General features: G+C 70.7%; 49 protein-coding genes (2 of these 49 only partly in view). 27 read left to right on the top strand and 22 right to left on the bottom strand.

What is annotated here, in order from left to right; genetic code table 11:
* The 6 genes from ABOD76_RS01770 to pcaD form a co-directional block, all read right to left on the bottom strand.
* Positions 1–794, bottom strand: the 5' portion of a protein-coding gene (locus tag ABOD76_RS01770; protein ID WP_350241562.1) for a 3-oxoacid CoA-transferase. 556 nt of this gene lie to the left of the window's left edge; only the first 794 of its 1,350 coding nucleotides appear in the window; the start codon lies at positions 792–794; the stop codon falls past the left edge of the window.
* The gene (locus ABOD76_RS01765) at positions 791–2,068 is read right to left on the bottom strand and encodes a thiolase family protein (protein WP_350241561.1); all 1,278 of its coding nucleotides are present in this window, start codon (positions 2,066–2,068) and stop codon (positions 791–793) included. Before ABOD76_RS01765 ends, ABOD76_RS01770 begins: the two co-directional genes overlap by 4 nt.
* Complete coding sequence (gene pcaB / locus ABOD76_RS01760) at positions 2,065–3,426, bottom strand: 3-carboxy-cis,cis-muconate cycloisomerase (RefSeq protein WP_350241560.1); 1,362 nt, start codon at positions 3,424–3,426, stop codon at positions 2,065–2,067. Before pcaB ends, ABOD76_RS01765 begins: the two co-directional genes overlap by 4 nt.
* 67 nt (positions 3,427–3,493) lie before the next feature.
* The gene (gene pcaG / locus ABOD76_RS01755) at positions 3,494–4,129 is read right to left on the bottom strand and encodes a protocatechuate 3,4-dioxygenase subunit alpha (RefSeq protein ID WP_350241558.1); all 636 of its coding nucleotides are present in this window, start codon (positions 4,127–4,129) and stop codon (positions 3,494–3,496) included.
* 36 nt (positions 4,130–4,165) lie between these two features.
* A complete protein-coding gene (gene pcaH, locus ABOD76_RS01750; protein WP_350241557.1) occupies positions 4,166–4,879 on the bottom strand; it encodes a protocatechuate 3,4-dioxygenase subunit beta in 714 nt (237 codons plus the stop codon).
* Positions 4,876–6,036, bottom strand: coding sequence for a 3-oxoadipate enol-lactonase (gene pcaD, locus ABOD76_RS01745; RefSeq protein WP_350241556.1), 1,161 nt, complete (start codon positions 6,034–6,036; stop codon positions 4,876–4,878). The genes pcaH and pcaD overlap by 4 nt, the downstream gene beginning before the upstream one ends.
* Positions 6,037–6,267: 231 nt before the next feature.
* On the opposite strand from pcaD, the gene ABOD76_RS01740 reads away from it, so the two are divergent.
* The 5 genes from ABOD76_RS01740 to ABOD76_RS01720 all read left to right on the top strand — a co-directional run bounded on the left by ABOD76_RS01740 (position 6,268) and on the right by ABOD76_RS01720 (position 12,402).
* On the top strand, positions 6,268–7,455 hold the full coding sequence (locus ABOD76_RS01740; protein ID WP_350241555.1) for a 4-hydroxybenzoate 3-monooxygenase: 1,188 nt from the start codon (positions 6,268–6,270) through the stop codon (positions 7,453–7,455).
* A gap of 70 nt (positions 7,456–7,525) precedes the next feature.
* Positions 7,526–8,170, top strand: coding sequence for a TetR/AcrR family transcriptional regulator (locus tag ABOD76_RS01735; protein ID WP_350241554.1), 645 nt, complete (start codon positions 7,526–7,528; stop codon positions 8,168–8,170).
* Positions 8,171–8,309: 139 nt separating this feature from the next.
* Entirely contained in the window at positions 8,310–9,437 is a 1,128-nt protein-coding gene (locus tag ABOD76_RS01730) for an LLM class flavin-dependent oxidoreductase (protein WP_350241553.1), read from the top strand.
* A complete protein-coding gene (locus tag ABOD76_RS01725) occupies positions 9,434–10,021 on the top strand; it encodes an NADPH-dependent FMN reductase (protein WP_350241552.1) in 588 nt (195 codons plus the stop codon). The genes ABOD76_RS01730 and ABOD76_RS01725 overlap by 4 nt, the downstream gene beginning before the upstream one ends.
* Positions 10,018–12,402 (top strand): beta-glucosidase, encoded by a 2,385-nt coding sequence (locus ABOD76_RS01720; protein WP_350241550.1) that lies wholly within the window; start codon positions 10,018–10,020, stop codon positions 12,400–12,402. Before ABOD76_RS01725 ends, ABOD76_RS01720 begins: the two co-directional genes overlap by 4 nt.
* A gap of 56 nt (positions 12,403–12,458) precedes the next feature.
* Here ABOD76_RS01720 and ABOD76_RS01715 read toward each other — a convergent pair whose 3' ends face one another.
* Positions 12,459–13,160: a GntR family transcriptional regulator gene (locus ABOD76_RS01715; RefSeq protein ID WP_350241549.1), complete on the bottom strand. Its 702-nt coding sequence runs from the start codon at positions 13,158–13,160 to the stop codon at positions 12,459–12,461.
* A gap of 215 nt (positions 13,161–13,375) precedes the next feature.
* Here ABOD76_RS01715 and ABOD76_RS01710 point away from each other — a divergent pair, with 215 nt between their 5' ends.
* From ABOD76_RS01710 to ABOD76_RS01655, 12 genes are all read left to right on the top strand, one after another.
* Positions 13,376–14,623 carry an ABC transporter substrate-binding protein gene (locus ABOD76_RS01710; RefSeq protein ID WP_350241547.1) on the top strand — a complete coding sequence of 416 codons (1,248 nt, stop codon included), beginning with the start codon at positions 13,376–13,378 and terminating at the stop codon, positions 14,621–14,623.
* A 13-nt stretch (positions 14,624–14,636) separates the two neighbouring features.
* Complete coding sequence (locus ABOD76_RS01705; protein WP_350241545.1) at positions 14,637–14,888, top strand: hypothetical protein; 252 nt, start codon at positions 14,637–14,639, stop codon at positions 14,886–14,888.
* Between the two features lie 103 nt (positions 14,889–14,991).
* The gene (locus tag ABOD76_RS01700; protein WP_350241543.1) at positions 14,992–15,930 is read left to right on the top strand and encodes a carbohydrate ABC transporter permease; all 939 of its coding nucleotides are present in this window, start codon (positions 14,992–14,994) and stop codon (positions 15,928–15,930) included.
* A complete protein-coding gene (locus ABOD76_RS01695; protein WP_350241541.1) occupies positions 15,927–16,754 on the top strand; it encodes a carbohydrate ABC transporter permease in 828 nt (275 codons plus the stop codon). Before ABOD76_RS01700 ends, ABOD76_RS01695 begins: the two co-directional genes overlap by 4 nt.
* Positions 16,755–16,775: 21 nt before the next feature.
* Positions 16,776–17,810, top strand: coding sequence for a sugar phosphate isomerase/epimerase family protein (locus ABOD76_RS01690; protein WP_350241539.1), 1,035 nt, complete (start codon positions 16,776–16,778; stop codon positions 17,808–17,810).
* Positions 17,803–18,180, top strand: a complete 378-nt coding sequence (locus ABOD76_RS01685; protein WP_350241538.1) for a C-glycoside deglycosidase beta subunit domain-containing protein — start codon at positions 17,803–17,805, stop codon at positions 18,178–18,180. Before ABOD76_RS01690 ends, ABOD76_RS01685 begins: the two co-directional genes overlap by 8 nt.
* Entirely contained in the window at positions 18,177–19,721 is a 1,545-nt protein-coding gene (locus ABOD76_RS01680) for a GMC oxidoreductase (RefSeq protein WP_350241536.1), read from the top strand. The genes ABOD76_RS01685 and ABOD76_RS01680 overlap by 4 nt, the downstream gene beginning before the upstream one ends.
* Positions 19,722–19,807: 86 nt before the next feature.
* Complete coding sequence (locus ABOD76_RS01675) at positions 19,808–20,839, top strand: VOC family protein (protein WP_350241534.1); 1,032 nt, start codon at positions 19,808–19,810, stop codon at positions 20,837–20,839.
* A gap of 4 nt (positions 20,840–20,843) precedes the next feature.
* Entirely contained in the window at positions 20,844–21,602 is a 759-nt protein-coding gene (locus ABOD76_RS01670) for a cyclase family protein (protein WP_350241532.1), read from the top strand.
* Positions 21,603–21,661: 59 nt separating this feature from the next.
* The gene (locus ABOD76_RS01665; RefSeq protein WP_350241530.1) at positions 21,662–22,663 is read left to right on the top strand and encodes a fumarylacetoacetate hydrolase family protein; all 1,002 of its coding nucleotides are present in this window, start codon (positions 21,662–21,664) and stop codon (positions 22,661–22,663) included.
* 79 nt (positions 22,664–22,742) lie between these two features.
* Positions 22,743–23,942, top strand: coding sequence for an alpha/beta hydrolase family protein (locus tag ABOD76_RS01660; RefSeq protein WP_350241528.1), 1,200 nt, complete (start codon positions 22,743–22,745; stop codon positions 23,940–23,942).
* A 34-nt stretch (positions 23,943–23,976) separates the two neighbouring features.
* On the top strand, positions 23,977–25,104 hold the full coding sequence (locus tag ABOD76_RS01655; RefSeq protein ID WP_350241526.1) for an FAD-dependent oxidoreductase: 1,128 nt from the start codon (positions 23,977–23,979) through the stop codon (positions 25,102–25,104).
* A 175-nt stretch (positions 25,105–25,279) separates the two neighbouring features.
* Here ABOD76_RS01655 and ABOD76_RS01650 read toward each other — a convergent pair whose 3' ends face one another.
* Positions 25,280–26,281 carry a hypothetical protein gene (locus ABOD76_RS01650; RefSeq protein ID WP_350241525.1) on the bottom strand — a complete coding sequence of 334 codons (1,002 nt, stop codon included), beginning with the start codon at positions 26,279–26,281 and terminating at the stop codon, positions 25,280–25,282.
* 83 nt (positions 26,282–26,364) lie between these two features.
* Between ABOD76_RS01650 and ABOD76_RS01645 the strand changes: the two genes are divergently transcribed.
* On the top strand, positions 26,365–26,958 hold the full coding sequence (locus tag ABOD76_RS01645) for a TetR/AcrR family transcriptional regulator (protein WP_350241523.1): 594 nt from the start codon (positions 26,365–26,367) through the stop codon (positions 26,956–26,958).
* 223 nt (positions 26,959–27,181) lie between these two features.
* Here the strand turns inward: ABOD76_RS01645 and betC are convergent, their stop codons facing one another.
* Entirely contained in the window at positions 27,182–28,648 is a 1,467-nt protein-coding gene (betC, locus tag ABOD76_RS01640) for a choline-sulfatase (RefSeq protein WP_350241521.1), read from the bottom strand.
* Positions 28,649–29,552: 904 nt separating this feature from the next.
* Between betC and ABOD76_RS01635 the strand changes: the two genes are divergently transcribed.
* Entirely contained in the window at positions 29,553–31,613 is a 2,061-nt protein-coding gene (locus ABOD76_RS01635; protein ID WP_350241519.1) for a beta-galactosidase, read from the top strand.
* Positions 31,614–32,030: 417 nt separating this feature from the next.
* On the top strand, positions 32,031–33,029 hold the full coding sequence (locus ABOD76_RS01630) for a Gfo/Idh/MocA family protein (RefSeq protein WP_350241518.1): 999 nt from the start codon (positions 32,031–32,033) through the stop codon (positions 33,027–33,029).
* 24 nt (positions 33,030–33,053) lie between these two features.
* On the opposite strand, the gene ABOD76_RS01625 is transcribed toward ABOD76_RS01630, so the two are convergent.
* The 3 genes from ABOD76_RS01625 to nirB are packed head-to-tail and all read right to left on the bottom strand — an operon-like array spanning position 33,054 to position 36,804.
* Positions 33,054–33,890, bottom strand: a complete 837-nt coding sequence (locus ABOD76_RS01625; RefSeq protein WP_350241517.1) for a uroporphyrinogen-III synthase — start codon at positions 33,888–33,890, stop codon at positions 33,054–33,056.
* Positions 33,869–34,243: a nitrite reductase small subunit NirD gene (nirD, locus tag ABOD76_RS01620; protein WP_350241516.1), complete on the bottom strand. Its 375-nt coding sequence runs from the start codon at positions 34,241–34,243 to the stop codon at positions 33,869–33,871. The genes ABOD76_RS01625 and nirD overlap by 22 nt, the downstream gene beginning before the upstream one ends.
* A gap of 44 nt (positions 34,244–34,287) precedes the next feature.
* Complete coding sequence (gene nirB, locus ABOD76_RS01615) at positions 34,288–36,804, bottom strand: nitrite reductase large subunit NirB (RefSeq protein WP_350241515.1); 2,517 nt, start codon at positions 36,802–36,804, stop codon at positions 34,288–34,290.
* 229 nt (positions 36,805–37,033) lie between these two features.
* On the opposite strand from nirB, the gene ABOD76_RS01610 reads away from it, so the two are divergent.
* Positions 37,034–39,106 (top strand): molybdopterin oxidoreductase family protein, encoded by a 2,073-nt coding sequence (locus ABOD76_RS01610; protein ID WP_350241514.1) that lies wholly within the window; start codon positions 37,034–37,036, stop codon positions 39,104–39,106.
* A gap of 22 nt (positions 39,107–39,128) precedes the next feature.
* A complete protein-coding gene (locus tag ABOD76_RS01605) occupies positions 39,129–40,382 on the top strand; it encodes an MFS transporter (RefSeq protein WP_350241513.1) in 1,254 nt (417 codons plus the stop codon).
* Positions 40,383–40,587: 205 nt separating this feature from the next.
* Here ABOD76_RS01605 and ABOD76_RS01600 read toward each other — a convergent pair whose 3' ends face one another.
* Both ABOD76_RS01600 and ABOD76_RS01595 read right to left on the bottom strand, forming a co-directional pair.
* Positions 40,588–41,613, bottom strand: a complete 1,026-nt coding sequence (locus tag ABOD76_RS01600) for a chemotaxis protein CheB (RefSeq protein WP_350241512.1) — start codon at positions 41,611–41,613, stop codon at positions 40,588–40,590.
* Positions 41,614–41,895: 282 nt separating this feature from the next.
* On the bottom strand, positions 41,896–42,456 hold the full coding sequence (locus ABOD76_RS01595) for a DinB family protein (protein WP_350241510.1): 561 nt from the start codon (positions 42,454–42,456) through the stop codon (positions 41,896–41,898).
* A gap of 467 nt (positions 42,457–42,923) precedes the next feature.
* Here ABOD76_RS01595 and ABOD76_RS01590 point away from each other — a divergent pair, with 467 nt between their 5' ends.
* Together ABOD76_RS01590 and ABOD76_RS01585 are read left to right on the top strand one after the other, a co-directional pair.
* Positions 42,924–43,427: an XRE family transcriptional regulator gene (locus ABOD76_RS01590; protein ID WP_350241508.1), complete on the top strand. Its 504-nt coding sequence runs from the start codon at positions 42,924–42,926 to the stop codon at positions 43,425–43,427.
* A 273-nt stretch (positions 43,428–43,700) separates the two neighbouring features.
* Complete coding sequence (locus ABOD76_RS01585; RefSeq protein WP_350241506.1) at positions 43,701–44,030, top strand: HNH endonuclease; 330 nt, start codon at positions 43,701–43,703, stop codon at positions 44,028–44,030.
* Positions 44,031–44,351: 321 nt separating this feature from the next.
* Here ABOD76_RS01585 and ABOD76_RS01580 read toward each other — a convergent pair whose 3' ends face one another.
* From ABOD76_RS01580 to ABOD76_RS01560, 5 genes are all read right to left on the bottom strand, one after another.
* Positions 44,352–45,095 carry a ZIP family metal transporter gene (locus ABOD76_RS01580; protein WP_350241738.1) on the bottom strand — a complete coding sequence of 248 codons (744 nt, stop codon included), beginning with the start codon at positions 45,093–45,095 and terminating at the stop codon, positions 44,352–44,354.
* 364 nt (positions 45,096–45,459) lie between these two features.
* The gene (locus ABOD76_RS01575) at positions 45,460–46,683 is read right to left on the bottom strand and encodes an MFS transporter (protein ID WP_350241504.1); all 1,224 of its coding nucleotides are present in this window, start codon (positions 46,681–46,683) and stop codon (positions 45,460–45,462) included.
* Positions 46,684–46,834: 151 nt separating this feature from the next.
* A complete protein-coding gene (locus ABOD76_RS01570; protein ID WP_350241502.1) occupies positions 46,835–47,803 on the bottom strand; it encodes a hypothetical protein in 969 nt (322 codons plus the stop codon).
* Positions 47,804–48,460: 657 nt separating this feature from the next.
* Positions 48,461–49,969 carry an FAD-dependent monooxygenase gene (locus ABOD76_RS01565; RefSeq protein WP_350241500.1) on the bottom strand — a complete coding sequence of 503 codons (1,509 nt, stop codon included), beginning with the start codon at positions 49,967–49,969 and terminating at the stop codon, positions 48,461–48,463.
* A gap of 352 nt (positions 49,970–50,321) precedes the next feature.
* Positions 50,322–50,570 (bottom strand): hypothetical protein, encoded by a 249-nt coding sequence (locus ABOD76_RS01560; RefSeq protein WP_350241498.1) that lies wholly within the window; start codon positions 50,568–50,570, stop codon positions 50,322–50,324.
* A gap of 706 nt (positions 50,571–51,276) precedes the next feature.
* On the opposite strand from ABOD76_RS01560, the gene ABOD76_RS01555 reads away from it, so the two are divergent.
* The 3 genes from ABOD76_RS01555 to ABOD76_RS01545 all read left to right on the top strand — a co-directional run bounded on the left by ABOD76_RS01555 (position 51,277) and on the right by ABOD76_RS01545 (position 54,239).
* The gene (locus tag ABOD76_RS01555; protein ID WP_350241496.1) at positions 51,277–51,603 is read left to right on the top strand and encodes a PadR family transcriptional regulator; all 327 of its coding nucleotides are present in this window, start codon (positions 51,277–51,279) and stop codon (positions 51,601–51,603) included.
* The gene (locus ABOD76_RS01550) at positions 51,600–52,646 is read left to right on the top strand and encodes a permease prefix domain 1-containing protein (protein ID WP_350241494.1); all 1,047 of its coding nucleotides are present in this window, start codon (positions 51,600–51,602) and stop codon (positions 52,644–52,646) included. The genes ABOD76_RS01555 and ABOD76_RS01550 overlap by 4 nt, the downstream gene beginning before the upstream one ends.
* A gap of 1,194 nt (positions 52,647–53,840) precedes the next feature.
* Positions 53,841–54,239: a hypothetical protein gene (locus tag ABOD76_RS01545; RefSeq protein WP_350241492.1), complete on the top strand. Its 399-nt coding sequence runs from the start codon at positions 53,841–53,843 to the stop codon at positions 54,237–54,239.
* A 795-nt stretch (positions 54,240–55,034) separates the two neighbouring features.
* Here the strand turns inward: ABOD76_RS01545 and ABOD76_RS01540 are convergent.
* The 3 genes in view from ABOD76_RS01540 to ABOD76_RS01530 are tightly spaced (at most 10 nt apart) and all read right to left on the bottom strand, a layout consistent with a single transcriptional unit that may run on beyond the window.
* Positions 55,035–55,508 carry a hypothetical protein gene (locus ABOD76_RS01540; RefSeq protein ID WP_350241490.1) on the bottom strand — a complete coding sequence of 158 codons (474 nt, stop codon included), beginning with the start codon at positions 55,506–55,508 and terminating at the stop codon, positions 55,035–55,037.
* Entirely contained in the window at positions 55,496–56,671 is a 1,176-nt protein-coding gene (locus ABOD76_RS01535) for a DUF1501 domain-containing protein (protein WP_350241488.1), read from the bottom strand. The genes ABOD76_RS01540 and ABOD76_RS01535 overlap by 13 nt, the downstream gene beginning before the upstream one ends.
* 10 nt (positions 56,672–56,681) lie before the next feature.
* On the bottom strand, positions 56,682–57,172 hold the final stretch of the coding sequence (locus ABOD76_RS01530; protein ID WP_350241486.1) for a DUF1800 domain-containing protein. 775 nt of this gene lie beyond the right edge of the window; only the last 491 of its 1,266 coding nucleotides appear in the window; its start codon lies beyond the right edge, outside the window — the gene reads right to left on this strand; the stop codon is at positions 56,682–56,684.

Here is a 57,172-nt window from a genome sequence, read left to right as displayed (position 1 = left end):
GGGATGCCAATGCCGAGGTTCACGACGTCGCCGGGATGCAGCTCCTGCAGGGCGCGGCGGGCCATGTGCATGCGGGCCGCGTCGACGCGTTTGGCGCCGCTGTTCACGTCGGCGCTGCTGCCGAGGTGGGCGAGCGTCAGGGTGGCCTGCACCAGCGCGTCCACGTACAGCCCCGGGGTGTGCACCTGCTCCGGCGGAAGCTCACCCACCTCGACGATCTCCTCCACCTCCGCGATCACCACCCGCGCGGCGGTGGCCATCGCGCGGTTGAAGTTCTGCTCGGTGAGGCGGTACTGCAGGTTCCCGGCCCGGTCCGCCCGCCACGCGCGGATGAACGCCACGTCCGCCTGGATCGCCGGCACGAACACCATCTCCCGTCCGTTCAGGACACGGGTGTCGGCGCCCGCGGCGATGAGCGTCCCCGCCGCGGTGGGCGTGTAGAAGCCGCCCAGGCCCGCGCCCCCGGCGCGGATGGCTTCCGCCAGCGTGCCCTGCGGCAGCAGCGTCACCTCCAGCCACCCCTCCTGGTGCGCCTGGACGGCCTCTCGGTTGCTGGTGAAGTAACTGCCCACCGCGCGGGAGATCTGCCGGTTCCTGAGCAGCCGCCCGCCGCTGAGTCCCGGTTCCGACACGTTGTTCGCGACGTACGTGAGGTCCTTGGTGCCGGTCTCGGCGAGGGCGTGCACGAGCGTCACGGGGTTGCCGGTCATGCCGAAGCCGCCCACCATCAGCGTGTCGCCGGACCGGACCTGCCCTGCGGCCTCGGCCGCGGTGATCACCGGCACGCGCTTCACGCCTCCACCCGCTCGATGAGGGCAGCTTCACCCTGACCGACGCCGACGCAGAGGGCGGCCAGGCCATAGCGGCCCCCGGTGCGGGCCAGGTCATGCGTCAGCGACACGATCAGCCGCGCCCCGCTCATGCCCAGCGGATGGCCCAGCGCCACCGCCCCGCCACTCACGTTCACCCGCGCCGGGTCCAGCTGCAGCTCCCGGATGCACGCCACCGCCTGCGCCGCGAACGCCTCGTTCAACTCCACCAGATCCAGGTCCGCCACACTCAGCCCGGTGCGCGCCAGCAGCTTGCGGGTGGCGGGAATCGGCCCCAGCCCCATCACGCGCGGGTCCACCCCAGCCGCCGCACCCCCCACCCAGCGGGCCAGCGGCCGCACCCCCTGCTCGCGCGCGGCCTTGGCACTCATCAGCACCAGGGCGGCCGCCCCGTCGTTCAGGCCACTGCTGTTCCCGGCCGTCACGCTGCCGCCCGCCCGGAAGGCCGGTTTCAGCCCGGCCAGCGTCGCCGCGTCGGTGGTGACGGTCACCTCCGCGCCGTCCACCCGCACCCGGGGGTGTTCGTCCGTGTCGAACACGGTGGGGCCGCGCTTGCCCGGCACCGCCACCGGCACGATCTGCTCCCGGAAGTGCCCGGCGCGGAGGGCGTCCGCGACGCGTCGCTGGCTCTCGAGCGCGTAGGCGTCCTGATCCTCGCGGGTGATCTCGCCGCCCGCGAGCTGCCCGGCGCGGCTGCGCTCCACGATGTTCTCGGCCGTCTGCCCCATCGCCTCCAGCGGAAACAGCGCCTCCATCGCGGGGTTGGGGAAGCGCCAGCCGAGGGTGGTGTCGTAGGCGGTGACGTTGCCACTGGCGAACCCTTGCGCGCCCTTGGCCATCACCAGCGGGGCGCGGGTCATGCTCTCCACTCCGCCCGCCACGTACACGTCGCCGTCCCCGTTGCGGATGGCGCGGGCGGCGGTGTTGATGGCGCTGAGCCCACTGGCGCACAGCCGGTTGACGGTCAGGCCGGCGATGGTGTCGGGCAGGCCGGCCAGCAGCAGGGCCATGCGCGCCACGTTGCGGTTGTCCTCGCCCGCCTGGTTGGCGCAGCCGAGGATCACCTCCTCGATCTGGTCCGGGGCGACGCCGCTGCGCTGCACGGCGGCGCGGATCAGCTGAGCGGCCAGGTCGTCGGGCCGGACGCCACTCAGGCCGCCCCGCAGGCTGCCGATCGCGCTCCTTACGGCAGAAACAATCACCACATCGTGCTCTTGCAGGTTGGATGGTGCGGTCATGGGCGCTCCTGGTGGGGGACCGGCCCCCGAACGCGGGCGTACTCGTCCAGCGCCCGTTGAATGAACAGGTCAGTCACGCCGAGGGCGCGGGCTTCGGTGAGGTCAGTCCAGGCGATGGCCTCGGCGCGCGCGCCGAGGTCCTGGCGCACGAGCTTCGTGAGGTGGCCCTCGCCTGCGGCGGCCCGGCGGGCGGCGGCCTTCACCGTCGAGTGGGCCTCCTCGCGGGACATCACGGTGCTCAGCGCGAAGCTGAGCGCCTCGGCGAGCATCACGCCGTTCGAGGCGGTGACGTTCTGCGCCATGCGCCCGGCGTTCACCTGCACGCCGGTGAGCAGCCGCGCCGTGTGGGCCAGCGCCGCGCCGGTCAGGCCGAGCAGTTGCGGCACAGTGAGCCACTCGACCTGCCAGCCGTGGGTGCCGCGTTCGTGCTCCTGGATGCCGCTGCGCGCCACGGCGGCGAGCAGGCCCGCGGCGGTGCTGGCGGCGGCGAGGATCAGCTCGCTGGTGATGGGGTTCTGCTTCTGCGGCATGGTGCTGCTCCCGCCGCCCCGCTCGGCGAGTTCACCGACCTCCGACTGGGCCAGCAGGATGGCGTCCTGCGCCAGCTTGCCCAGGCTCGTGCACACCCCCGTGAGCCAGGCGGCGAGTTCCAGGACCGTGTCGCGCTGGGTGTGCCAGGGGGTGGGCGGCACGGCGAGGTGCAGCTCCTGGGCCAGCGCCGAGGCGACGTCCAGTCCGCGTTCCCCCAGCGCGGCGAGCGTGCCGGCCGCGCCGCCGAACGACACGGTGTACAGCCGCGCTTCCAGTTCTGAGAGGCGGTCCAGGTGTCGCAGCAGCGGCGTGAGCCAGCCCCCGGCCTTGAGGCCGAAGGTGATGGGCAGCGCCTGCTGGGCGTGCGTGCGTCCCGGCATCAGCGTCGCGGCGTGCGTCCGCGCCAGGGCCGCCAGCGCGTCCGTCACGTCCAGCAGCAGGCGCCGCAGCACGCCCAGCGCGGCCCGCGCGCCCAGCACGAAGGCGGTGTCCACGATGTCCTGCGTGGTCGCGCCGAAGTGCAGGTGCTCGCGGGCCGCCTCTGGCAGCGCGGGCCGCAGCTGCGCGAGCAGCGCGGGCACCGGCACGCCGTCCTGCAGGAGCCCCTCGCTCAACGGCCGGACGTCCACGTGGAACTGCTCGGCCAGCGCCGTGATCGCCTGCGCCGACGCGGTCGGGATCAGCCCCAGCCGGGCCTGCGCGCGGGCGAGCGCGGCTTCCACCTGCATCAGGCGGCGCAGGTACGCGTCGTCGGTGTACAGCGCGGCCACGTCCGGCTGCGTGAACATCCCGCCGAAGAGGGCGGAGTCCGCCGGGGTCAGCGGCATGGGGACACCCGGGCCCAGCGCCCCGCGCGTCGCGGGGCGGCCCCGGCCCGGCTCGCGTTCCCGGGCGTCATGGCGTGAAGAAGACCGTCTCGCCTTCGCCCTGCAGCCGCAGGTCGAAGGTGTAGGTGACGCCACCCGGCGCGTCCAGGCGCTGGGCGATGAGGGTGGGCCGGCGCGCTTCCGGCACGTCCCGCAGCACGGCGTCGCGGCTGTTGTCCTCGTCGCTGAAGTACACCACGGTGTACAGGTGGGTCAGCAGGCCGCGCAGGCCCACCCACAGCAGCAGCCGGGGCGCAGCGTCCGGACCGGCGGCGCCGGGTTTGATGGTGTGGACTTCGTAGCGGGCGTCCGCGGTCAGGGTATGCGTGCGGGCGAAGCCGCTGAACGCCGCGTCCGGGTCCGTCGGGTACCGGCCGCTGGCGTCGGCCTGCCACACCTCGATCAACGCGTCGGGAATGACCTCGCCGTCCGCGTCCAGCACGTGTCCGGTCAGGCGGATCCGCTCGCCAGGGACGCCCTGCGCCTCCACGCTGAAGGGGTCCACGAGGACGGTCCCCGCGGTCCGCTCGTACCCCTGGAAGCCGTGCACGAGCCCCTGGTGGAAGTACGGCCCGACCGTCTGGCTGGGCGAGGGCCCGAACGCGCCGTCGGGGATGTTGCTGTCCTCGGGGGTCAGGGGGCCAGCGGAGGACCGGCGGGTCATCGGTGATCCTCCGGGTGAGGCGGGGTTCGCTTCCGCTCAGTCGTCATGGTCCGGGTCCTCGAAGGGCGTGGCGTGCTGGCCGCCCAGCACGATGTCGAAGCGGTAGCCGAGCGCCCAGCCCGGCTCGGTGAGGTTCAGGTCGAAGCGGCTGATCAACCGCTGCTGGCCCTGCGGGTCGGGGATCCCCTGGTAGATCGGGTCGTGGGCGAGCAGCGGGTCGCCGGGGAAGTACATCTGACTCACCAGCCGCTCGGTGAAGTTGGTGCCGAAGACGCTGAAGTGGATGTGCGCGGGCCGCCACGCGTTCGGGTGGTTGCCCCAGGGGTACGCGCCTGGGCGGATGCTGATCAGTTCGTACTCGCCGTGCTCGTCGGTCAGCATTCTCGCGGTGCCCACGAAGTTGGGGTCGAGCGGCGCGTCGTGCTGGTCGCGGCCGTGGACGTACCGCCCGGCGGCGTTCGCCTGCCACGTTTCGATCAGCGCGCCGCGGACGGGCCGCCCGGCCGCGTCCAGCAGCCGTCCGCGCACCAGGATGCGCTCGCCGAGCGGCTCGCCGTTGACGCGGGCGTTGCGGGTGGCGTCGTGGTCGTCCGGGCGCAGGCGCGAGGGGGAGAAGACGGGACCGCCGTGGTCGCGCAGCGCGGTGGGCAGCGGCATCAGCAGCTCGTGCGGGGCGCGCTTGACGCTGCTGGCATACGGCGGGTAGAGATGCGGCGGGTGAACGTCGTTCGGTGGGTCACTCGTGGTCATGGTTCCTCCCCCAGCACCCGCTTGGCGATCTGCAGGGCGCGGTTGGCGACCGGGACGCCCGCGTACACGGCCACGTGCAGGAACACCTCCTGCAGGTCGTCCGGCGTGACGCCGGTGTTCCTGGTCGCGCGGATGTGCAGCTCCAGTTCGTGCTCACGCGGGAGGGCCGTCAGCACGGCGAGGGTCAGCAGGTGGCGGGTGCGGACGTCCAGGTGGCCGCGCGACCACGGGCCGCCCCAGGCGTACTCGGTGATGAAGGTCTGGAAGTCCCGGTCGAGGTCGCTGGCGGCCGCGGTCGCGCGGTCCACGTGCGCGGCGCCCAGCACCTGGCGGCGCACCGAGAGGCCCCGCTGGTAGCGGTCGTCCGGCGGTTCCAGGCTCGGCTGCAGGAAGCGGCCCAGCCGCTCGGCCACGACGTGCGGCTGCTCGACCATCGGCAGGTGCGCCGCGCCGGGCACCACGTCGAAGGCGGCGCCGATCTGCTCGGCGAAGGCCTGGCAGGCCTGGGGGGGCGTGGAGACGTCCTGCTCCCCGCACAGCACCAGGGTGGGGCTCGTCAGGTCGGTGATGGCCCCGCGGAGGTCCGCGTCCCGCAGCGCCGCGCAGCTGCCCAGGTATCCGGGTTGGGGCGTGCGGGCCAGCAGCGTGGTGTAGCCGTGCGCTTCGGTGGGGCACCGCTGGAAGTAGGTGGGGGCGAACCAGCGCTGCACCAGGTCCGGCGCGAGGGCGGGCAGGCCGCGCGCGCGGACCTGATCGGCGCGCTGGGTCCAGCTCGTTTCGCTGCCGATGCGCGGGAGCGTGTCGAGCAGCGCGAGCCGCGTCACGCGCGCCGGGTGGGCGAGCGCGAAGCCCTGCGCCACCAGGCCGCCCAGGGAGCAGCCGGCCAGCGCGGCGTGGGCCACGCCGTGCGCGTCGAGCAGGTCCTGCAGGTCGCGGACGTGGTCGTCCAGGGTGTACTCGCCGCTCGGGGCGTCGCTGAGCCCCTGGCCGCGCAGGTCGTACTGCAGCACGTGGAAGCGCGGGCTGAGCGTGCGGGCCACCGCATCCCACACCCGCAGGTCGCTGCCGATGGGGTTGATCAGCACCAGCGTCGGCGCCGTGGCCGGGCCGGAGCTGTGGACGTGCAGGGTGAGGCCCTGGGAGTGGATGAACGGCACGGGGAGCTCCTCGTGGGTGAGATGACCTGAGCCCACCTGAGGGGCCAGGGACAACGGTGGCGGTCTGCGTCCAGTGTCCGGTCTGAGCGGCCGTCTGACAAGCGGGTCATTCAACACTGTTGAATCCCTGGCTTGTTCCCGGACCCGCGGCGGGGCACAGTGGTGGTGTTTCCCCGTGACCCACCGCGGCGCCTGCCGGCGGACGTCGTTTCTTGTTGATTGAGGAGTGCTATGACCCAGCTCACCCGCACGCAGGTCGTGATCGTCGGTGCCGGCCCTGCCGGCTTGTTCCTCGCGCATCTGCTGCACCGGCAGGGCATCGAGAGCGTCGTGCTGGACACGCGCACCCGGGAGGAGATCGAGCAGACCATCCGCGCCGGGGTGCTGGAGGACTGGACGGCCGACCTGATGCGCGAGCTGGGCCTGGGGGCGCGGATGGACCGGGAGGCGCACTTCCACACCGGCATCACCCTGCAGCACGGTCAGACGCGCTGCCACCTGGACCTGATGGAGCTGACGGGCGGGAAGCGGGTGACCGTCTACCCGCAGCATGAGGTGCTGCGCGACCTGATCGCGGGCCTGGAGGCGGCGGGTGGGCAGATGCTGTTCGGAGTGAGGGACGTTGATCTGCGGGAGGTGACGGCGGCACGGCCACGCGTGACGTTCCGCCGCCGCGAAGACGGGCCGCTGGAGACGCTGGAGGGGGACTTCGTGGCGGGCTGCGACGGGTCGCAGGGCGGCAGCCGTCAGTTCATCGAGGGGCGGACCGAGTACCAGAAGGTCTATCCCTTCGGCTGGCTGGGCATCCTGGTCGAGGCCCCGCCCAGCCACCACGAGCTGATCTACGCCCGGCATGAGCGCGGCTTCGCGCTGCTGAGCACCCGGTCAAGCACCGTGCAGCGCCTGTACATCCAGTGCGGAGCGGGGGAGCACGTCTCCGCATACCCGGACGAGCGGATCTGGCAGGAGCTGCGGGCGCGGCTCGCCGCGCCGGACTGGCAGCTGACCGAGGGGCGGATTTTCCAGAAGGGCATCGTGGGGCTGCGCAGCTTCGTCACCGACCGGATGCAGCAGGGGCCGCTGTTTATCGCGGGGGACGCGGCGCACATCGTGCCGCCGACCGGAGCGAAGGGACTGAACCTCGCGGTGGCGGACGCGGTGTACCTGTTCCGGGGGTTGGAGCAGTTCTACCGGGACGGCCACCGGGAGCGCCTGGAGCGGTACAGCGAGACGTGCCTGCGCCGCGTATGGCGGGCGGAGCGCTTCAGCTGGTCGATGACGACCATGCTGCACGTCGACCCCACGGAGAATGCCTTCGAGCAGCGCATTCACGTGGCGGACCTGGAGTACGTGACGCACTCGCGCGCGGCGGCCACGGCGCTGGCGGAGAATTATGTGGGTCTCCCGCTCGATGGGTAGGCGGGTGGGCGACCGGCAGCATCTGAACAGTGGTCCGGCGTGACTTCCAGTATGCTGGCGGCCAGCCACGATGACTGACTCTCCCGCTTTCCGCACGCCGCAGCAAGACCGCAGTCGCCAGTCGTTCGAGCGGGTGCTCGAAGCGGCCATCGAGATCCTCGCAGAGGGCAGCTTCGAGCAGCTGACCCTGGCCGCAGTGAGTCAACGCGCCGGGGTGTCCACCGGCTCGATCTATGGGCGGGTGCGGGGCAAGGAAGAGCTGTTGAATGCCGCGCAGCGGCGCATCCTGGAGCGGGTGGAGGCGGAGCAGGCGGCGCTGCTGAAGGGCATTCGGGCGGAGCAGCTGCCCTTTGCGGCGCTGGTGCCGCAGCTGGTGGACGCGCTGGGCGAGTTCCTGAAGGCGCAGGCGAACCTGCTCCGCCCGCTGATGGCGCGCGCGCCGTCGGATGAGGCGGTGGCGGCCCTGGGGAAGCAGTCGTTCGGCAAGCTGGAGGAGGGGTGGTGCGCGGTGCTGCTGGAGCACCGCGCCGCGATCCATCATCCGCGTCCCGAGCACGCGGCGTGGGCCTGCTTTCACCTGGCGTACGCGGCGTTTGCCCGGTACCTGGCGTTGGGGTCGACGGCGGAGGCCGCGGGTGAAGGCGACTGGGCGGAGCTGAAAAGTGACCTGGGGGAGATGAGCCTGTTGTTTTTGCAGTACGCCCGGCTGGAGTGAAGGGCGGACTTGACATCTGATCAAATCTGGCGCACTCTGAAATCAGAATCAACATTCTGATTTTTAGTGGTGGTGGACCAGCCGCCCTTCGCCCATCCGGCCGCAGGCCGGGCTCCAGCTGCTCCCCAGGAGGGACTCCATGCGCTTTTCCGTGTTTCTTGTTGGCCGCTCCACGGCCCCCGAGCAGGACCGCACCATCATCCAGGACCTGGCCCAGCACGCCCGCGACGCTGAGGACTTTGGCTACGACGCCGTCTTCATGCCGGACCATCACTTCACCGGCTACGCGCCGATGTCGAGCGACCCCTTCATGTTCGCGGCCTACCTCGCCCCGCAGCTGAAGCGCATGCACTTCGGCATGTCGGTCACCACCGTCCCGCTGCACCACCCGGTCCGCTTCGCCGAGCGCGTCAACCTGCTGGACCAGCTGACCGACGGGCGGCTGCTGGTCGGCATCGGCAGCGGCACCACCCCCGAGGAGATGATCGGCTTCGGCGTGAACTACAAGGAGACCTCCCGCATCGCCCAGGAGAACCTCGACATCGCCGAGGCGCTGTGGAACAAAACAATGGACGACCCGCCGGTGCAGTTCGACACCGGGCACTACAAGGGCGCGGTCATTCAGCGCATCGTCCCCGCACCGTACGGCAAGCGGCACGCGCCGCTGATGAGCGTGGCGCTGCGCGAATCCAGCGCGCTGCGCGCCGCCCAGAGCGGCTACCCGGCGTTCATCCCCGCGTTCACGCCGCCCCAGATCGGCGGCACCGAGCCGCTCAAGCACGTCACCAAGTACTTCACGGTGTACCGGGACGCGCTGCTCTCGGCCGGGCACCCGCAGGAGGTGGTGCAGCGGGCGCTGTCGTGGACCACCCACACCTACCAGTGCGTCCACCTCGCCGAGACGGACGAGCAGGCCCGGGCCGAGCTGGAGGTGATCCTCCAGGGGTACCAGGACGCCATCGACCGCGAGATGGTCTACAACAAGCGCGCCGAGGAGATCAGCGACGTGAAGATCCACACCACGCCCAACGCCCTGACTGAGGACTGGATCGGCACGTGGTGCCTGTACGGCAGCCCCGAGACGGTCCGCGCGCACCTCGAACAGTACCGGGCGCTGGGCATCGGCAACGTGCTGATGGGCTTCACTACCGGCCCGCTCACCCCGGAGCGCCTGCGCCTGGGGCAGCAGTCGATGCGGCTGTTCGCCGAGCAGGTGATGCCGCACTTCAAGGACACGACCCGGGTGCCCGCCGGGACGCCCGCGTGACCGTGCCGCTGATCGTCGGGATCGGCGGCACCACCCGGCCCGGGTCCAGCGGCGAGAAGGCGCTGCGCACGGCCCTGGCGCACGCCGAGCGGCTGGGCGCCCGGACCGCGCTGTTCGCCGGGCCGCAGCTGGCGGACCTGCCGATGTACGCGCCCGAGCAGCCGGAGCGCTCGGATACCGAGCGGGCGTTGGTGGACGCGGTGCGTCAGGCCGACGGGGTGCTGATCGCCACGCCCGGGTACCACGGCGGGATGTCGGGGCTGGTCAAGAACGCGCTCGACCTGCTGGAGGACCTGCGGCCGGACGCGCGGCCGTACCTTGACGGGCGCGCGGTGGGCTGCATTGTGGTGGCGGCCGGCTGGCAGGGCGCGGGCGTGACCCTCAGCGCCGTGCGCGACGTCGTGCACGCGCTGCGCGGCTGGCCCACCCCGCTGGGCGTGACCATCAACACCGTCGCGGTGCAGGCGTTCGGGCCGGACGGGGCGTGCATCGACCCCGCCACCGACGCGCAGCTCGCGGCGCTGGCCGGCCAGGTGCTGCACTTCGCCGCGGCGACCTCCGCCCTGCGGGCCCCCTCCGCATGAGCGGGCCCCCGCCGGACTTCACCCTGGAGGAGGCGGCCCGCCTCACCGCGGGCGCCGAGATGTGGGCCAGCGCCGCGCTGCCCCATCAGGGCGTGCCGGCGCTCCACATGGCCGACGGGCCGATGGGCATGGCGAGCGTGCGGGTGGACGAGCGGGACGTGGCGCTGCTGATGCCGTGCGGCACCGCGCTCGCCGCCAGCTGGGACGTGGACTTGGCCGGGCGCATCGGGGCGCTGGTGGCGAGCGAATGCACCCGGCTGGGCCGGCAGGCGGTGCTCGGGCCGAACCTGAACCTGCCGCGCAGTCCCCTGGCCGGCCGCGCCTTCGAGACGTATTCCGAGGACCCCCTGCTCAGCGGCGAGATCGGGGCCGCGTGGATCGGCGGCGTGCAGGCTGGGGGCGTCTCGGCGGTCGCCAAGCACGTGGTCGGGAACGACTCGGAGACGCAGCGCCACCGTATGAACTCGGTGATGGACGTCCGCACCCTGCGCGAGGTATACCTGCGGCCCTTCGAGCGCGCGGCGCGCGCGGGGGTGGGCGGGATGCTGATGGCCTACAACCGCCTGAACGGCGTGCCCTGCGCGGAGCAGACCCAGGTGATCCGGCTGCTGCGGAACGAACTCCACTTCACCGGCGTGCTGATGTCCGACTGGTTCGGCGTGCAGAACGGCGCGAAGAGCCTGCAGGCCGGCCTGGATCTCGAAATGCCGGGACCGGGCCGGCAGATGGGCGAGCACGCGGCGCAGCTGGCGCGCTCCGGCGAGGTGAGTGAAGCGCGCGTGCAGGCGGCCGCGCGGTCGGTCGCGGCGTGGGCCACGGCGTGGCAGACGCCCGTCCCCGCCGCCCAGGACGCCGCCGAGCTGCTCACCGAGGCCGCCGCGGCCAGTTTCGTGCTGCTCAAGAACGACCGCGGCGTGCTGCCGCTCGCGCCGCAGCGGCCGCTCGCGGTCATCGGCCCCAATGCGGCCACGCCCTGCTACCAGGGGGCGACCTTCGCGCGCATCGCGCTGTCGGACGACGTGCAGACGCCGCTCTCGGCGCTGGAACAGCGGTTCGCGGTGGAACATGAGGTAGGGGTCGAGCCGGAGTACCGCCTGCCGCCGCTGCCGGCCCTGCCGATCACCGCCGCGACGGGCGAGCCGGGCCTCACCGTCACATATCACGCGGGCGGCCCGGACCGGCCCGCGGTGTTCAGCGAGGTGCGGCGCACCTCGACGCTGGTGTGGTTCGCGCAGGACATGCCGGCGGGCCTCAGCACCCACCAGGGCGCCACCGTGCGGGCGCGCACCACCCTCACGCCGGAACGCGGCGGCCGCTACACCCTGTACTACGGCGGGACGGGCGACGTGACGCTGCGGGTGGACGGCGTGGAGTGGGGCCATCAGCCGTCCCCGGTGGTCGGCGGCGACGTGATGGGCCACCTGCTGCGCGGCGAGGCGACGTCGGTGCACCTGCAGCTTGAGGCGGGCGTGCCGGTGCAGCTGGAGTACGAGATGACCTACCGACCCGCGCGGGCGCAGGGCCTGTGGTTCGGGGCCCGGCCGCCGGCGCAGCCGGACCTGATGCGTCGGGCAGAGGCGCTCGCGGCGCGCAGCGCCCAGGTGGTGCTGGTGGTGGGCGAGACGGCCGACTCGGGCGTGGAGAGCCGCGACCGCACCACCACCCGGCTGCCAGACCGGCAGCTGCAGCTGATCGAGCGGGTCTGCGCCGCCAACCCACAGACGGTGGTGGTGGTGAACGCGGCGCACGCGGTGGACACCAGCTGGGCCGCGCAGGCCGCGGCGGTGCTGCAGGTGTGGTTCCCCGGGCAGGCCTTCGGGCCGGCGCTGGCGGAGGTGCTTTCCGGCATCCGTGAGCCGGGCGGGCGGCTGCCCGTTACCTTCGCGGCGCAGGAGGCCGACTACCCGGCGTTCGACCTCACGCCGGACGAGCACGCGGACCTGCACTATCAGGAGGGCGTGCTGATCGGGTACCGCTCGCTCGCGGCGCAGGGCGTGGCGCCCGCCTACCCGCTCGGGCACGGCCTGGGCTACGCCACCTTCTACTACGGGGACGTGCAGCTGGCGTCCGGGCCGGACGGTGAGGTCACGCTCACGGTGCCGGTGACCAACACCTCGGCCCGCCGTGGGAAAGCGGTGGTGCAGGCGTACGTGGCGCAGCCGGCGTTCGAGGACGTGCCGGCCCACCCGGCCCTGGCGGGCTTCACGGCGCTGGAGGTGCCGGCCGGGGCCACCCAGCACGCGCGCGTGACCCTCACCAGGGACGCCCTGCGGCGCTGGTCTGAGGCGGCCGGCGGCTGGGTCGAGCCGGCCGAGCGGCGGTCCCTGCAGGTGGGGACGTCGCTGGCGGACATCTTCTGGCAGGGCACCCTGCCGCGGTAACACATGGGCGGGGCGGGAGCCGACACCTCAGGTCGGCTCCCGCCCCGCGCGTGGCTTCAGTCGGCGGCGGCCTTGCGGGTGCGGGGGGGGCGGACGGCCAGGCCGCCGCCCAGGGCTTCGCGCGCCATGATGCTGGCGATCTTCAGGCCCGTCTGGAGGATGTGGCCGTGCATCTCCTGGCCCGCGGCCTTGGCCTTGCCGGCGCGCAGCAGCTCCACCAGGCGGCGGTGCTCGACGTTGTTGACGGTGGTGTAGTTGGTGCTCTCCAGGTGCTTGTGGAGGTAATGCTGCACCCGGTAGCGCAGATCGCGGATCTGGGCGGCCAGGTGCGGCATGCCGGCCCGGTCGTAGATCAGGCCGTGGAAGGCCATGTTGTTCTCGGAGAAGCGCACCACGTCGATGTGGCCTTCCGGGTGCTCCATCTCGGCCACCAGCGCGTCCAGGGCGTCCAGGTCGGCGTCGGTGAGCTTCGGGGTGGCTTTGACGGTGGCGAGCTGCTCCAGCACCGCGCGCACTTCGTACAGCTCGCGGATTTCGTCGGGGGTGAAGAGCGTGACCTGGGCGCCTCGGTGCGGCTGGATGGTGACCAGCCCTTCGGCCTCCAGGGCGCCCAGGGCCTCGCGGATGGGCATGGTGCTGACGGAGAAGCGCTGGGCGAGATCTTCGAGGCGCAGCCGTTCGCCGGGCTCGAAGGTGCCGCGCACGATCTCGTCACGCAACAGGGTGACCAGCGAGGTCTTGACCGTGCGGGGGAACATGCGGGCAGCTTAGCAGAGATTTGATCACATATCTGCACAGTTCCGCACGATGGCGCCGCGCCGGGCGGCATGCTCGCCCTCTTGCAAAAAATCAGAATGTCCGTTATGTTTGATCAAACATCAAAGCTCAACGACAGGGGTGCCGGGCGCCATGCCTGTCCGCCCGGTCTTCCCCGAAGGTCGCCCTTCCCGCCCCTCTCCCTGGAGGTTTTCCGATGAAGCGCACGCTGGCCCTGCTCACCCTGTCTGCCCTGCTGTCTGCCCCCGCCCTCGCCCAGAGCGGGTCCATCCGCCTGATCGCCCAGTCCACCGGCGCCGGCAACCCCCCGATGGACGCGCTCATCGCCGCCTTCCAGAAGAAATACCCGAACATCAAGGTGACGGCCGAGTACTTCCCCATCGGCACCGCGTACCCGCAGGTGCTGCGCACCCAGCTGCAGAGCGGCAACGGCCCGGACCTCTTCTACGTCACGGCCGGCAGCGGCGGCCAGGTGTCGGTGCTGCCGCTCGCGGACGCTGGGTTCGTCGCGCCGCTCACGGCCCGGCCGTGGTCGAAGACGGCCGTCACCGTCAACTACCGCGACCTGTACTGGAAGCAGAACCAGCTGTACGCCGTGCCGCTCGGCATGACGCCCGTCGCGGCCATCTACAACAAGGACCTGGTGAAGACGCTCGGCATCACCCTGCCGCGCTCGCTCGGTCAGTTCCTGCAGACCTGCAAGACCGTCAAGGCCAAAGGCAAGGTGCTGCTCGCCCTGGCGGGCGGCAACGCGCAGAACGCCGGGCTGCTGCTCTCCACCATCGCCACCAACGAGGTGCTGAGTGCCGACCCGCAGTGGAACGCCAAACGCCAGCAGGGCAAAGTGACGTTCGCGAACACGTCGGCCTGGAAGCGCAGCCTGCAGACGCTGCTGGACATGAAAAAGGCCGGCTGCTTCCAGCCGGGCGTGGAGGGGGCGGACATTCCCCAGGCGGCGCCACTGATGGCCAGCGGGGACGCCGTGATGTTCGTGATCCCCACCGGTGCGATCTCAGCCCTCAAGGGCATCAATCCCAAACTGAACCTGGGCGCGACCCCCCTGCCCGCCTCCACCGCCGCCCTCGCCAGCATCCCGGTGTCGCCCACGGACGCGCTGGCGGTCAACAAGACCAGCAAGAACCTCCCCGCCGCGCTGGCCTTCGCGGACTTCGTGGCCAGCGGCGGCGGGGACGTCACCTACACCAAGGCCACCGGTGACATCACCGCCGCCCAAGCAAGCACCGGCAAGAACCTGCCGCCGGAACTGGCCGGCATCTCCGCCGCCCTCACCAACAAGAGCCGGGTCTTCCCCCTGATCCAGCTGGACTGGAGCAACCCCAAGGTCTTTACCACCCTGGGCGAGGGCGTGCAGGGCCTCCTGACCGGCCAGACCACACCCGACCAGCTGCTCGCGCGTCTCGACGCGGCCTGGGACAGCAAATAAGGCCGCTGGGGTCATGGACGAGCTGACCGAGCGCACCGGCGCCTTCGAGCGGTGCGAGGCCCCACACCACGTGCAGCACAACCCCGGCCTCAAGGAGGGGCGTGCGTTGGCGATCGAACGGCGGAGCGCCATGCGCGCGCGGCCCGAGCCCCGATTCACGCTCAAGCGCGTCCTGGTGGACAAACCGCTCACCTGCATGGATGCCCGAACAGCCGCGGGCGGGGCAGAACGGTGTGCACTCTCGGCCCCCTGTGGGCCGGCCTGATCGTGGAGCACCGGGACGTGATGCAGCCGGTGCCCGAGCGCCCTCAGAACACCACCACGATGTTCTGAGGGTGGCGCCCCGCCCGACCCTGGAGGATGCCCAAGTGACGCGTCAAGATACCCAGCCCTTACACGCCGCGCCCCCGTCCCGCGAAGCCCGCCGGGACGCGCGCACCACCGCGCACCTGCCGCCCTGGTGGTGGCTGCTCCCGGCCCTGCTGCTCGTGCTGTTGATCCGCTACGGCGCGGCCATCGCCGGCGGCTGGTACGCCTTCACCGACTGGAACGGGCTGAGCGCCACCGCCACCTTCACGGGACTGAGCAACGTCCGGGCCGTCCTGGCCGACCACGACGCGAGATCGGCGATGCTCACCACCCTGAAGTTCGCTGCCTGCTTCGTGGTGCTCACGAACATCGTGGGCCTGGCGCTGGCGGTGCTGCTGGACCGTCACCTGAAGACCCGGTTCCTGCTGCGCACCGTTTTCTTCGCGCCGGTGGTGATGAGTCAGCTGGCCACCGCGTTCATCTGGCGCTTCCTGTTCGACTACAGCGGCCCGCTGAACGGGGTCTTCGACCTGCTGGGCCTGCCGGGCCTGAAGCGCACGTGGCTGGCCGACCCCACCTGGTCCTTCTGGGCGGTGGTGGTGGTGCTGGTGTGGCAGTTCAGCGGTCTGGCGATGGTGATCCTGCTGGCCGGGCTGCAAGGCATTCCCCAGGAAGTGGAGGAGGCGGCCGTCATCGACGGAGCGAGTTCCTGGCAACGCTTCTGGGGCGTGACGTTGCCGCTGCTCACGCCGGCCCTGACCGTCAGCGTGCAGCTGTCCGTCATTTCCGGCCTGGGCATCTTCGACCAGGTGCTGGCGCTCACCGGCGGCGGACCGCTGGGCGCCACCGAAACGCTCGCCACCCAGGTGTACAAGCAGACCTTCGTGTACGGCCGGTATGGCTACGGCACCACCCTGGCCCTGCTGCTGGCCGTGCTGATTGCCGCCGCTGCCATCCTGCAGCAGCTGGTGCAGCGCCGGGCGGAGAGGAACGCATGAAACGTGCTTATCAGCGGAGACAGTCGGGCCTGGAAGTGGGGTTGTGGGTGCTGGCCCTGCTGTGGTCCATTCCGTTCCTGTTCCTGATCGTCATCTCGGTCAAGCCGACCGAGGAACTGTTCGGCAAGGCGCTGTCGCTGCCCAGCCGCATCGACCTGAGCAGCTACGTGGGCGCGTGGACGCAAGGCGGGATGGGGCGAGCGCTGCTCAGCAGCGTGATCATCACCGGCGGCAGCGTGCTGGGCCTGCTGGCGCTCAGCTCGGCCGCGGCGTACGTGCTGGCCCGGCGCACCTCGAACGCCAGCGGCCCGCTGCTGCTGGTGTTTGTGGTGGGCCTGATCGTCCCGGCGCAGCTGGGCCTGATCCCCACCTACTCGGCGTTCCGGCACCTGGGGCTGGTGGGCGGCTACACCGGCATGATCCTGCTGAACGTGTCGCTGTGGCTGCCCCTGGCGGTGTTCCTGTACTACGGCTTCCTCAAGCAGCTGGGGCACGAGTACGAGGAGGCCGCGCAGATTGACGGCGCCACCCCGGCGCAGACGTTCACGCGGGTGGTGTTTCCGCTGCTGCGGCCCGTGACCGGCACGGTGGCGATTCTGTGCGGCATGCTGATCTGGAACGATTTCTTCAACCCGCTGGTGTTCCTGAGCGGCACCCAGAAGACGCCGCTGCCGGTGGCGGTGTACAGCTTCGTGGGGCAGTTCGCGACCCGCTGGAACTACGTGTTCGCCGCCGTGATGATCTCGCTCGTGCCGGCCCTGGCCTTCTTCGTGGTGGCGCAGCGGCAGCTGATCCAGGGCTTCTCCGGCGGCGTGAAGGGCTGACATGATGACAAGGAGTGACGTATGACCCAGATGACGACCCAAGGCACCACGGCCGCAGCAGGTGCGCAGATCCGGCGCGGGGTGAGCCTCTACAGCTTCCAGGAGGAGTTCTTCCTCAGGAAGATGACCCTGGAGGACTGCGTGGCCGCCTGCGCCAGCATGGGCGCGCTCGGCATCGAGACGCTCGCCGAGCAGATGATGCCCGGCTTCCCGAATCTCAGCGACCGGTTCTATGACGACTGGCACCGCATGATGGCGCAGTACGGCACCACCCCGGTGTGCCACGACATGTTCCTCGACACCAAGCGGTTCAGGGGCCGCGTGCTGTCGGACGACGAGCAGGTGGCCTCCATTGAGCGCGACCTGCGGCACGCGCACCGGCTGGGCTGCACGGTCATGCGGGTGCTGATGTTCGTCCGGCCCGAGATCCTGGTGCGGTGCATCCCGCTGGCCGAGCGGTACGGCGTGCGGATGGGTGTGGAGATCCACGCGCCCTTGCACCTGAGTCACCCGTGGATCCTGCGCTACAGCGAGGTGATGGAGCGCGAGAACTCGCCGTTCCTGGGGTACGTGCTGGACATGGGCATCTTCACCGATCACTTCCCGCCGGTGATGATGGAGCGCTTCCGGCGCCAGGGCGCCACGCCGGAGATCATCGAGCACGTCCGCGCGGCGTATGACGCGCGCACCCTGCCCGAGTACGTCATCAACGACGTGCGCGAGATGGGCGGCACGCCGCTGGACATCGGCATGGCGGAAGTGCTGCGCCACAACCTGTGGAGCAACCCGAAGCACCTGCTGGAGCACATGCCGCGCATCTTCCACGTGCACGGCAAGTTCTACGAGATGGATGACCAGGACCGGGAGACCAGCCTCGGCTACGAGCAGGTGATCCCGGTGCTGGTGCAGGGCGGGTACCAGGGGTACATCTGCAGCGAGTACGAAGGCAACCGCCACATTCAGGACGCGTTCGAGATCGACAGCGTGGAGCAGGTGCGCCGGCACCAGCGCATGCTCGCCCGGCTGCTCGGCGAGCGGGAGGCCGCCCATGTTTGACCGCTACATCGTCGTGGAAGACACCCTGAAGAACGTGCCGGATGGCGTGCAGTTCGGCGCCCGGCTGCCCTACTACCGCGGCCTGGGCCTGTCCATGATCGAGGCCGTCGACGTGACGCTGGACGGGCAGAGCGTCCCCCCGGAGGACGTGTCGGTGACGCTGTCCGGGCAGACGTACCGGGTCCCGGACATGGAGCACGAGCCGGACGCCGTGTGGAACTTCGGCGAGGTGGGCACCGTGACGGTGCGCCGGCCCGCCGGACTGCCGCCGGGCGAGCACGAGGTCAGCGTGCGGTTTCGGCTGCGCGTGTCGTACCTGCCGATGCTGCTCACCGGTCAGGACCGCAAGGTCCTGCGGGTGGGCACGTGACCGAGCGGTCCCACCCGGACGTGCTGATCGTGGGCGGCGGGCCGGTGGGCGCCACCTTCGCCCGGGTGCTGCACGAGCGGGCGCCGCAGCTCACCGTGCTGCTCGTCGACGCCGGCCCGCAGCTTACGCCGCGGCCGGGACAGCACGTCAAGAACATCCCGGACCCCGCCGAGCGCGAGCGGGCGCAGGTGCGCTCGCAGGGCCCCACCCAGGTGGTGTACGGCACGCCCGGGATCGGGGCGAGACGGGCCGCGGCCGAAGGTGAGGCGCCCGCCCGTCCGGCGCTGCTGGCCCGTCCCGGCACCTTCCTGCTCCGCGACGCGCACGGGATGGCCGACGACATGCCCGCGGCCGCCCTGTCCACAAACGTGGGCGGCATGGGCGCCCACTGGACCTGCGCGTGTCCGCCCCCCGGCAACACCGAGCGCATCCCGTTCCTGCCGAGCGCCGAGTGGGACGCCGCGCTGCAGGACGCGAACCGCCTGCTGGCCGTGACGCAGGCCGCCTACCCGGACACGGACGTGGCACGCGCGATCCGCCAAGCGCTGCAGGGGGCGTTCCACGACACGCTCGCCGGGGGTCGGCCGGTGCAGCCGATGCCGCTGGCCGCCCGCACCGAAGGCGGGGTGCGGGTGTGGTCCGGCGCGGACGTGGTGCTGGGCCCGCTCGCGGACGGCGGGGCGGCGAACTTCACGCTCCTGCCGGACACGCTCTGCCAGCGCCTGATGGTGGACGGCCCGCGCGTCACCGGCGCGCAGCTGCAGGACCGCCGCAGCGGGGAGGTGTGGACGGTGCACGCCCGCGCGGTGGTGGTGGCCGCGGACGCCCTGCGGACCCCGCAGCTGCTGTGGGCCTCCGGCATCCGCCCGGCGGCCTTGGGGCATTACCTCAACGACCAGCCGCAGGTGCTCGGCGCGGTGCAGCTGGATCCGGCCCTGCTGCCCGCTTCGCCCGGCCCGGCGGCCGGTGGGGTGTCGTGGGTGCCGTTTCACGCGCCGGCGCACCCGTATCACGGGCAGGTGATGGAGCTGGAAGCGTCCCCCATCCCGATTCCGGTCGAGCAGGACACCGGCACGCCGGTGGTCGGCCTGGGGTGGTTCTGTGCCCGGGAGGTGCGTTTCGAGGACCACCTGGCGTTCTCGGCCGACCACCGGGATGACGTGGGCCTGCCGGCCATCACGGTGCATCACACCCTGACCCCCACCGACCATGTGGTGATCGAGCGGGCCAAGGACGAGGTCGAGCGGGCGATGGCGGCGCTGGGCCGGCCGATCGCGGCGGGCCGGCCGTTCGTGCTGCCGAGCGGCAGTTCGCTGCATTACCAGGGCACCACCCGGATGGGCGAGCGGGACGACGGCACGTCCGTCTGCGACGCGACGTCGCGGGTATGGGGCGTGGAGAACCTGTACGTGGGGGGCAACGGGGTGATTCCGACCAGCACCGCGTGCAATCCCACCGTGACCAGCGTGGCGCTCGCGGTACTGGCGGCGCAGGCGATCGCGCGGGCGCTGGCGCAGCCGGCGCCGGTGTCCAGCGCCTGAGCGCTTGCCGCTCGCCATTCAGTCGTGTTAGTTTTGATCAAACATCAAATTCGTCCGGGTGCTTGCGCCCTGTTCCGGAGGTTCCCATGATTCAGCTCCTGTCCCACCTCGCGCACCTGGAAATCACCACCCCCGACCTCGATGCCTCGGTGCGCTTCTACGAGCAGCAGATGGGCATGCAGGAAGTCACCCGCAACGGCGCGTCGGTGTTCCTGCGCTGCTGGGGCGACTACTACCGCTACAGCCTGGTGATCACGCGCGGCGAGCAGCCCGGCCTGGCGCACATGGCATGGCGCACCACCAGCCCCGAGGCGCTGGACGAAGCGGTGCGGCGCGTCGAAGCGGCGGGCGTGCACGGCGAGTGGCGCGCCGCCCAGCACCACCACGGGCGGGCCTACCGCTTCACCGGCCCGTACGGGCACGTGATGGAGCTGTTCTGGGACGTCGAGAAGCACGCCGCTGACGACGCCCACCGCTCGCAGTTCCACGACCGGCCGTCCCGGCGCACCAACCACGGCGTCGCGCCCCGCTTCCTCGACCACGTGACGGTGGCGGCCAGCGACGTGAAGGGCTTCGCCCGCTGGTACCAAGAAACGCTGGGCTTCCGGATCATGGCCTACACCGACCTTGACCACGCCCCCGTCACGGTCTTCACCGTGCTCACCACCAACGAAAAGTCCCACGATCTCGGCTGCGTGCTGGACGGCAGCGGCGTCCCGGGGCGCGTGAACCACATCGCCTTCTGGGTTGACACCCGCGAGGAGCACCTGGTGGCGGCCGACGTGCTGATGGAGGGCGGCACCAGCATCGAGTACGGCCCCAGCATCCACGGCATCGGCGAGCAGACGTACCTGTACTTCCGCGACCCCAGCGGCCTGCGCGTCGAGTTGAACACCGGCGGTTACCGCAACTACGTGCCGGACTGGGAACCGAAGACCTGGACGCCGTCCACCGGCTCGAACAGCCTGTACCGCAACTCAGCCATGCCGATGAGCATGACCGAGAGCTTCCCCGCGGCGGCCGGCCCCAGCGCCACCGAGGAGGGCGCGCTGCCCGGCACTGAGGACGAGCTGAGCGCCGCCATCCGCAACCCGTACGCCCGCCAGGGCCAGGGCTGAGCGGATGCGCGTCGTGGACCTCTCGGCCCCGATTCAGCCGTCCCACCCGGACGTGCCCGCGTTTCAGCGGGTGGGCATCGACTATTACAGCAACGCCCAGGGGGGCGAGGAGATCGAGCGGATGTTCGGCGTGCCGCGCGAGCTGCTGCGCGCCGGCGAAGGCTGGGCCACCGACACCTTCACGAACTTCGGCACCCACTCCAGCACCCACGTGGACGCCCCGCTGCACTACAACTCGACCATCCAGGGCCAACCCGCCCAGAGCATCGATCAGCTGCCGCTCGAGTGGTTCTTCGCGCCAGGCGTGGTGCTGGACGTCCGCCACAAGGCCGACGGCGACGCCGTGACGGTCGACGACCTGCAATCTCTGCTGACAGGCATCGGTCACACCCTCCGGCCGCTGGACATCGTGCTGATCCGCACCGGACGCGACCAGTTCTACGGTCAGCCGGACTACTGGCTGCGCGGGCCCGGCGTGAGCGCCGACGCCACCCGCTGGCTGTACCAGCAGGGCGTGCGGGTGATGGGCATCGACGCCTGGGGCTGGGACGCGCCGCTGACCACCCAGGCGGAGCAGGCCCGCGCTGCCGGTCAACCGGGCGTGTTCTGGGCCGCCCACCAGGTGGACCTGGCGTACTCGCAGATCGAGCGCCTCACGAACCTGGGCGCCCTGCCCGCCACCGGCTTCCAGGTCTCCTGCTTTCCGCTGAAGATCGTGGGCGGCAGCGCGGGTCCGGCCCGCGTGGTCGCCCTGCTCGACTGAGTCCACCCGGGAGGCGCGGCCCGCACCGCCCGCCGCGTCTCCCCTCTGCAAGGAGCAGCATGAGAATCCTCCGCATCAGCGTGCCCACGCCCGATGGGCCGCAGGCCCGCATCGTCGTCCAGGCCGGTCCTCACGCGCCCCGCGTGGACGTGCGCCGTCACTACCAGCTGGCCCTGCTGCGGCGGGGCCTGACCGGGTCCGCCGCCCTCACCCTGGCGGCCCAGGTGGTGCCGGGCAGCCTGGCGCTGGCCCTCACGCACGGCGACGTGTTCCTCGACGCCCTCCACGCCGCGGCCGCCGACACCAGCGGCGACGCGCACGCCGGCGAAGGGGACCTGCTCTCCCCCATCGACCCCTCCACCTTCCGCGACTTCCTGGCGTTCGAGGAGCACATCGTCAACGCGGCGGGCAGGAGTGGCGGCACGGTCGACCCGGTGGTGTACGACCTGCCGATCTCGTACATGGGCAGCGCCCCGGCGTTCATCGGGCCGGACGCGGTGATGCCGTGGCCCAGTTACGCCCAAAGCCGCATGGACTACGAGCTGGAGCTCGGCATCGTGATCGGCCGCGGCGGGCGCAACATCCTGCCGGACGCCGCCGACCGGCACATCCTCGGCTACACCGTGCTGAACGACTTCTCCGCCCGCGACATCCAGTTCCGGGAGATGAAGGGCCGGCTGGGCCCCAGCAAGGGCAAGCACTTCGCGTCGGCGTGCGGCCCGGTGATCGTCACCCCCGACGAGCTCGACCCGCATCAGCTGAGCATGACCGCCCGCGTGAACGGCGAGGTGTGGTCGCAGGGCAGCACCAGCACCCTGATGTGGCGGGTGCAGGAACTGGTCGCCTGGGCGAGCACCGGCGAGCCGCTGCCCGCCGGCACCCTGCTCGGCACCGGCACCGTCGGCCGCGGGTGCGGCATGGAACTCGGCCGCGAGTTGCACCCCGGTGACGTGGTCGAACTGGACATCGAAGGCATCGGCGTGCTGCGCAACCCCATCGGCGCGCCGGACGGGGCCGGCTGGACCCCCAGCCCGCGGGTGCCCTCCATCACGTCCGCGTAAGCCGCCCGCCCCTGTGTGTACCCGGCCGTCCCACGGGACCACGCCGCGACCGCCGTGCGCCGCGCGGCCAAGGAGTCCGATGTTTCAGTACTTCCCCGGCAATTACGTGTGGAACCTCGCCATCAACCTGGCGATGGAAATGGGCGCCAAGATCGGCGAACTCGACGAGATGTGCCGCCCGCTCATGGAGGTCTCCCAGCAGGGGGACGACGAGGGCACCCGGCTGTTCCTGCAGTCGTGGGAACGGATGGGCGACAACCTGATCGCCCTGGCGCACGAGGACGAAGCGCAGGGCCGCCTGATCAGCGCCGGGACCAAGCTCGGCCGCGCCGCCACGTACCTGCTCACCGCCGAGCGCATGCAGGCCCGGGACGCCCCGGGGCGCGCGGCGCTGTATGCCAAGTTCCAGGACTGCTTCCAGCGCGGCGTGCAGCTCGCCCACGAGAACTGCGAGCGCGTCGAGATTCCGTACGAGGGCGCGCACCTCGCGGGCCTGTACACCCGCGCCGAAGGCGTGACCGGCAAGGCCCCCCTGCTGATCCAGATCAACGGCCTGGACAGCACCAAGGAGATGCTGTACCGCGTCGGGTTGCCGCAGCACCTCGCCCGGCGCGGCATTGCCTCGCTGTGCCTCGACCAGCCGGGGACCGGCGAAGCGCTGCGCCTGCACGGCCTGACCGCCCGGTACGACGCCGAAGCGTGGGCCAGCCGCGTCGTCGATGCCATGGAGACCCGCGCCGACATCGACCCGCAGCGCATCGGGCTGCAAGGCGTGTCGCTGGGCGGCTACTACGCGCCGCGCGCCGTGGCCTTCGAACCCCGCTTCGCGCTGGGCGCGGTGTGGGGCGCGAACCACAACTGGGGAGAAGTACAGCTCGCCCGCCTGAACCGCGAGGGGGAGCGCCCGGTCCCGCACTACTGGGAGCACGTGCAGTGGGTGTGGGGCACCAGCAGCATGGACGCGTTCCTGGAGCGGATGAAGTACGTCACGCTAGACGGGGTGCTGGACCGCGTGCGGGTGCCGTTCCTCGTCACGCACGGCGAGCAGGACCGCCAGATCCCCCTCAAGTACGCCCACCAGACGTACGACGGGCTCGTCAACAGCCCGGATAAGACGCTCAAGATCTTCACCGACCGCGAGGGCGGCGTGCAGCACAGCAGCGTCGACAACAGCGCCTATGCCCTGGACTACATCGCCGACTGGGTCGCCGAGCGGCTCGGCGGGCGCACCCGCTGGCCGGACGCGCACCCTGAAGACACCGGGATCCCGTCCGCCTGACCGCAGGCAGGCCCCGTCCGATAAGGAGAGCGGCATGAACCAGGTGAAGAACGTACTGATGGTGGGCGGCGGCATCGCGGGGCTGGTGGCGGCCTCAATGCTGCGCGACCGTGGGGTCCAGGTGGACATGGTGGAGCTGAACCGCGCGTGGAACGCCTACGGGGTCGGCATCATCCAGCAGGGCAACGTGGTCCGGGCGATGGCGCAGGCCGGCCTGCTCGACCGGTACCTGAGCGCCGGCTTCCCCTTCGAGGACGTTGAGTTCTACAGCCCCGACGGCGTGCGGCGCGCCCGGATTCCCGGGGAGCGCCTCGCCGGCGCCGCATTCCCCGCGAACCTCGGCGTGCGCCGCTCGGCGCTGCACGACACCCTGAAGGAAGCCGCGCTGGAGAAAGGCACCCGCGTGTCCCTGGGCGTCACGGTGGAGCGGTTCGAGCAGCAGGACGACCACGTCGACGTGACGTTCACCGACGGCCGCTCTGGCCGCTACGACCTGGTGATCGGGGCGGACGGCGCGTACTCCAGGGTCCGCACGCTGCTGTTCGGGGAGCGCTACCGCCCGCAGTTCGTGGGCCAGTCGGTGTGGCGGCACAACTTCCCCAGAACGCCCGACAACGACGCCCTCCAGACGTTCCGAGATACCCAGGGCAACTCGGCTGGCCTGGTGCCGCTCTCCGAGCACCTGATGTATCTGTACCTGACCACCCGGGAGCCGGGCAACCCCTTCTACCCCAGGGAGGCGCTGGCTCGCCTGATGCGCGAGCGCCTGCAGCATTTTGTGGGGCGCGTGGCCGAGTTGCGCGAACAGATCACCGATCCCGCCGAGGTGGTGTACCGCCCGATGGAGGTGACGTTCATCGAAGGGGACTGGTTCCAGGGCCGCGTCCTGCTGATCGGGGACGCGGCGCACACCACCACCCCCCACCTGGGCCAGGGCGCGGGCATGGCCATTGAGGACGCGGTGGTGCTCAGCCTGCTGCTGGAAGAGGACCAGCCGGTGCCGCAGACGCTGCGCGCGTTCATGGACCGCCGTTACGCCCGCGCGCAGTACATCCAGCAGCAGTCGCTGATGATCTGCCGCGCGGAACTGGAGAACGACCACACCCTGAACCACCCGAAGGTCATCGGGGAGATGCTGCACTACACCGCGCAGCGCATCTGATCCGTTCCCTGGCCTGCCCCCGGCTCGCACCACCCTGCGGTCGATGCGGGCGGTCATGCCTGACCCCACTGCCCCCTTGAGGGGACTCCACCTGTCCTCGGTGCCCGCTGTGGAAGCGTGTTCCAGCATCCGGCAACCGGTGGGAGGGGACCAATGGCCGCCCGGTCGGGCGCATTTAAGTTCCTTGTCGATACGACGCGGCAACGGCGGCGTAGCTCATCTTGGGCGTCCATCGCGGCAGGCCCAGGCCGTCCGGGTGGACCTTCACGATCCCGAAGCTGCCCAGGTCCAGATCCGGCGACCCGTCACGGTGGTGCGGCAGATAGAAGCACGCAAAGGTACACACGAACGCGCTGTCCACCCCTTCCTCCTCGAACAGGGCCACGAGTTCCGCAATGCACCTCGCCTGCTCGGCCTCGTCGCGTGCATACGTGCCCTTGAGGCTCACGGGGTGGCCGCCTTCGTACGTCACGATGTCCACGGCTCCCCGGTCCGCCGCGCCGTGGTAGGTGGCGCAGCCGAACTCGGTGATCGCCAGGGGTTTGCCAGCCGCCTTCAAGGTCCGCAAGCCCATCCGGAGATGCGGGGCCGTCTCCTTGGTGCGGTAGAGGTCCACAGCGGCAAAATCGAAGGGCGCCCAGTCCACCCCCTCGAACGGAATGGAGGCGTAGGTCAGCGGTCCGGCAAACCGTGCGCGCAGGGCCGACGCGGCGCGGTGCAGGAAGGTGTTGATCCGGGCAGGCAGGTCGGGCAGGCCCGCGAGCAGCTGTGGATCCCGCCGGAGCAGGCCGTTCAACCGGATCTCGGCCGTGGCGCCGGGCAGGAAGCCGTGGGTGAACAGGCTCAGTTCGGCGCCGGTCACCAGCACGACGCGCGCTCCCTGCTGGCGCAGCCGCTCGGCGCGGTCCGCGCAGTCGAGCAGCAGGTGGAGCAGGGCGTCCTGGTCGAGTTCGTAGGTGAAGGGCGAGAACCACACCTCCAGACCCAGGTCGGCCGCGTGGCGGGCCGCGACGTCCAGGCGATCCGGGTCGCCGCCCGTGACGCGGACGGCCGTACAGTGCAGGTCATCCCGGATGGCCTGGAGGTCGCGGCGAACGCGGCCAGGATCGAACGGTTCGTGGGTGCTGGTGATGCCGTTGAAGAAGCCGGTGTCGTAGGTGATGCCCCTGGCCCGCATACGTCCTCCTTATAAGGTACCAATAGTACCTTATAGGAAGCATAGACGACAACGGTCAGGTCGTACAGTGGACCTACGCTGCCATGCCCCACGACCCCCCCACGTCCAAGCGCCGCCGAGGCGCCGCCCTCGAACAGGCCCTCATTCGCGCCGCCGCCGATGAGCTGCTGGCCGCCGGCTACGCGAACTTCACCATGGACCAGGTGGCGCGCCGCGCAGGCACCAACAAAAACGCGCTGTACCGCCGCTGGCCCAGCCGGGCCGCCCTGGCGTTCGCGGCGTACGGCCAGCTCGCCGCCGACCACTTCACGCCACCGGACACCGGCGACCTGCGCGAGGACATCCTCAGCATCATGCGGGGCGCGAACCAGCACTGGGCTTCTCCCCTCGGCGAAGTGCTGCGCGGCCTGCTGGCCGACCTTCAACGTGACCCGGAACTCCTGAAGCAGGTCCAGGCCATGGGGGCGCAAAGCGGCGCGCATCTGTTCCTGGTCGTCCTGAACCGCGCTGTGGCCCGGGGCGAGGCCCGCCCGGAGGCGTTGCATCCGCGGGTGGCGGGCGTGGCGCTGGCCCTGCTCCGCCACGAGTACTTCATGCGTGGCGCACCCGAAGTGCCAGACGCCGTGCTGGCCGAGATCGTGGACGAGGTCTATCTGCCACTCGTGCGTTCAAGGTAAGGACACGGACCGATCGGGCAAGGGGTTTCCCTCTCGCCGGCGGCCGCACCCGGGACGCCCACGCGGACCCGCTGAAGGTCGCCCGGCGTGGAGAAAGTAAGGCCAGGATGCGGGCCACGCTGAACCTACGCCCAGCCGGCCGGGCACCTGGACCGCCGTCCCGCTGAGTCGGACGCACTGTGAAGAACGAGGCAGCGTGGCGCGCTCAGCATGCCTGTCCGGATCAGGAGGTGGGGCGCCGGTACAGCCTCGAAACGTCGGTTGGCGCCTGATACTTCCACGCCGCGCTGGTCGGCGTGGCCGCCACGATGAGCAACCGCTCCTGCTGACTGTGCAGGATCTCGTCTTTTAGCACGGCCACATCCAGGCCCTGCAGCAGGTCCTCCCGCAACGCCCGGCACAGGGCCTCGTTCCCCGCCTCAGCGGCGAGGTTGTGCAGCTCCAGCGGATCGTGGTCCAGGTCGAAGAGCAGCGGCGAATGACCGTGCACGTAGACGAATTTGTGGCGTTCGGTGCGCAGCAGCAGCATCGGCTCGATCGTCCCCTCCGAGTAATACTCGGAAACGGCACGGTTGCGCCAGGTTCCGCCGGTCTCCTCCAGCAGGGGCCGCAGGCTGTTCCCGTCCAGCCGGGCGATCTGCGCTTCGGCATCCGGCACGCCGGCGTACTCCAGCAGGGTGGCCGTCAGGTCGACGAGCGACACGACCTCGGTGCGCCGGGCGGCCTTGAAGCGGCCGGGCAGCGACAGCACCAGCGGCACCTTGACCGAAGGGTCGTGGAAGGTGCGCTTGAACCACATGCCGTGTTCCCCGAGCATCTCCCCGTGGTCGCTGGTGAAGATCACCAGCGTGTCGCTGAGTCCGAGCCGCTCCAGTTCGCCCAGCAGCCGGCCCACCAGGTCGTCCACGTAACTGACGGCCGCGTAGTACGCCCGGCGGGCCTGCTGCACCTCCTCGGGGGCCAGGGGGAAGCGGTCGGCTTCATGGTGAATCTGAATCCACTGGTTGTACGGGTGGTGCTCGTGCAGGGGCCGGCCGGGTGCAGCGGGCGCGGGAATCGGCACGTCTTCGTACCGGTCCCAGTACGCCTGCGGCACCAGAAAAGGGTCATGCGGATGGCTGAAGGACGCGCACATGAAGAACGGCTGCTGTTCCGCCTGCAGTTGCCGCAGGCGGGCCAGGGCGCTGTGCAGCACCTCCTCGTCGTAGGAGAGCTGGAGGCTCCAGGGCCGAACCGGCGGGTACCGCAGGCGATTCACACTGGTGCCCTCGTTCGGGTACGGACCGCGCCGCCAGTCCGGGGTCAGTTCGAAGCCGGCCGGGGAGATGTCGGTCGTGAGCCGCTCCTGAAAGCCATGCAGCTGATCTGGCCCGATGAAGTGCATCTTTCCCGCCAGGATCGTCCGGTACCCGGCCCGGTTGAGGTGATGGGCGAAGGTGGGCACGCTGGCGGGGAACTCGGAACCGTTGTCGTAGGCCCGGGTCTGCCGCACCAGTCTGCCGGTCATGAGGGACGTGCGCGACGACACGCAGATGGGTGAGTTGCAGTACGCGTTGGTGAAGGCCACGCCACCCGCCACCAGGCGGTTGAGGTGCGGCGTGGACACCGCCGGGTGCCCGAGCTGCCCGATGACGTCGTGCGCCATCTGATCCACCATGACCATCAGGATGTTGGGTTGAACCGTCGCCACGTCCTTCCTCCTGGGGTGGCGGCACCGTGTCCGCAGACAGAAGCAGACGGCTGCGCCATCCGCACCGGTCCGGCCACCCTTGTGCCCTTACTGTAATCGGCCACGCGGGGAAACGCCCCGGTCCAGTGGCGGCGATAAGGCGCCTTCCTCCTGCCCACCGGAGCGGTTGGAATGCTGAAGCGCATGGACGCCCCCTGCCCCGCCCGAAGGCCAGGGGAGAACTGGCCGGTGTGCCCTGGTGCGGTGGTTGGCGCGGTGTCACCACCGTCGTCGTGCCGAGGTGTGGTGCCCACACGTCCGGCGCCCCTCCCCGGAGACGTCTTGGCCCTTGCGGGCCGGCGCCAGCATCGACCCGAGTTCCCAGTTGGAGGTGCTGAATGCCGCTCACATCTCCAGGGGTGCCCGGTCTTTGAGCGGCCGATGCGGACTTCGGCCTCCAACGGAACAGGAGGAACCTGGCCGCGGCACCGGCACGCTTCAGCCGCGTATGCATGGGGCCCACCGGGGCCTCGCTGCATCCGGCCGGTGGTGCGGCGCCTGACACCTGCTGACCACGGCGTGCAGGTTGTCCCAGTGCCAGGCGGACCGCCACATGGCACGGTCTGGAGGATGGTCGGGTCGTCGCCTGCCAAGTCTGGCCCCAGCGTCCGCCCGTCGGCCGCGGTGGACCACGGCCCGCGTGGAGGGCTCCAGCCCGCAGCGCTCCGGCCCAGGTCCTGAAGCGGCTCCGGAGCGGGACCGACCAGCACCTCCGCGCGGTCTGCCCCAGCACGCCGTCCAGCGTTCGAACTGCGGGCCGCTGGGCCTGGAGCCGATGCGGGGCCCATGGCAGCCTCTACAGTGGAGCGTATGCCGTCCCTTCTCCGTTCCACCGGCGCACCGGATCACGTCCACAGGAGCCCGCATGCCTGATCTTGGATTTCAGAAAATTCCCTACGGCGGCGACTGGAATCCTGAGCAGTGGGACCGCGAGGTCTGGCACGAGGACATCCGCCTGTTCCGGGAAGCGGGCATTGACCTGCTGAGCATCAATATCTTTGCCTGGACGAGGCTGCAGCCGGACGAGCAGAGTTTCGACTTCAGCCTGCTGGACGAGCTGTTCACGCTGCTCCACGACAACGGGATGCGGGTGTGCCTGGGCACCGGCACCGCCGCGCACCCCGCCTGGATGGCGACCCGCTACCCGGACATCCTGCGGGTGGACGCTCAGGGCCGCAAACGCAAGTTCGGGAACCGGCACAACGCCTGTCCCAGCAGCCCCACCTACCGGCACTTCGCGCCGCGGCTGGCCGGCGCGCTGGCCGAGCGGTACGGCCAGCACCCGGCGCTGAGCCTGTGGCACATTTCCAACGAGTACAGCGGGGCGTGCTACTGCGAGCGCTGCGAGGTCCGCTTCCGGGCGTGGCTGCGCGCGAAGTACGGCAGTCTGGACGCCCTGAACCACGCCTGGAATGCTCAGTTCTGGAATCAGACCATCAGCGACTGGGACGAGATCGTGGCGCCCAATGTCCTGACCGTGCAGCGAGACGACCGGCATACGTCCCTGCAGGGGCTCTCGCTCGACTACATGCGCTTCAACAGCGACAACCTGCTCGACACCTACCTGCTGGAGGACCGGGCCATCCGCGAGCACCATCCGGAGGCGGTGATCACCACCAACCTGATGGGCGCGTACCGCGTGCTGAACTACCGGGCCTGGGCGCCGCACCTGGACGTGATCGCCTGGGACAGCTACCCCGGCCCGGGCCAGGCCCCGTCGCGCACCGCCATGATGCACAGCCTGATGCGCGGCCTGAAGGGCGGCGCGCCGTTCCTGCTCATGGAGCAGACGCCGAGCCAGACGAACTGGATGCCGTACAACTCGCTCAAGCGTCCGGGCGTGATGCGGCTCCAGAGCTTCCAGGCGGTCGCGCATGGCGCGGACGCGGTGATGTTCTTTCAGATGCGCCGCTCGCCGGGGGCGGGCGAGAAGTTCCACGGGGCCGTCATCGAGCACCATGGGCGCAGCGACACCCGCGTCTTCCGGGAGGTGAGCGCGCTCGGCGCGGAACTGCAGCAGCTTGGGCGCGTGACGCTGGGCACCCGCGTGTGCGCCCGCACCGCCGTGTGGTTCGACTGGGAAAGCTGGTGGGCGAGCGAAAACTCGACGGGACCGAGCGCCGCCCTGGAGTACGTCGAGGAGGTCTGGAAGGTGTACGACGCCCTGCACGCCGCCCACGTCGCGGTGGACGTGGTGGGGCCGGGAAGTGACCTGAGCGGCTACCGGGTCCTGGCCGCGCCGGTGCTGTACCTGCTTCGCCCGGAGGATGTCTCGGCCCTCCATGCCTTCGTGGCGGGCGGCGGGACGCTCCTCACCACCTTCCTGAGCGGCGTGGCGGATCCCAGCGACCGGGTGTTCCCGGGCGGCGCTCCCGGGCCGCTGCGCGACCTGCTTGGACTGTGGGTGGAGGAGATCGATGCCCTGGCGCCAGACGTGCGCAACCGCATCGTGTTGCAAGGGGCGCTGGGCGCGCTGTCGGGCAGCTACAGCTGCAACCTGCTGTTCGACATCGTCCGCGTGGAAGGCGCCGAGGTGATGGCGACGTACGGCGAGGACTTCTACGCGGGCACGCCCGCCCTGACGCGCCATCGGGTCGGGCAGGGCCAGGCGTGGCACCTCGCGTCCAGCGCTGAACCGGCCTTCCTGCGTGGCCTGCTCGGCCACCTGTGCGAGGACAGCGGCGTTGAGCCCACGTGGCCGAACCTGCCGGAGGGCGTGGAAGCCACGCGGCGCGGCGAGGGGGAACGCCAGGTGCTGTTCCTCCTGAATCACCTGCAGCAGCAGGTCACGGTGCCACTCGCCACCGACCTGCACGACCTGCTCAGCGGCGCGACCCTGCAGGGTCAGGTCACCCTCCCGGCCTGCGGCGTGCTGGTCGCCCGGCCGCAGGCCGCCGTTCCGGCCGGGTCAGCGCTTCCCCACTGAACCTCGGCCCGTGGAGCGCCCAGTGAACGTTCACCACACGCACCTGGGCGGCCCGGTCGTCCGGCAGCACGGCACGACCCGCCCGTTCACCCACAGGCGAGCGTTCATCAACCCTGGAGGCCCCGGCAGCCTGCCGGTCGGACACGCGATGATGTCCCTTGGTTCCGGCGAAGGGGGCCAGCCGCGCGGGTGCGTCGGACGCCCGCCGCGCCGGCTGGACAGATCGAGCACCTGTCAAGCGGGTCGCCATCACACCACGGAGGAGCGTATGACGTCACAGCAGATCCTGAGCACGGAAGCAGTCACCATGGAACCGCGGCCTGAGTCGCAGGGGAGTCGGCCGCCGACCGTGCCGGGTCCTGGCCCTTCTCCCGCCAGGGTCCGTGAGCGCCGTGCCCTGACCGCGGGGCGGGGCCAGTGACGCCGGCCGTTCGCGTCGGCGTGATCGGCCTGGGGGCCATCGGGCAGAGCCTGCTGAAAGCCTTCACGGCCAGCAGTGAGGTTCAGGTCACGGCCGTGTGCGACGTTGACGCCTCGCTCGCGGACGCGACCGCCCGCGAGGTCCGTGCCTCGGCCTGGACCGACCACCGGTCAATGCTCGGAACGGTTGACCTGGACCTGGTGTATGTCGCCGTGCCGCCGAAATTCCATCACGCGATCGCCCTGGACGTCCTCGCGGCGGGGCGGCACATCCTGTGCGAGAAACCGCTGGCGTTGACGCTCAGCGAAGCGCGGCAGATGGAGCGCTCAGCGCAGGCGGCGGGCGTGGTGCACGCGCTGAACCTGCCGCTGCACGGCGACCCGGGCATCGAGACATTTCGCCGGCTGGTCGAGGAGGGCCGCCTCGGACGCCTGCGCCGGGCTGAGGTGACGCTGGTGTTTCCGCAGTGGCCCAGAGGCTGGCAGCAGAACCCCTGGATCGGCGGGCGGGAACAGGGCGGGCCGATCCGGGAGGTTGGCCCGCATCTCCTGCACGTGCTCCTGTCCGTCCTCGGGCCGGTGAAGCGGGTCTGGGCGCACACCGAGTACCCCGCCCACGACCCTGACGCGTGTGAAACCGCCGCGCTCGGCACGCTCGAGCTCGAAGGCGGGCTGCTGGTCACGGTGTCGTGCCTGACGAACGTGCCCCGCCCCGAACAGGTCAGCCTCACCGTGTACGGCGCGGGGGGCACCGCCGGCCTGACGAACTGGGCCACGCCGGTGGTGGCGTGGGGGCCGGGACCGCTTGAACCGGTGCCGGTCGAGGGACCGCGGGTACCGGCCGGGGAACGGCTGGTGGGGGCGCTGGTGAGCCGCGTGCGGGGCGAAGCGGGCGACCTGGTGGACTTCCGAATGGGGGTGCGCATCCAGGCGCTGCTGGACGCCTGGGAGCACGCGTCGGCGACGGGCAGCTGGGTGGACGTCGAGCCAGCGTGACGGGGGCAAGGGCGCCGGCTGCGCTCAGGCCACCGCGGGACGTTTGCGGGCCAGCAGGCCGGAGGCGTGCTCGGCCGCCGCGCGCACCAGGATGCCCATCTTGTGCGGATTGGCCTCCAGGTCAAAGGGCAGCCGCAGTTCGCCCAGCGCCTCGCTGCAGGCGGGACCGATGCTGGCCACCACCATCCGGCCCAGCGCGTGGCGCAGCTCCGCTTCCAGGCCGAGGTCCCGAGCACACCTCAGAAAGTGCACCGCCTGGGTGCCGCTGGAGAACAGCAGCACCTGATGCCGGCCGGCGACCGTGTCACGCACCGCCTGCCGCAGCGGTTCCGGGTTGTCGGGGAAGGCGCAGCGGTACACCGCCACTGGCGACACCGCCGCGCCCGCCTCGGCCAGGGACGCCACCAGCGCAGGCGGGGCGGGCTCGCCGTATTCCAGGATGGTGATGTCCAGGCCGCGCAGCGACCCGGAGAGCAGGTGGTCGTGCACCTCACGCCAGGTGTGCGGGCGCGGCACCGTGTCCGCCTGCAGCCCGAACTGCTTGAGCGCCTGGGTGGGCTTGGCCCCGCGCGACAGGATGCGGAGGGCCTTCAGCCGGCTGAAGGCCTCGGCGTCGGAGCGCTGCAGGTCCTGCAGAAACAGCCGGGTGCCGATGCCGGTCATGCACACCAGCAGCTGACGATCAGGCGCCGCCTTGACACGCGCGGCGAAGTCGCGCAGCCGCAGCGAGGTGTCCTGGCGGTCCTCGCGCAGGCTGGGGGCGACGGTCGGTCGACCCTGGTACTTCTCGATGAGTGTGGCCATCTCGGCCCCGCGCCGGGTTTCCAGCGACAGGACACTCAGTCCGCTGAACCAATCCATACGTGCCCCTCGTCAATCTTGACGGCCCAGGTGCTGAGCCGGACGCTGTTGTCTGACAGGCACACCCCGCTCTGCAGGTCGAAGGTGTGCTTGAGCAGCGGCGAGGCCACCTTGTAGCGCTCGCCGTCCTGGGTGCGGTAACTGCCGGTCAGGCCCCGCGACAGCACGTTGGCCTGGGTGAACGGGTCACGGTTCGACACCGCGAACACCTGTCCGGCCACCCGGAAGATGGCCACCTGATCCTGCCCGACCCGGGCGCACACGCCGCTGCCCGGCAGGATGTCGTCCAGGCGACAGACCACGGTCCAGTGGGCAGGGTGGTGCGGGGCGGCAGGTGAGCGGAGTTGAGTCATGGCAGGCTCCTTGGGCAGTGGGCGGTGGGGCGGGTGGGGCGTCTTCAGTCCCCGGCCAGCATCGGCAGTTCCAGCAGGTCGTGCTCGAACGCTGGGCGCGGCTGGTCGCGTTCGGTGACCCACTGGATCGCGTCGTCGGGCTCGTCGGTGTTGATGAAGTGCCGGAAGCGGCGCAGGCGGGCCTCGTCGCGCAGCGTCTCGGCCCACTCGTCGTGGTAGGTGTCCACGTGCCGGGCCATGGCGGCCTCCAGTTCAGCGCCCAGGCCCAGCGAGTCGTGCACCACCACGTCGCGCAGGTGCTCGATGCCGCCCTCCATCCGTTCCAGCCACGTGCTGGTGCGCTGCAGCCGGTCGGCGGTGCGGATGTAGTACATCAGGAAGCGGTCCAGGTACTGGACCAGCGTCGCCTCGTCGAGGTCCTGGGCGAGCAGCTGCGCGTGGCGCGGCGTCACGCCGCCGTTGCCACCCACGTACAGGTTCCAGCCGCGCTCGGTCGCGATGACCCCGAAGTCCTTGCTCTGCGCCTCAGCGCACTCGCGGGTGCAGCCGGACACCCCGGCCTTGAGCTTGTGCGGGCTGCGCAGACCCCGGTAGCGCAGTTCCAGCTGGATGGCGAGCGTGGTGCTGTCCTGCACCCCGTAGCGGCACCAGGTGCTGCCCACGCAACTCTTGACGGTGCGCAGCGACTTGCCGTACGCGTGCCCGCTCTCGAAGCCGGCCGCCACCAGTTCACCCCAGATGGCCGGCAGCTGGTCGAGCCGCGCCCCCAGCAGATCGATGCGCTGCCCGCCGGTGATCTTGCAGTACAGGCCGTACTTCCTTGCCACCTCACCCAGCACCACCAGCCGCTCCGGGGTGATCTCGCCGCCCGGGACGCGCGGCATCACGCTGTAGGTGCCGTTCTTCTGGATGTTCGCGAGGTACGCGTCGTTGGTGTCCTGCAGGGGCGCGTGCGGCTCTCCCAGGATGTACTCGTTGTGCTGGCTCGCCAGGATGCTGGCGACCGCCGGCTTGCACACCTCGCAGCCGTGACCCTGGCCGTGGTGGTGCAGCACCTCCTCCCAGGTGCGGTGCCCCTTCACCCGGATCAGGTCGAACAGGTCCTGGCGGGTGTGCTGGAAGTGTTCGCACAGGCTGTGGTCCACCGCCTGCCCCAGCAGCGCCAGCTGTTCGTTCAGCAGGTCCTTCAGGTTCGGCAGGCAGCCGCCGCAGCCGGTGCCGGCGCGCGTGCAGCCCTTGAGCGCCGCAATGTCGTGCGCGCCGCCCTTCACCGCGTCGCAGATGGCCGAGCGCCGCACGCCCTCACAGCTGCACACGGTGGGGTTGCCGCCGCCTGCCGCTGGGCTGGCCACCGCCGGCACCAGCAGGCTGACGGCCGGCACCGTCAGCGGCTCGCCGTCCCGGGCGAGGCTGCTCAACTCGCCGTACTGGGCGGTGTCACCCACCAGCACCCCGCCCAGAATGCGGGTGCCGTCCTCGCTCAGCACCAGCTTCTTGTACGTGCCGGCCACGTTGTCGTGGATGGCCAGCTCGCGGGCGCCGGGCGTCCGGGCAAACGCGTCGCCGAAGCTGCCCACCTCCACGCCCAGCAGCTTCAGCTTGGTGCTCATGTCGGCGCCCCGGAAGCTGGCGGGCTCGCCCAGGATGCTGTCCGCGGCCACCCGCGCCATCTGGTACCCGGGAGCCACCAGCCCATAGATGCGGCCCTGATGCACGGCACACTCGCCCACGGCGTACACGTGCGGGTCGGAGGTGCAGCACTGGTCGTCCACCACGATGCCGCCACGCTCACCCACCGCCAGCCCGATCTGGCGGGCCAGGTCGTCCCGCGGGCGGATGCCGGCCGAGAACACCACCATGCCGGTGTCCAGCTCGGTGCCGTCCGCAAAGCGCAGGCCGCGCACCCGGCCCGCGCCGTCCGTCAGCACCTCCTGAGTGGCGGCTCCGGTGAGCACCCGGATGCCCATCCGCTCGATGAAGTCCTTGAGCAGCGCCCCGCCCGCGTCGTCCAGCTGGGCCGGCATCAGGCGCGGGGCGAACTCCACCACCGCCGCGTCCAGGCCCAGCTTCTGCAGGGCGGCGGCAGCCTCCAGGCCCAGCAGCCCGCCGCCGATGACGGTGCCGTGCCGCACCCTGGACGCGTGGGCGATCATGCCGTCCAGGTCATCCAGGGTCCGGTAGGTGAAGCAGCCGGCCGCGTCGTGATTCGGCAGCGGCGGTACGAAGGGCACGCTGCCCGTGGCCAGCACCAGCACGTCGTACGGCAGCCGCTGCGTGGCGGTGTGCACCACCCGCCGCGCCCGGTCCACATCCAGCGCACGCTCGTGGACCCAGTGCACGCCCCGGTCGCGGTAGGCGCCCTGGGTGGTGAGCGACAGGTCCGGGCGTGGGGTGTCGAAGTAGTGGCTGAGCTGCACCCGGTCGTAGGCCACGTGCCGCTCCTCGCTCAGCACCGTGATGCTCAGCTGCGGCTGACGGGCGTGCAGGTCCTCGGTCAGGCGGTGGCCGACCATGCCGTTACCGATGATGAGAACACGCGGACGGGTGGGGATGTGGGTCATCTGAATACTCCTGGGGCGAAGGGCGTCCGGCAGGGTGCGGCCTGCCATGCGGTATGGACCCATAACGCCGGAATATTTTCCTCTTGTCAAGGCCAAACTGGATGGAATGCACAAGATCTGCCTAGAACATCCTCTCAATAAACCAATTCGTGCATCTTGTTCTCTACATTTTTGACATTTTGCATTTTTGGCCTTGACAGGTAGCCCGGCAGCCGTCAGGGTAAACCGCATGAGCCGCACGGTCCGCACCACCTGCCCCTACTGCGCCGTCCAGTGCAATTTCGATCTGCACCTGGAGGACAACCTGGCCGTGAAGCTCACGCCCACCCGCGAGTGCCCGGTGGCGGGCGGCACCGTCTGCAAGAAGGGGCTCTCGGCCCTGTCGGACCTGCGGCACCCGGACCGGCTGACCACCCCGCTGCTCCGGGTGGATGGTGCGCTGCAGCCGGTCAGCTGGGACCGTGCCCTGCAATACGTGCAGGAGGCCCTGGGACCGCTGGTGCGGCACACCCCGGAGCGGCTGGGCGTGTTCGGCAGCGGCAGCCTGACCAACGAGAAGACCTACCTGCTGGGCAAGCTGGCGCGCATCGGGTTCGGCACGCCGAACATCGACTACAACGGCCGGTACTGCATGAGCAGCGCCGCTACCGCGCTGAACCGCAGCTTCGGCCTGGACCGCGGGCTGGGCTTTCCGCTCTCGGACATTGCCCGCAGTGACCTGATCGTGCTGGTGGGCGCCAACATCGCCGAGACGCTCCCACCGGTGCTGCAGTACCTCAAGGCCGCCCGCGACCGGGGGGCCCTGATCGTGAGCATCGACCCGCGCGCTACGCCGGGGCTGGCTGGCCTGCACGTCGCGCCGCGTCCCGGCACCGACCACCTGATCGCGGGCGGGCTGCTGCACCTGATGCGCAAGTGGGGCCGCGTGCAGCCGAGCGCCCCGGTCACCGGCATCGAGGCGGTGCTGGCGGGCGTGGCGGACCTCACCCCTCAGCGGGTGGCGCGCGAATGCGACATTCCCCTGGGCGACTTCATGCGGCTGGCGGAACGCTACGCCGCCGCCTACACGCCCCTGATCCTGACGGGGCGCGGCCCGGAGCAGCAGCAGCACGGCACCGACACGGTGAGCAGCTTCATCAATCTGGCGTTCCTGTGCGGCCATTTCGGCAAGGCGGGCGGCGGGTACGGCACGCTCACCGGCCAGGGCAACGGGCAGGGCGGGCGCGAACACGGCCAGAAGAACGACCAGCTGCCCGGGTACCGTCGGCTCGACCACCCGCAGCACCGGCGGGAGATGGCGGCGTTCTGGGGCGTGCCGGACACCAGTCTGCCGGGCGTGGGCCTCAGCGCCCAGGAGCTGCTGCTCGCCTGCGGCACCGACATCGACGCGCTGGTGGTGATCGGCAGCAACCCGGCGGTGAGCGCGCCGGGGGCGGCGGTGGTGCGCGAGCGGCTGCGGGCCCTGCGGCACCTGATCGTCATCGACGTCCTGCCGAGCGAGACGGCGCAGCTCGCCACGCTGGTGCTGCCCGGCAGCATGTGGGCCGAGGAGGAGGGCACCACCACCAACCTGGAGGGCCGGGTGCAGCGCCGACGCCGGGCCATGACCCCACCAGGCCGGGCGCGCGAGGACTGGCAGATCCTGTGCGCGCTGGCAGAGGCGGTGGGGCGCGGCGAGCACTTCCGTTACCCCACCTTCCGGGCGCTGCAGGACGAGTTCTTCGCCGCGACCAGAGGAGGCAGGGCCGACTACAGCGGGCTTTCCGCCGAGCGGCTGGACGAACGCACCTTTCAGTGGCCGGTGCCCACGGACGGCCACCCCGGCACGCCCTATCCGTATCAGCCGCCCTTCGCCGCGCCCGGTGCTCGCCCGCGGCTGTACGCCCCGGCCATGGTGGCCCCGCCGCCGGTCCCGCTGGCCCTCACCACCGGCCGCGTCTCGAACCAGTACCAGAGCGGCACCCAGAGCCGCCGCAATCCGGCCCTGAAGGCCCAGCCGGACGTGCAGCTGCACCCGGACACCGCCCGCGCGCGGGGCATCGTTCACGGCCAGCCGGTGCAGCTGCGCGGCCCGGACGGGCACACCACCCTGCCGGCGAACGTCACCGCGAAGATTCGCCCGGGCGTGGCCTTCGTGGCGTTCCACTGGCCGCAGAGCGCCAACGAGCTGACCAGCGCCACCACCCTCGACCCGCACTCGCGCATGCCCGCCTTCAAGCTCGGTCCCGTGGAGGCCCGCCCGGCCACCGCGTCCGAATCCGCCCCCGCGCCCGCCCCTGGTCCCTTCGTCCCGTCCGTCTGAGTTGCCCTTCAGGAGAGCCCCGATGCCCATGACTGCCCAGGCCCCTTCCGCCCCCGGCGCCGCTTCCGCCCGCGTCGTGACCGCCTCGACGCTCGGCTTCACCATGATGTTCGCCGTGTGGGTGATGTTCAGCATCATCGGCCTGCCGATGCGCAAGCAGTTCGGCCTGTCGGACGCCGAGTTCACGCTGCTCAGCGCCCTGCCGGTCCTGACCGGCTCGCTGCTGCGGCTGCCGGCCGGCATCCTCGCCGACCGCTTCGGGGGCAAGCGGCCGTTCGTGGGGCTGACCGTGCTGGCGGCGGTGGCCTCGCTGGCCGTGGCCTGCGCGCCCGGCTATCCGGCCCTGCTGTGGCTGGCCCCGTTCGTGGGGCTGTCGGGCGTGAGCTTCGCCATCGGCACCAGCTGGATTGCCCAGTGGGTGCCGGGGGAGCGGCAGGGGCTGGCGCTCGGCACCTTCGGGGCGGGGAATGCCGGGGCCAGCATCACCAAACTGCTGGCCCCGCTGCTGATCGCCTCGGCCCCCGCCAGCATCACCGGCGCGCTGCTGCCCGGCGCGTGGCGGGTGGTGCCGCTGCTGTTCGGCCTGCTGCTGCTGCTGACCGCCGCCTTCGTGGGCCGGTACGCCCCGGCCGACACCGGACGTGCCCGGGCACCCCGCCCGCTGGCCGCGTGGCTCTCGCCGCTGCGCTCCCCGCAGGTGTGGCGCTTCGGGCTGTACTACGTGGTGTTCTTCGGCGCGTACGTGGCCCTGAGCCTGATGCTGCCCAAGTACTACGTGGATCACTACGGCGCGCCGCTCACCCAGGCGGGCCTGCTCACCGCCCTGTTCATCTTCCCCGCCAGCCTGCTGCGGCCCCTGGGCGGGCACCTCAGCGACCGCCATGGCGCCCGCGCGGTCACGGTGGGCAGCTTCGCGGTGATGCTGCTGGCCCTGCTGCCGCTGGCCGCCACCGCCACCCTGGCGCTGCTGCCGTTCCTGGCACTCACCGTGGTGCTGGGGGTGGGCATGGGTGTGGGCAAGGCCAGCACCTACAAGCTGGTCAGCCGCCACTACCCCGGCGAGATGGGGGCGGTGGGCGGACTGGTGGGGCTGCTCGGCGGCCTGGGCGGCTTCTTCCTGCCGCTGATCATCACCTGGGTGAAAGGGCGCTCCGGCCTGCCGCAGTCGGCGTTCGCGGTGCTGCTGCCGCTGACGCTGGCCAGCGCCGCCATCTTCGTGCCGAGCATGCTGGCGCTGCGCCGCCGTGAGCTGGGCGCGTTGAACGCCGCCGATTGAGGGCGGCAAGGCAGCTCAGCGGCCGACCACGCTGCCACCCGGAGGCTCATCCATCCCAGCCGTTCGTGGCCGTTTCAGTGAAGGTCCCCGGAATGAGCGGCCTCGAACAACGAGGTCTTCCCGGGCCACCTGGACCAACGGTCCAGCAGCCGGGCCTTACGGCCCTCCCCGGGGTTCCCGTCGTCGCGGCGCCACTGAACGTTGATCACTCCACCTCAACGTCACTCCGCCCTGAGGTGTCGTCCAGCAGGGCCAGCAGCTGCAGGCTCCGGGTCAGCGCGACCTGCGCCTGTTCGTGGAACGTCCGGGCCGCCCGGGCGTCGCCTCTGGCCAGGTGCTCGTCTCCCAGCCGGTTCGACAGCAGCGCCGCTTCTTCCATCGCCCGGCGGGCCTGCCCGAGCGTGAGCTGCACCGTCTCGCTCACCTGCGCCAGCAGCGCACTTGCCGAGTAGGCATGCCCGACGTGGCAGCGGTAGCGGGTCCGCCCTCCTTCCTGCAGCTGCAGCAGCACCCCGTGGCACTCCGGGCAGGCGTACTGCGAGGGGGTGCCCAGGCTCAGCACCTGCCGCTGCAGGCCGCGTCCGTCCTTCGCAATGCCCGTCTCGGTCTCCAGCCGCGCCCGTTCCTCCTCGGTCAGCCGGACCTCCGTTTCCTCGGGTGCCCGCTGCAGCTGGGTCCACGCGATCAGCCGCTGCGCCAGGGCCGGCACGCTCAGGCTGTCATCCACCTCCACCTGACTCAGCGCGCTGAGCGGCATGCTGTCGTACTCGGCCTCCTGGGGGTCCTGCACCAGCGCCAGTCCCCCCAGCCGCTTGATGGTCCACAGCCCGGAGGTGCCGTCGTCCAGCATGCCTGAGAGCACCACCCCCGCCACCCGGGTGGTGTGGCTGTACGCGGCCGAACGAAACAGGGCGTCGATGCTGGGCCGGAAGCGGTTTTCCTTCGGCCCACGCGTCACGGCCAGCCGGTCGCCCTCCACCAGCAGGTGATGGTCGGCAACGGCGCAGTAGATGTGTCCGGGGCGCAGCGGCTCGCCGGTGCTGGCCGGCGAGACCGGCAGGAGACTCGCGCGCTGCAACACCGTGTGCAGGTGGCTTTTCATATCCGGTGGAATGTGAACCACGATCAGCAGCGTGGCGGGCAGGTGGGCCGGCAGCCTGGCCACCAGGTCCGTCAGGGCCTGAATGCCACCGGCAGACGCACCGATGACGATCACCAGCGGCCCGGTCATCCGGAAACAGCATTCGACAATGTCATCCTTCAGTGTAGGGCGCACAGCGGTGAAGCCAGCGCTGGTCTCATGAACCCAGGGGACCGGTCAGGGCGCTGACGCCGGTTCATGCCGGCAAGGCGCTGACGCCAGGACGGCCGCGCCGATCGGACGCGCTGCGAGGGCAGGGCCGCGCCCACCCTCGTGGCGGCGCTGCGGAGCCACCTGGGCGCCGGGGGCACGACCCGCTTCCGCCTGGACCACCTGGCGGGCCTCACCCGCCGTGAGCCACGACGCCTGCGTTCACGGCACCGCCAGATCGGTCTCCAGGTCCTCTGGCAGTGGAGCGCCCAGGGCGCGTCCGTACGCCAGCATCTGTCCTTTGTGGTGGAACTCATGCGTGATCTGGGCCACCAGCACCCAGCGCGGCGTCACGACCGTCCGGCAACCGCTGGCCCGGGTCACCTCGAACGGTTCATCCACGGACTCCACCGTCTCGAAGACCCGCTCGACCAGCGCGTCCACCTCCAGAAACAGCCCACGAACCGCCGACACGTCGCTCAGGCCCAGGGTTTCCGCACGTTCCACGGCGATGATCGCCGCCGTCCGCTGAGCATGCGTTGCCCGGGATGAGGGTGGCAGGGCGTCCAGGTGCTGCTGGTACGGTTCGGTCCGCAGCAGGTAGCGGCCAACCCACCACTGATACATGTTCGCCACGTGCACGTGGATGTCGCGCAGGCTGCTGGACGGCAGGCCCGGCTGGTCCTGGAGGTACACGTGGCCCGGCAGGGATTCGGTGTAGGCGAAGAGCTGTTCCCGGGTGCGTTTCACCCAGGTGTACATCAGGGGCAGGGATGGGTCCATGCGGGCCTCCAGTGTGCGTCGTGGCCGGCAGCATAGCGGCCCGCCATCCCGGCAACAACCCGCGGGAAGACACCGCCGTTGCTCGCCCGGGATGACCGGCCGTCAGGCCAGGGCCCGCAGCGCCACTGTCCAGGCCCCGGCGCCGCTTCAGGCAGGCGGCCGTGCTGCGCGTTCTGGCCTTCGGGCAAGCGCGCCATGGAACCCGCCCTGAACCGCGCTGGCGACTGGTGCACGGCCCAGGCAATGAGCACTTCATCCGGCCGGCTCGCCCGCTGCGGACACCCGGCCGCCCTTCAGCCATGGCCTAGGCCAATGTGCCCACGCGACCCGGCGCCCCACTGGCTATCCTGACCGGCGAAGGCGCCACGGTTCCCAGCTCGACCCTCCAGACGCATCTGCGCCGGTAAAGGCAACACGCGCGAGAGAACGCCTTGTGCCCTCCGGCGCTTCTGACAGAAAGGACTCCCATGCTTGAGCGCATCACCACCGTTCGCCCCGGCGAGGGCACGACCCTTCACCTCACGTACAGCGACGGGGCCACCGTCCACGCGGACGTCAGCCGCCTGCTCTCCGAGGATCCGGGGAGGTCTGCACGGCTGGCCGACCGGGCCGTGTTCGAACAGGTGAAGCCGGGACCGCGCGGACGCAGCGTCACCTGGCCCGGGGACGTCGACCTGGACGTGCAGGTGTTCCGTCACGAACCGCCGGCGTTTCCGGTGCTGGCCCGGACCCCTCCCCCGACCGACAATCCGATCAGCCGCGCGCTCCGCGCCGCAGTGCAGGCCTCGGGCTTCAGTCAGTCCGAGGTGGCCCGGCGGGCGGGCATGCAGCAACCGAATCTGGCGCGCCTGCTGGACCCGGCCTATCACGGGCACAGCCTGAACAGCCTGCGCCAGCTGGCCGCCGCCCTGGGCCTCGAGGTGGAGATTCAGCTGAAGCGCCCGGCGCCCGAAGCACCGCGCGGCCGGTGACGTCGGGGCGTCCGCCCGGTCACCCATGGCCGGTCCGTTGACCGGCATGGCTCCTCCGGTCAACGGGGAGCATCGAGGTGCGGGTCATCTGGCGAGCAACGTTCGATCTGATCTGCCCCCGCGACCAGACCGGGACACGCTCCCGGCCGGCTGAGGCCCGTCCTCTGGACCTGCCCGACGTCACCCGAGGGTGCAGGCCGCGCCCAGCCCGGGGCACCGACCCGCGTCCCTCCTTCACGAACATCACGACGGTGACGGGGCTATGCTGCGCAGATGGCTCGCCGCACCTCCTCCACCTGGCCTGACCCCTCCCCCGAAGCGGACCCTCTGGTCTGCGCGCTGTGCCAGCGAGAGACGCCGGCGCTCACCCAGCACCACCTGATGCCGGTGCTGCAGGGACGCCGCAAAGGCATCAAGGTGCAGGACCTGCCCACCGTCGGGTTCTGCTCGGCCTGCCACGGGTACGTTCACACCACGTTTTCCAACGCCGACCTCGCCGGGCCTTACGGCACCCTGGAAGCGCTCAGCGCGCATGACGGCGTGGTCCGCTTCGTGAAGTGGGTGCGCAAACAGCCGATGACCAAAGCCGTCAAGGTCAAGTAACGCACGGACCACGCCGTGCGTCCGAGGCGTGAACCTGGCGCTGCGCCGTTCAGGCACAGTGGAGGGTGGAGCCCCTGCACAGCTCCGCCCCCATCCGGGCGTGTCGCGGTCAGACCGCGCGTCCCCGTGTACACAGCCGCACTGGCGGCACGCGCTCCAGGCGTCAGCGACAGCGGTGGGACGGGACCCACGCGTGATGCCGCGGGGCCTCCGTGGCTTCGCCTGGCCCTCCCGCGCGGCCGCAGTGTGTCCATGCACCGGACCACCGGCGCGTCCGCCGGCCGACTGCCGATCGCCTCAGCCCGGCTGGACGTTTTTACGTCACTGCAGTTTGCCGAGGGTGAAGGCCGCCAAAAATCCCAGCGCGGTCAGCAGGCCGACCACCGCGCCGCCCTCCTCGTACGCTTCGGGCATCATGGTGCTGGCCAGCATCGCCAGCACCGCGCCTGCCGCGAACGCCTGGATGCCGGCGGTGATGTTTGGATCGGCGCCCCGCAGCAGCAGGTAGCCGAGGGCGGCCGCCAGCGCCGACGCCACCACCACGCTGCTCCACAACAAGAAGATGTAACGGGGGCTGCGCCCGGCGTTCTTCATCCCGGCGGCGCCCGAGAGCCCTTCCGGCACGTTGCTGAGGAACACCGCCGCCACAAACACCCAGCTGACGGTGCCGCCGGCCAGCAGGCTCACGCCGATCGCCAGCGATTCGGGGACGCCGTCGAGCAGCGAGCCGAGGAAGATGGCCAGCCCCGCCTGGCTGTCCTGGCCCTGCTGCCCGCCCGAGCGTTTGCGGTGCCGTCCGCCCTGCCGGGACACCAGCAGGTCCGCCAGAAAGTACACCACCGCGCCGGCCACCAGCCCGATCGACGCCGCGTCGAAGCCGCCCTTCTGGAACGCCTCGTCCATCAGGTCGAAGGCGACGGCCGACACCAGCACGCCCGCACCGAGCGCCATGATGGACGAAATCCAGCGCTTCGACAGCCGGACATACAGGCCGATCAACGCGCCCACGATCAGGGCCGCCCCCGCGAGCAGTCCCCATCCGCCGGCCACCAGCACGCCCGGCACGTCAGCGGCCTCCCAGGCCGTCGGTCCCGCCCGGCCCGCTGGGCCCGGCACCGATGCTCAGACAGACGTGCTGCAGCCGCGTCACACGATCACGCTACCGAACGCCGGTCACGTTCCGGATGAGCTTCAGGTTGCCGGGCCCCCCCGGTTGCTTCATGTGCCCACCGGCCGGATGCCCGTGGGCGGAACGCGTGGCGAGGCGCGCGGGCCTCCCGGGTTCGGATGGAAGCGCGCCTCGTCTGACACACCGCCCGTTCGAGGCGCCGGCACGCGAATCGCGCTCGTGACGCGTCCGTGCAGGTGGCCCGCTCGACGACCGGTCCTGCGGCGGGCGCCCACGCTGCCGGAGTGCTCCTCGACATGGTCAGTCGGCGGCCACGAGGCCCGCATTCTGCTCCCGCCGCTCAGTGACCGGGACTTCCAGCTGCCAGTACAGCAGGGCCGCGCCGAACGCCAGGGCCGACACCGTGATCCACAGCGGGCCTGCGCCGAAGTGCGACAGCAGCGCGCCGCCCAGCAGCGGGGCCAGCAGCGTGGCGAGGCCCGACATGCTGCCCACCAGCCCGATGTAGGTGCCGCGCACGTCCGGCCGGCCGAGGTCCGCGATGATGCTCTTGCTGATGCTGTACGCCACGATCTCCCCGAGGGACCACACCGACACGGCCAGCAGGTGGGCCCAGAAGGTATGGGCGAAGGCGTGCAGCAGGAACCCGGCGCCCAGCAGGGCCGCGCCGACCACCTGCCAGCGCGGATGGTTGCTGCGTGAGATCACCTGCCCCAGCGGCAGCCCGAGCACGACCACCAGGACGCCATTGACGGACAGCACCTGGCCGTACTGCGCGGCCGTGAACCCCTGCTGGGCGAACACCAGGGCGAGCATCCGGTAGCTCTGGTAGGTGAGCGCGAACAGCAGCGACGCCACGCAGAAGGCCCACAGCAGCCGGTCCCGGGGCAGCAGGCGCCGCGCCGTTCCGCCCGCGCCCCCGCGGCGGACGGCGCTGAGCAGACTGCGCCGTTCGAATACCCCGAGCAGCACGGCGGACACGGCCATGGTCGCCGCGTCCAGCACGAACAGCAGCCGGAACGAGAACCCCGACAGCCAGCCGCCCAGGGCCGGCGCGACGGACGCGCCCACGTTGATGGCCCAGTACAGCAGGGTGTAGGCGCGGGTGCGCTGCGCGCCGGTGGTGAGCGTGGCGACCGCGCTGCTCACGGCCGGCTTGTACATGGCCATGAACAGGGAGAAGGCCAGGGCGCCGGCGACAATCCAGCCGAACCCCCGCGCCGCGGACAGCGCCAGCACCGTGACCGCGCCGCCGGCCAGCGCCAGCACCATGGTGGCCGTGGTGCCCAGGCGGTCACTCAGAGCGCCGCCCGCGCCCTCGGCAAGAAAGCGGCCCAGACCCAGCACGCTCAGCACCACGCTGATCTGGAGGGTCGTCAGGCCCTGCACCGAGGCCAGGTAGAACCCGAGCAGCGGCACCACGAACTCCCCCAGCCGGTTGATGAGGGTGCCCAGCCACAGCACCCAGAACGACCGTGGATACGCATGGTAGAGCCGCTGGAGCACCGTCTGGTCCGACGCCATGGTCCGGATTGTAGCCGGAGCGGTGGCCCGGATCCGGCTGCGGCTGATCGCGGCGCGAGCCCGGCCTCCGGCGGGGAAGGCCTCCCCTTCCCTGGAGCCGGGCGCACCGGCAGACGCCCGCGTGGGCGTGTGGACGAAGGCCGAGGGCGCCTCACCGCGCGGCGGCGCGCACCAGCACCATGTCCGTCGCCTCGACGAAGGTCTGGCTGACCGGTTGCTCAATCACCTTGGACGCGACCAGTCCCGCCGGCTGCCCCATCCGCCAGCCGCTCACCACCAGGCCGCCGGTGAGGTGCCGGACCGTCGAGAAGGCCAGCCCCCAGTTCATCATCGGTACGGTCAGCTGCGGGCTGTCCGGGCAGGTGACCTTCATCAGTTCTGTGCCTCCCGCCGGATCGTAGCGGTCCAGCAGCACGTCACTCAGGACGAAATCGCCGCTCCGCTGCAGCGCCAGGTGCTGCACCGTGAAGGAGGTGGGCGTGAAGGGCAGGTCATGATCGCACCCGCCGTCCGGCGCCAGCGCCTGCTCCACGTTGGAGACGGTGCCGCGCCCGGAGTAGTCCCCGGTGTTCAGGTTGTAGGTCAGGGGGACCCGCACATCCACGTGGACGACGTACTTCAGCTCGCTCTGGGTGATTTTCGAGTCGATTTTCAGCTCCAGCTTGAGACACGCCGGCACCCGCACGCGGAGCGCATCGACCGTGCGGGACCCAAGCGCCTGCTGCGCCTGAACGTCCAGCGCACGCAGCAGGTCCCCGGCCGCCAGGCCGTCGGCGATGGAGCCGTGCTCGCAACTCACGGTCATCACCTCCAGCAGGGTTCCCAGCGCCTGCTGGTACAGCGCCCGACTTTTCTTCACCTCGTCCTGGAGGCCCTGGTACTCCAGGGTGGCCAGGGCGTCGATCGTCTGCTGGAAGTGGGTGATGGCCTGCAGCAAGGCGTCGCGCGAGCGGCGCTTGACGGCGGCCGAAAGCTGCTGGTCGACTTCTCTCAATGCACCCTGCGCCATCTTCTGATCGCGAATTACGATCGGTGGCACACCCTGAGCGCCAGCGGTGACGACGGGAGGAGCGGCGAGCAGGACCAGGGCGAGGGTGGTGCTGATGACGGGTCTGAACATGGGTGATGCCTCCGGGGTTGAACTGACCGGACCGTACCGGAGGGGGCCTGATTGCAGCATGACTGAGCGCGGACACAGGCAGCGCCCATGACGTCACACCACCGCCGGCATCCGTTGATGCTTGATCGTCTCACGACTGCCCTGAACGCCATCCTGCCTTCAACGGCGGGCACGCCGCGCGCCGTTGTGATGCAGCGCTGCCCGGGCATCCAGGCGAACTCGCGATCCCGATGGACGGCCAGGGGCAGATCCGGCCCTGGTCGCTTCGTTGCGAACAGCCCCGGGGTGAGGCGATCGGCGTGGCCTTGCTCTCCTCTCCGGATCGGCAGCGGCCCGGGGCATCAGCAGGAGCGCTTCCGTACCCGCCCAGGGTCTGCGCACGCCGCACGTTCTCCTCAACGTGGACCGTGCCCAGACTGGGACTCCTCCCTCCCACCGGATGACGGCACGGGGTGAGGTGCTCCATGTGCAGCGCAGTGCACCCGATTCACCAGGGCTGACCTGGCGTGCCGCCACCAGCGCCAAAGCACTGCACCCTACGTCCGCTGAACGGCCCGCCCCGCAGCGGTGCGGGCAGACGCCCCGGGAAGCGTGACGCGGTTCGGTCCGCCGGATGGCTCGGCGCGGCCAGGGCTGTCTGCGACTTCTGGTCCGCTGTCAACTGCGGACCGTCGGCGCACCGAACCACCGGGTCAGGGCGTCCTTGAGTCCCCGCTCGGGCAGCGATCCCGTCCACGCGACGTACCCGTCCGGCCGAATCAACACCGCCTGCGGTGCATCCACCGGCCCAGGACCTGGAAGTTCCCAGGGTCCAGCAGCCTGGGCGTGCACCAGCCGAACCCGGTCGGCCCACGGGGAGAGGCCAACGTCCGCGGGCTCCGCTGCTCCGAGGTGCAGCAGCAGTGGACGCGCGTCATGCAGCAGGGTAAACAGCTGCGCCGGCCCGTTCGCGGTCATCAACGCGAGGTCCGGCATCCGGCGTCCCAGCAGGGGATGCCCCTCGCCCAGATCGTAGCGGACGCCCAGCCCTGACATCTCGGCGGCGAGGCTCTGACGCGGCTCCTCGAACCTGAGCAGGTCCGCGAGCGTCTCATGGACGGCCCGGGTGCGTTCATCCGGGCGGCTCAGGGCCACCAGTGCCATGGTGTGGCGCAGCACACGCGCCGCCACCGGGTGGCGCTCGGCATGATAGGTGTCCAGCAGGTGCTCCGGGGACACGCCCTGGATCACCTGGGCGAGCTTCCACCCGAGATTCACCGCGTCCTGAAGTCCCAGGTTCAGGCCCTGCCCGCCGTTCGGCGCGTGCACGTGCGCCGCGTCGCCGGCCAGCAGCACCCGGCCCGCGCGGTACGTCGCCGCCTGCCGGGTCGCGTCGGTGAATCTCGAGATCCAGGTGGGGCTGTGCACGCCGTAATCGGTGCCGCACGCTGCGATCAGCGCTTCGCTGAGGTCGCGCAGGGTGGGTTCACCGGTGACCTGCAGCTGCGGTTCCGTGACCATCACCCCGACCGGTCCGGTGTCCGGGTACACCACCGTGCCGCCACGCGTCTCGTACGCCACCCGGCCGAAGGCATGTGTGCCGAAGCGGTTGCGGTGGACGCCAAGTTCCGGCACCCCTGTCATCTCCACTTCAGCGATCAGGCTGCTGGTGGTCGGGTCCCAGCCGGGGAAGTCGATGCCGGCCAGCTTGCGGATGACGCTGCGGCCCCCGTCGCACCCCACCAGGAACTGCGCGCGCAGCCGCTGCCCGCCGGACAGTTCGACGTCGACGCCCTCGCCATCCTGCGCGAACCCGCTGACGGCCTGTCCTCGGTACACCGGAACGCCCAGTGTTTCCACCCAGCCGGCGAGGAGGCGTTCCGTGTGTTTCTGCCAGAGCCCCAGCGTGTAGGGGTGCCGGGTCGGCACGTTGCTCAGGTCGAGCCGCACGCCGGCGTACCCCACATGTGGGACCACCTGCCCTTCTGACAGAAAGCGGTCCGCGATGCCGCGCTGGTCGAGCAGCTCGATGGTCCGGGCCTGCAGCCCTCCAGCGCGGGTGCCGGTCAGCGTGCCCGGCTCACGCGGTTCGACGATGGCCACGTTCACACCCGCCAGCCCCAGTTCTCCTGCCAGCATCAGTCCGGTGGGCCCTCCGCCGGCAATCACCACGGCATGTCCGGTCACGGCGTCCCTCCCGCCTGTGTCCTGCGACGCACCCGCCCCAGGCGCATGCCCGCCCGCTCGCCTGCTGTCTTCGTCATGGACCACCTCCGCACTGCTGGACCGCCCTGGCGGTGACGTGCGCCCGCAGGCCGCGCGTCTGCCCGGGGCCACAAAGTGTACGTGGCGCCCCCCGGCTTGCGACCAGCCCCCCGGTCCGCTCTACACTGAAGGTGGGAAGGGGGCGGGCTCCGGCCAGGTTCCCGAGGATGCCGGCGGCGAGGTGATTGTCGTGGTCTCAAGTTGCCCGGGTCACGTCACCGAGGCAAGAACAAGCCCGCCGAAGCGGGCTGGACGGGCGATGGGCGCTTGCCGCTCAGGATTCTTCGCTGCTGTCCCGGTCCGCATCGGGGTTTCTGGGCTCGTCATTCCCGATGCCGATCGCGTGCGCGATGGGCGCGAGGACACCTTCAGGCACGTCGCCATTGTTCTGCCCATCCTGCTGGGGCGGATCGATGAGCCGGCCCACCAGCCCCCGGTTGTCGGGGTGCCGCAGCTGAGGCTCCCCTTCGACTTCTTCTACCGATTTGCCGAGCGGGGTGGTGTCGGTCTGATCGTTGGTCATGACGTCACGTTGCGCCTCCACGCCGTGCGCTTGTCTTGAGGGAGGTTGAGGCACGCTTAGAAACGCAGGGTGGGCCACCCGGCGACACGTCTCGCCCGATCACTGCGGGCAGGTTCCCCCACCGGCTGCGGACGGGCCGGCCATGCAGGCGCTGAACTCCGGCTTCGTGGGGCGGGCGCGCCCGCCTGTGGACCTGGCGCCGCTCTCTGTCGAGGGCGCCGAGGTGGCGTTGCCACTGCCGATGCGGAGTGGTCTATGCACTTGCGCCTGAGCTTGCGAGGGTCCGCGCAGCACTGCGCCGCAGCCGTGCGCTTCGGAGGTGACGTTCAGGCTGAGTTCAGGCATGGAGGGGCGGGCGGTCAAGGCTGAGGCCCCTGGAATGGCAGATGCACGTGTGGACCTTATGCGGCGGTCATCTTTGCCTGCTGGTCTGTCCCGGGTGGAGTTCGGGCGCGGTCTGGTGCACCGGACCGTGCGATGTGTCGGCCGCTCCTCGGTTCCGTGATGACGCGGTGTGGAGTGCGCTGCGCCGGACCGGTCGGTGGGGTTGCCATCAGCGCTGGTCCACTCAGGGGGTGGGCCCAGGTTGCTGCGCTCCAGCACGCTTGACATCCATGATACCCAGCCGCACTATGTAGACAGACTTAGCTAGGTATGGTCGGCAACGACGAGGACGCTCGGACGCCCACGACCCAGAAAGGCCCACATGAATCCAGACCAGCTGCGTGGCAACCTCGACCTGATCCTCCTGACCGTCCTCGAACACGACGCCCTGTACGGCTTCCGCATCATCCAGGACACCAAACTCCGCAGTGAAGGCTACTTCGACTTCAAAGAAGGCAGCCTGTACCCAGCCCTCCATCGCCTCACCCAGGAGGGCCTCCTCACCACCGAGGAGCGCGAACCCGGCCGCAACGGCAAACCCCGCCGTTATTACCAGATCACCGCCAAAGGCCGCGAAGTCCTTCAGAAGAAACGCGACGAGTGGCGCACCTTCCGCAACGCCCTCGACGCCCTGGGTCCCCAGCCATGACCGAACTGGAACGCTACCTGCGCCGCGCGACCTGGGGCCTCTCTCAGCCCCAACGCCAGGCGATCCGCGATGAACTCGAAGAGCACGTGCTCGAACGCAGCTGCCACCTGCAGGCCTTCGGCGTGCCGGCCGGGGAAGCCGAGCGCCGCGCGCTCGCCGAACTCGGACCGCCCGTGCGGGTCTGTGCAGGAATGAACGGAGTGTACCGCATGCCCACGCTCATCCGAATGACGGCCCTGACCACCCTGGCGGTCACGTTGGGCCTCACCAGCCTCAGCCGCAGTGACGCTCAGATCCCCAGCCAACTGACCGGCCACACCTACCTGCAGTCCCCACGGGACGCGTTGATCGACGAGCTCGAGCACAGTGGCGCGACGGTCAACCTCTCCGCCGCGGCGCTGCGGGTGCAGCTGCCCGACGGGCACGCCCTCCAGCTCCCCATCACGCCCTACAACGTGCGCCAGGCGGACGGCCAGCCGGTGCTGTTCCTCAACAGCCTGCTGGACCAGGCGCTGCGGGACAACGTCCCCGTCCGCATCAGCGGCTGGGACGCTTTGAACATCACGCTGGGCGGCGCCGTGGTGCAGGTCAAACCGCCCTCTGGCCAGCAGAACTTTGCCCAGTGGTACCGGGAAGCGGCCCTCGGGTGGGTGGGTCCCCTGGCCACGCTGCCGGCCTACACCGGCGCCACCGCGACCCTCACCAGCACCCGACCGGACCTGGCGGGCCGGGTGGTCGTCGCCGCGGCGATCGTCAAGGGGGCGGACGGAACGCGGCAGTCGTTCGTCGCCGCGGCGCCGGTCGGCCCGGATGGGAAACTCTCGCTGCAGGTCCCGGCCGTGACGTTGACGGTGGCGACCGGTGCCCAGGGCCGCGGAAACCCGGCGCAGGTGCTCCACACGCAGCCCGGTCAGGCGAACGCCCTGTACCTCGGCGTCTTCAGCGGCACGTACCGGTCCGGCGCGGTGAAGGACTTTGCGGTGCTGACCAGTCAGCTGCCGAAACAATTTCAACCGCAGCCCGGCCACGACACGACGTTCTGATTCAGGTGCCGGACAAAGCGACACCTCCGGCACCTGAGCGGCAGAAGGACATGAGCCACGGCGCTCAACGCCCAGCGGCCTGAAGCGAGGCCCCTGATGGTGAGCCGGCCTCCACTCTATCGGCCGCACCCCTCCTCCTGCCCGCCGCTTTCTGCGGCGGACAGGAGCATGGACATGACGGGCCGGGGGCATTTGACAGGCGGGCCCCGAGGCAGGCCGTTCACGGTGTGGGCGTCAAGGTCGACCTGAAGGCACGAGATCATCGCCGGGCGAGCAGCGTTCTTTCCGGCCGGATGATCCTGTCCGTGCTGTGGTGCACGCGGTGTTCTGGCGTCGTGGTCCCGGAACGCAGCGGGGGCGTGATTCCCATGACGGTGCGCCTGACCAGGTCACGTGCGTGTTGGCGGAGCGCTAATTCGAGGTCAGATGCTGCCAGCAGGCCGCCTTGATCTGCAGCGGTGGTCGCGAGCGCCTGAACAAGCGCGCCGGCGAGATGCACGTCCTCTGGAGAGCGCTCTGCCGCTTGTGTGCCATAGGGAGGAGCGAACAGGTCACCAGCGGGGCATCCGGCACGGGCAACCGGCGTCCAGGGGCTGGGTTGGGCAGGCTCGGAGCGAGCGCGCAGCCCTTCTGCACATGCTCGCTGGCCGATGATCGTGGTGCCGGACCGTTCAGCGAAACTTCGTCATGGATGTGGCGGCGCGTGGTGCTTGGTGGCCATGCGGGGCGGCGCCTGGGGAAGGGCGGTCCGCACTCAAGGTGGCGTGTCCGGCCGGCGTCCCGTTGCACGGGAACATGGTGAATGCCGTGGTTCTGGACCACGCTTGCGCCGAGGGGCCACGAAGGTGGAGGGCGGGGTCGAACGGCCCGTGACCGGTTGGAGGGGATCAGCGGTCGGGTGGCCAGGTGTGGCATGGGGGGTCCGTGCAGGCCGTGGGCCTGGGGCGTGCCATGGCCGCTGCGCTCGTTCAGGCCGGGTTGAGGACTTGACCACGCCGTCACACAGTCAGGCCGTGCACGGGGGCAGAGGCAACGCCAGCAGGTGAAGGTGCGCGTGGTGCTGGTCAGGGGCAGTGGATCAGGCTGCAGGTTCGTGTCGGTCTCCTCCTGGTGGTTGCGGGCGCCCGCGCCTCTTGACAATCGCTTATACCTAGACACACTATGTAGACAGCCAATGCTTAACAGCAGGTGGCAATGCCGGCCGAGTGGCAGGCAGAAACAGGAGAACTCATGAAACGAACAGTAGTGATGGTGGCCCTGACCATGGGCATGGCTGGAGCAGCGCCCTCGCGTCTCCCCTCATCCAGCGTCGCGGTGACGGGGGGCGAACACACCTACGCTGCCCTGCTGACCGGCAGCAGCTGGCAGACGCTCAATCTGCCTCGGGAGCTCTCCCAGCGTTTTGACCTGAAGAGCCTGACGCTCAGCGCGCCTGGATTGACACTCAAGGTGAAGGGCTCCTCCACAACGCTCGAGGCCCTGCGGCTCTCCGTTGACGTTCAGCGAACCGCCGCTTTTCAGGCGGGCTCCACGGCCTTCACGTTGAGCGACGCCGCTGGACATTCCGCGACGTTTGACCTGGACGTCTATTGACAGCCATCTAACCATAGACAGACTTAGTAAAGGAGCGATGCTTCAATGGGATGGCCTGCACCGCGGACGCAAGCACGTGGACCACCCCGCCCAGAACTCCTCGCTCAGACTGTGGCTGCGCCCCGCCGTTCTTCTCCTTCAGCCCACTCGCAGGTGCATGGACCGACGCGCGGTATCCAGAACCGTCCCCGCACCTGCGAGCAACGCTGTCCCGGTCCAGGCAGATGCAGCTGAGGGTCAGCCGGCCCCGAGCGTTCGCTGTTGTGGTGCGGGGCCAGTTCCGCCGCAGTTCGAGGATCTCCGAGCCTCCCTGCTGCCTGGCGAAGGGCATACCCGATTCGGGTTGATCATGCAGGCCGTGCGTAAGACTTCACGCGTCCTGGCCGGGCCTGGTGGAAGCCAGGCCGTTTCCCGTCCTGGGGGTGCAGTTTTCCAGAAGCCGCGAACATATTCAGCTCGGTGGCTCACTGCCTTCAAGCCCGAGGGGATGTTCAGGGGCAGAGTCCCGGTTCCCCTCACCATTCACCCTCCACGGTCAGCCCTCCAGCCCGCAAGACGAGGCGGCAACGCCCCACTGACCCCGCACGGCGGTCTGCCGGCCGTGCCCAGGCCCCCCGGTTGCCACGGCCTGGAGGCGTGGACGTCAGGACCGCCGCGGCCCGGCGGCCCTCCCCTTCCGGGGGCGCCGAGGTTCGCCAGGACCCAGGATGGAAGGTGGACCGGGGGCGGCAGTGGAGGCAGCAGTTGAAGGGCGAGCCCGGTCCGCCCGGCGCCCGCTAGCTGGTGGCGGGGCGCTCATTGCTGCTCGGGCCTCTTCGCTTGATACAGCCGCATGCCCCCAGCGTGCTCAAAGGCGGCCATGACCTGCTCGGGCGGCTCGCCGGGCCGACTTGACGGGTCTCCGGGCAGGGTCCGCGCGAACACCTCGAGCACGTCGGCGTACCCGTCCCGGTCGGCATCCGCGCCGGAGGCCAGCAGGTCCTGCAGCACCTGCGGGAAGGGGCGGTGCCGGCCCGCGCGCGCGTCGGCGGTGAACGCGGCGCGGATCTCCTCCCCGAACACGTTCCATGGCGGGCCCCCGGTCACCTCCACATGGCAGAAGGTGCACGGCACCACCCGGCGGTCCAGCGCCCACAGCGGGGTGTCCTGGTCGTAGTGCATCAGCTGGGCGGCCTGCCGGCGGTAGGTGGGCAGCGCCAGCGTCCTCGGCACCGCGAGCACCAACGGGCCCAGCAGGGCGCACAGGGCCGGGAGCGTCACGCGAGCCATGCCGGGCCTCCGAACGTGCCGCCGAGCACCTCGCGGGCGTCCAGGTTCAGCCACCCGGTCAGGGCCGTGGCGTAGATGCCGCGGAAGTCCTGCCGGTACTGGATGTCTCCGTCACTGAGCGCCTCCAGGTCCGGGCTGTCGCCGTGCACCCCGCCCTTCACCGCGTGCCCCAACGCGAACATCACGCTGCCCTGGCCGTGGTCGGTGCCGGCGCTGCCGTTCTCCGCAACGCGGCGCCCGAATTCCGAGAAGCCCATCACCACCACCCGCTCGGCGAGCCCCTGGCGGTCCAGGTCCTGCTGGAACGCGGCCAGCCCAGCGGCGAGAGTGCCCAGCAGCTCGTCCTGCTCGGCCCGCTGTCCGGCGTGCGTGTCGAAGCCGCCCAGCGACACGTACAGCACCCGCTGGCCGACTCCGGCGGCGATCAGGCGCGCGGCGTCCCGCAGCTGGGCGGCGAAGCTGCCATCCGGGTAGGTGGCCCCGGCGCGGTAGCGCTTGGCGTTCTGCTGCACGCGGGCGGTGTTCTGCAGCATCTGGCGGGTGGCGCGCGCCAGGTACTCGGCCTCGCCGCGCCGCGGGGCGTCCATCAGCTGCTGAAAGGCGCCCTCCACGCCCTGCGGCAGCTTGACCTGAAAGGTGTCCAGCGCGCCGATGCTCGGCAGGCTGAAGTCACTGGCGCGCAGCGCCTGGGGCGTCGTCACGCCCGGGGTGCTGGCGCAGAAGGGATCGCCGATCTGCTCGGCGATGCGGCCGATCCAGCCGTCCGCCTGCGCCTGGGTGGGGTCGGCGGTGTGCCAGATCGCCATGCTCGCGAAGTGGCTGCGGTTCGGGTTGGGGTACCCCACGTTCTCCATCCAGGCGAGCTGCCCGGCGTCCCAGAGGGCAGTCAGCGGCTTGAGCGCCGGGTGCATGCCCAGGTCTTCGGTGAGGGGCAGCACGTCCCGTCTCGGGATGGCGATGGTGGGCCGCGCGGCGTAGTACGCGCCGTTGCTGTACGGCACCACGGTATTCAGGCCGTCGTTGCCGCCGGTCAGCTGAATGACCACCAGGGTCGTGTCTCCCGCCTGCGCCTGCGCCGCAGCGCGCGCCAGGAACGCGGGCATGCCGCTGGTGGCGGCGATGGCCAGCGCGGCGGACTTCAGGAAATCGCGTCGTGTGATCATGGGGGCTCCCTCAGGCGAGCTGAAATTCCGGGCTGATCAGGGTCAGGTAGGTGCGCTGCGCGGCGCTGAGCCGCTCGGTGCCGGGCAACGGCGCGGCTTGGCCCAGCAGCGCCAGCGGGGTCGGGGCGGCCGGGAGGCGCGGGGCCTTGGCGCCGAGCGTCAGGGCCGCCGCCAGCTGCATCCGGCCGAGCAGCGTGGCGTCGTTGATCCACGCGCGCCCCCCGTCCCAGCCTTTGACGGTGTCCGGCTGCAGCAGCAGCTGACCCATCCGGCCGGCCGTCTGCGTGAGGCTCAGCACGCGCTCCGCCTCCAGCCGTGGCGCGCCGAGGCTGCGCAGCGCGCCCACCACGAACTCCACCGGGCTGCGGATGATGCTGCTGCGCTGCTCCGGCGCGTAGAAGGCGGCGCTGGACAGCAGCTCCTCCAGCACCGCCCGCACGTTGCCGCCGGTGCGGCGCCAGGTGGCCGCGCTGCCCTCCACCGCCTCGGCGTCCGGCGTGT

Origin of the sequence: Deinococcus sonorensis KR-87 (genome assembly GCF_040256395.1) — a bacterium.
GTDB lineage: Bacteria > Deinococcota > Deinococci > Deinococcales > Deinococcaceae > Deinococcus > Deinococcus sonorensis.
This window is presented reverse-complemented; position numbering and strand designations above follow the sequence as displayed.

Coding starts and splice junctions, on each gene's coding strand:
- ABOD76_RS01655 (WP_350241526.1), top strand. CDS start 23,977: ATGAACCAGGTGAAGAACGTACTGATGGTGGGCGGCGGCATCGCGGGG.
- ABOD76_RS01690 (WP_350241539.1), top strand. CDS start 16,776: ATGACCCAGATGACGACCCAAGGCACCACGGCCGCAGCAGGTGCGCAG.
- pcaG (WP_350241558.1), bottom strand. CDS start 4,129: ATGACCCGCCGGTCCTCCGCTGGCCCCCTGACCCCCGAGGACAGCAAC.
- ABOD76_RS01625 (WP_350241517.1), bottom strand. CDS start 33,890: ATGGATTGGTTCAGCGGACTGAGTGTCCTGTCGCTGGAAACCCGGCGC.
- ABOD76_RS01535 (WP_350241488.1), bottom strand. CDS start 56,671: ATGATCACACGACGCGATTTCCTGAAGTCCGCCGCGCTGGCCATCGCC.
- ABOD76_RS01595 (WP_350241510.1), bottom strand. CDS start 42,456: ATGGACCCATCCCTGCCCCTGATGTACACCTGGGTGAAACGCACCCGG.
- ABOD76_RS01670 (WP_350241532.1), top strand. CDS start 20,844: ATGCGCGTCGTGGACCTCTCGGCCCCGATTCAGCCGTCCCACCCGGAC.
- ABOD76_RS01710 (WP_350241547.1), top strand. CDS start 13,376: ATGAAGCGCACGCTGGCCCTGCTCACCCTGTCTGCCCTGCTGTCTGCC.
- ABOD76_RS01590 (WP_350241508.1), top strand. CDS start 42,924: ATGCTTGAGCGCATCACCACCGTTCGCCCCGGCGAGGGCACGACCCTT.
- ABOD76_RS01555 (WP_350241496.1), top strand. CDS start 51,277: ATGAATCCAGACCAGCTGCGTGGCAACCTCGACCTGATCCTCCTGACC.
- nirD (WP_350241516.1), bottom strand. CDS start 34,243: ATGACTCAACTCCGCTCACCTGCCGCCCCGCACCACCCTGCCCACTGG.
- ABOD76_RS01585 (WP_350241506.1), top strand. CDS start 43,701: ATGGCTCGCCGCACCTCCTCCACCTGGCCTGACCCCTCCCCCGAAGCG.
- ABOD76_RS01600 (WP_350241512.1), bottom strand. CDS start 41,613: ATGACCGGGCCGCTGGTGATCGTCATCGGTGCGTCTGCCGGTGGCATT.
- ABOD76_RS01645 (WP_350241523.1), top strand. CDS start 26,365: ATGCCCCACGACCCCCCCACGTCCAAGCGCCGCCGAGGCGCCGCCCTC.
- ABOD76_RS01575 (WP_350241504.1), bottom strand. CDS start 46,683: ATGGCGTCGGACCAGACGGTGCTCCAGCGGCTCTACCATGCGTATCCA.
- ABOD76_RS01540 (WP_350241490.1), bottom strand. CDS start 55,508: ATGGCTCGCGTGACGCTCCCGGCCCTGTGCGCCCTGCTGGGCCCGTTG.
- ABOD76_RS01605 (WP_350241513.1), top strand. CDS start 39,129: ATGCCCATGACTGCCCAGGCCCCTTCCGCCCCCGGCGCCGCTTCCGCC.
- ABOD76_RS01560 (WP_350241498.1), bottom strand. CDS start 50,570: ATGACCAACGATCAGACCGACACCACCCCGCTCGGCAAATCGGTAGAA.
- nirB (WP_350241515.1), bottom strand. CDS start 36,804: ATGACCCACATCCCCACCCGTCCGCGTGTTCTCATCATCGGTAACGGC.
- ABOD76_RS01545 (WP_350241492.1), top strand. CDS start 53,841: ATGCCGGCCGAGTGGCAGGCAGAAACAGGAGAACTCATGAAACGAACA.
- ABOD76_RS01570 (WP_350241502.1), bottom strand. CDS start 47,803: ATGTTCAGACCCGTCATCAGCACCACCCTCGCCCTGGTCCTGCTCGCC.
- ABOD76_RS01765 (WP_350241561.1), bottom strand. CDS start 2,068: ATGACCGCACCATCCAACCTGCAAGAGCACGATGTGGTGATTGTTTCT.
- ABOD76_RS01715 (WP_350241549.1), bottom strand. CDS start 13,160: ATGTTCCCCCGCACGGTCAAGACCTCGCTGGTCACCCTGTTGCGTGAC.
- ABOD76_RS01650 (WP_350241525.1), bottom strand. CDS start 26,281: ATGCGGGCCAGGGGCATCACCTACGACACCGGCTTCTTCAACGGCATC.
- ABOD76_RS01685 (WP_350241538.1), top strand. CDS start 17,803: ATGTTTGACCGCTACATCGTCGTGGAAGACACCCTGAAGAACGTGCCG.
- ABOD76_RS01740 (WP_350241555.1), top strand. CDS start 6,268: ATGACCCAGCTCACCCGCACGCAGGTCGTGATCGTCGGTGCCGGCCCT.
- ABOD76_RS01550 (WP_350241494.1), top strand. CDS start 51,600: ATGACCGAACTGGAACGCTACCTGCGCCGCGCGACCTGGGGCCTCTCT.
- ABOD76_RS01635 (WP_350241519.1), top strand. CDS start 29,553: ATGCCTGATCTTGGATTTCAGAAAATTCCCTACGGCGGCGACTGGAAT.
- ABOD76_RS01610 (WP_350241514.1), top strand. CDS start 37,034: ATGAGCCGCACGGTCCGCACCACCTGCCCCTACTGCGCCGTCCAGTGC.
- ABOD76_RS01705 (WP_350241545.1), top strand. CDS start 14,637: ATGGACGAGCTGACCGAGCGCACCGGCGCCTTCGAGCGGTGCGAGGCC.
- ABOD76_RS01665 (WP_350241530.1), top strand. CDS start 21,662: ATGAGAATCCTCCGCATCAGCGTGCCCACGCCCGATGGGCCGCAGGCC.
- ABOD76_RS01720 (WP_350241550.1), top strand. CDS start 10,018: ATGAGCGGGCCCCCGCCGGACTTCACCCTGGAGGAGGCGGCCCGCCTC.
- ABOD76_RS01660 (WP_350241528.1), top strand. CDS start 22,743: ATGTTTCAGTACTTCCCCGGCAATTACGTGTGGAACCTCGCCATCAAC.
- ABOD76_RS01675 (WP_350241534.1), top strand. CDS start 19,808: ATGATTCAGCTCCTGTCCCACCTCGCGCACCTGGAAATCACCACCCCC.
- ABOD76_RS01735 (WP_350241554.1), top strand. CDS start 7,526: ATGACTGACTCTCCCGCTTTCCGCACGCCGCAGCAAGACCGCAGTCGC.
- ABOD76_RS01730 (WP_350241553.1), top strand. CDS start 8,310: ATGCGCTTTTCCGTGTTTCTTGTTGGCCGCTCCACGGCCCCCGAGCAG.
- pcaH (WP_350241557.1), bottom strand. CDS start 4,879: ATGACCACGAGTGACCCACCGAACGACGTTCACCCGCCGCATCTCTAC.
- ABOD76_RS01695 (WP_350241541.1), top strand. CDS start 15,927: ATGAAACGTGCTTATCAGCGGAGACAGTCGGGCCTGGAAGTGGGGTTG.
- pcaB (WP_350241560.1), bottom strand. CDS start 3,426: ATGCCGCTGACCCCGGCGGACTCCGCCCTCTTCGGCGGGATGTTCACG.